This window comes from Azospirillum sp. OGB3, assembly GCF_014192915.1.
Lineage (GTDB): Bacteria > Pseudomonadota > Alphaproteobacteria > Azospirillales > Azospirillaceae > Azospirillum.
This window is the reverse complement of the sequence record NZ_JACHYN010000004.1, coordinates 1-57671: the sequence shown is the minus strand read 5'-3', so window position 1 is coordinate 57671 and position 57671 is coordinate 1. Positions and strand designations below refer to the sequence as shown.

Sequence of the window (57671 nt, the reverse complement as noted above, 5' to 3'; positions counted from 1 at the left end):
GGATGGAGCCCGGCAGCGATCTCCGCCGCCTCGATGACGAAGGTGCCGGACCCGCACATCGGATCGACCACCGGCTCGCTGCCGTCGAAGCCGCAATGGTGCAGGAACAGCGCGGCCAGCGTCTCGCGCAGCGGAGCCTTGTGGATCTCCTCCTTGTGGCCGCGCTTGTGCAGGGACTCACCCGACGCGTCGACGCTGATGGTGCACAGGTCATCGTCGATGCGGGCCTTGATGGAGACCTCGGCCTCGGCGGAGATCGGCGCGCCCAGCTCCTCCGTGATGGCGCGCTCGATGCGCTGGGCGGTCGCCCCGGCGTGGTAGATGCGCGAGCCCTTGCAGGACGCCTCGACGCGGACTGGCACGTCGGGGCGCAGGAACTCGGCCCAGGGCACCCGGCGCGCCCGCTTGTCGAGCTGGGCGAGGTGGAAAGCGCGGAAGGAGGCGACGCGAGCCAGCACGCGGGTCGCCCCACGCAGCTCCAGGTTCGCCCGCCAGACCTCCGGCCAGCCGCCGCGGACGGTGACGCCGCCCTTGATGGCGGTGGCGTCGCGGAAGCCCTTCGCCTTCACCTCCGCGCAGAGCACGGATTCGAGCCCCGGTGCAGTGACGATGAAGATTTCGAAATCGGTGCCGGTACGGTCGGCGGCGGTATCGCTGGTCATGGCCCCTAGATACCGCCATGGCAATCGCTTTTGAAGTCCCCTCACACGTCGACCACCGGCGCCATGGCCTCGGCCATCGCCAGCAGGGCGGGGTCCTGGAAACGCGGCGCCACCAGCTGCACCCCCACCGGAAGCCCGCGCGGCCCGCGGCCACAGGGCATGGCGAGGCAGGGGACGTGCAGCACCGTCCAGATCGAATTGAAGATGTGGTCGCCCGTGGTGTGGAGCCCCTCCGGCGCTTCGCCCGGCGCGGGCGGGGTCAGGATCACGTCGATGGACTCGAACAGGGCGGCGAAGCGTGGCCGGCATGCGTCCGCGACGTCGTAGGCCTCGGTCAGGGTGCGCGCGGTGATGCCGTGGTTGTGTTCGCAATGGTCGGCCAGCTCGGGGTGCAGCCGGTGGCGGTCGCTGAGGTAAAGGTCGAGGAAGGAGGCCCGCCCTTCGCCGCGGCGGATCACATCCTGCACCTCGGCCAGCGTCGAGAACTCCTCCGGCAGTTCGAAGGGCACGACCACCGCGCCGGCCTCCTCCAGCCGCTTCGCGGCGAGCAGCAGCGCCGCCTCGCCCGCCGGCTCGATGCGCGACCAGACGGGGGAGCGGCAGAGCCCGACGCGCAGGCCCGCCAGCTTGACCGGCGGCGTCTTGCCCATGCCCTCCAGCTGGAACGCCTCGGCCATCAGCGCGAGGTCGGCGACCGAACGCCCGTACCAGCCCAGCGTGTCGAGGGACACCGCGTAGTGCTTCATCCCCTCGCGGCTGACCACGCCCCAGGTCGGCTTGAAGCCGTAGATGCCGTTGAAGGCGGCGGGACGGATGTGCGAGCCGCCGGTCTGCGTGCCGAAGGCCAGCGGCACATGCCGGTCGCCGACCGCCGCCCCCGACCCGGAGGAGGAGCCGCCCGGCGTGTGGGCGGGGTTGACCGGGTTGCGCGTCGCCGCCTTGCGCCCTCCGGAGGCGAATTCCACCGTGTCGGTCTTGCCCAGCAGGACTCCCCCGGCGCTGCGCGCGATGGCCACGCAGGCGGCGTCGCGGGCGGGCCGGTGTCCCAGGAAGATCGGCGAGTTCTGGGTGGTCGGCAGGTCGGCGGTGTCGATCACGTCCTTTACGCCGAAGGGCAGGCCGTGCAGCGGGCCGGCGACGGGGCGCTTGTCGGCCTCGCGCGCGGCGGCCAGCGCCAGGGCGGGATCGACGCTGATCCAGGCGCGCACCTCCGGATCGCGGTCTTCGATCCGCTCCAGGCAGGAGCGCACCAGCGCCTCGCTGGTCAGGCGGCCGTCGCGGATGGCGTGGGCGGCCTCGCTGGCCGTGAGTTCGAACGGTTCCATGGCGGGTCCTTTCGGTGAGTCAGACGTCAGGCGGGCCGGAGACTCAAAGGGGAAGGGCGGGGCGCTGGCGGTGGTGGTCGGTCGCCGCCTGGAAGGCCGCCCCGGCGCGGAAAACCAGCGGCTCGTCGAACCAGCGCCCGACGATCTGCATGCCCACCGGCATCCCGTCGCCGTCGAAGCCGCAGGGCACCGACATGGCGGGCAGGCCGAGCGCGCCGAAGCCGTAGGTGAAGCGGCTGACCGCCCGCGTCGCCTCGATCATGTCGGCGCTGTCGTAGATGCGCGGCGCCACGATGGGGGTGGTCGGGGTGAGGATCAGGTCCACCCGCTCGAACAGCGTGCGGAACCGCAGCTTCCAGGAGGCGAGCCAGCGCCGGGACTCCGCATACTGCACGCCGCTCACCGGCAGGCCGAGCTGCAGGCGGCGCAGCACCTCCGGCCCGATGGACTCCGGCGCGGTCTCCATCTTGTCGAGGTGGTATTGCGCCATGTCGGCGACGAGCAGCGAGAAGGCGGTGCGGGCCTGCGCCACCTCCGCGTCCTCGATGGTGATGTCGACCAGAACGGCGCCGGCCTTCTCCAGCACCGCCGCCGCCGCGCGCACCCGCTCCGCCACCGCGGGCTGGAGGTTGTCGAAGTAGAAGTTGCGCGGCAGGCCGATGCGCGTGCCGGCGATCCCCGCCTTCAAATCCGGAAGGAAATTGCCGAGCGGCACGTCCGCCGAATTGGGGTCCTCCGGGTCGTAGCCGGCGATAGCGGCGAAGGCGCGCGCCACGTCGGCGACCGAGTAGGCCAGCGGGCCGACGGTGTCGAAATCGACGCTGCACGGAATCACGCCGGTGTTGGACACCCGGCCGACGCTGGGCCGCAGCCCGACCACCCCGCAGAGCGCCGCCGGGATGCGGATGGAGCCGCCGGTGTCGGTGCCGATGGAGACCCGGCACAGCCCGGCGGCGACCGAGGCCGCCGAACCGCCGCTCGACCCACCGGGCACCCGCCCGGTGTCCCAGGGATTCCGGCAGAGGCCGTGATGCTCGTTCTGGTTCGTCGAGCCCAGGCAGAATTCCGACAGGTTGTTGCGCCCGACAAGGATGGCCCCGGCCTCGCGCAGGCGGCGGATCAGCGGGGCGTCCTGATGCCCCATCCGGGCGAAGCGGGCGGAGGAGCCGTAGCTGGTCGTCTCCCCCGCCAGTTCGAAGCAGTCCTTGACGGTGACCGTCACCCCGTCCAGCAGGCCGGGCCAGTCGCCCGCCGCCCGCGCCTCGTCCTGCGCCTGTGCCCGGCGGATCGCCCCGTCGGCGTCCACCGCCAGCAGAGCGTTGACGATCGGATTCAGGCTCTCGATGCGGGCGAGGCGGGCGTGGGTTTCCGCCTCGCTGGCGCCGGGCGTGGAAGGGCTGCCGCCGCCGGACCGGGCCGGATGCGTTGTCGAAAGTTCGGACATGCGTTGCTGCTTTCCGCTCGCGTGCCGGATGGCTTCGGACGAACTGCTCCGGCGACGGCCTGTTGAAGTCGCTTCGTTGCGCTTAGGGACGGAACCGCCGGATCAGGCGGCGTCCGCCAGCGCCAGATGGGCGATGACCGCGTCCAGCGGCATCACGTCGGCGTATTTCTTGCCCATGTCGAACAGGTTGGCGCGGTGCGGCTCCTCCGCCCGGTCGCCGACGCACTCCTCCACGATGATCGGCCGCAGCCCGTGGGCGGAGGCGTCGATCACGCTGGCCCGCACGCAGCCCGAGGTCGTGCAGCCGGTGACCAGCAGCGTGTCGACCGCGTTCGCCCGCAGCCAGGAGGACAGGGCGGTGCCGAAGAAGGCTGAGGCGTGCTGCTTGCGCACGATGAACTCGTTGGGCAATGGCGCGACCTCCGGAGCGAAGGCGACGTCGGGCGAGTCGGCGGTCAGCGTCAGCAGGGACGGAATCTTCTCGCCGAACGGCCCGATGCCGCCCAGTGCCTCCGGCGCGATGAAGCAGGCGTGGGCGATCGGCATGCCCAAGGGACGAACATGTCCGAGCAACTTTCCCGTGGCGGTGATGGCGCTGTTGATGTTGAAGCCGCCGAAGGCGTCATCGCGCGTGAAACCGATCTGGAAGTCGATGACAAGGAGGGCGCACTTGCGGCCGAAGCCGAGCGGCTTGCCGATTCCCTGGCGCTCGTAGATGGAAAGATCGCTCATTTCAGGAGGTTCCTTCTTCCGCTGCAGCGCCGCATCACGGGCGCCCAACCAGCATACAACGAGGTTTTTTTGCATTCAAAGTCCATAGTTTCACCATTTCAAACCCGCCTCTGCCCGCCTTTTGCGCAGAAATACATATTGCTGTATTCATAAGCAATGCCGTGGAAGCTTACTGTAAGCGGTTGATTTAAAATGCTTTATAAGCACCCTGCGACAGCCCGTCGCAGGGTGGCACGATTCCTGCGAATTTGGTCGGGCATAAGGGCTCAGCGCAGATTGTGTGCAAAAATAGACCGGACAAATCTTGGCGCTGCCCGTAAAATCTTTGACACAGAGGAGCAGGCTTATGGACGGGATCAATCGCAAGGAACGGGCCGGCCGGATCGAGCGGAGCGGCGTCAACCGCCGCCAGTTCGGTACTCTGCTGGCCGCCGGCGCCCTGGTGGCGGGCGGCGGCTGGCCTCTGCCGGCGTCGGCGGCGCCGCCGGTCCTGCGGGTGCGCATCGGCAGCGACATCGGCAACCTCGATCCCGCCCGCATCTTCCAGATCGAGAACCAGACGGTCGCCACCCAGATCTTCAACGGGCTGGTCAAGTATGACGAGGCGAGCAACGCCATCGTCCCCGACCTCGCTACCGGCTGGGAGGTTTCAAGCGACGGCACCGTCTACAGCTTCGCCCTGCGCAGCGGCGTCACCTGGCACAAGGGCTTCGGTCCCTTCACCTCCGACGATGTGAAGTTCTCGTTCGAGCGCGTGTTGGACCCGCAAACCGGCAGCAGCTACAGCGGCCAGCTCGCCTCCATCAAGTCCATCGAGACGCCATCCCCCGACAAGGTTGTCATCACGCTGAAGGAGCCGAACTCCGGCTTCCTGCACAAAGTGTCGGCCTTCAACCAGGGCTGGATCGTCAGCCGCAAGGCGCTGGGCGAGATCGGCGACAAGGCCTTCGCGCTGAACCCCATCGGCACCGGCCCCTTCGTGTTCCAGAACTGGGCGCCGGGCCGCGAGGTGAAGCTGTCCGCCAACAAGGACTATTTCGCCGGCGCCCCCAAGGTCGAGGAGGTGCAGTTCCGCGTCATCAAGGACGAGACGGCGGCGGCCATCGCCCTGGAGAACGGCGAGATCGACATCTTCTTCGGCCTGCAGCAGCCGGAGGTCATCCAGCGGCTGAAGGGCGGCGGGCTGGTCACCGTGCACGACCGTGACGCCAACCACACGATCAACCTCGTCCTCAACACCTCGATCAAGCCGCTGGGCGACGTGCGGGTGCGGCAGGCGATCTACCACGCCATCAACCGCAAGGCGCTGATCGACGGCTTCTTCAAGGGCACCAAGTCGGAGGCCAGCGGCTTCCTCACCTCCTCCTTCCAGGAATTCACCGATCAGGTCCCGCTGTTCCCCTACGACCCGGCGAAGGCCAAGGCGCTGCTCAAGGAGGCCGGGGTGGGCTCCTTCACGCTCGACCTCGTGGCGCCGGGCGCCAACCCCTACGACAAGATCGTCGTGCCGATCGCCAGCGACCTCGCCGCCGTGGGCATCGACGCCAAGATCAAGGTGCTGGAGCGCGGCGCCTACCTCCAGGCGCGCAACAAGGGCACGGTGCCGACCTGCATCACCGGCGTCGTCGGCGCGCCAGACCCGGACAGCCCGATCCTGTCGCTGTTCGCCAAGTCCTCCTTCCCGCCGGGCCTCAACACCGCCCATTACGAGGGCATTGAGGACCTGATCGCCGCCGCCCGCAACGCCCAGGGCGACGCCGCCCGCAAGGAGGTCTACGGGAAGATCCAGGCCAAGGTGATGGGCGACGTGCCGGTGATCCCGCTTTACGCCGACCATCTGTACATCGCCCACACCAAGAAGGTTTCCGGCTTCGTCCAGAATTCGCTGTTCACGATGAGCGCCTATCCGGTCTCGCTGCTGGAGGCGTGACCATGGACCGGCTTCTTCGCCAACTCTCGCAGCTCGCGATCACGGTGTTCGGCATCGTGACCGTGACCTTCTTCCTGGTCCGGATGATCCCCGGCGACCCCGCCCAGTACATGCTGGGCGACTACGCCACCGAGGAGGCGCTGGCGACGCTGCGCGCCCAGCTCGGGCTCGACCAGCCGGTCTACGTGCAGTACGGGCTCTACGTGCTGCGCGCGGTCACCGGGGATTTCGGGTCGTCGGTGGTCACCGGCCGCCCGGCGCTGGAGGAGATCCTGTTCAGCCTCCCGGACTCCGCGATCCTGGCCTTCGCCGGCCTCGTGGTGGCGGTGGTGATCGGCATCCCGCTCGGCATCCTCACGGCGGAGCGCCAAGGGTCGTGGAGCGACATGCTCATCATGATCGTCGCGCTGTTCGGGATCTCCTTCCCGGTCTTCTGGCTCGGCCTCGCCTCGGTCCTGCTGTTCTCGCAGGAGCTGAAATGGTTTCCGGCGCTGGGGGCCAGCTCGGGCGGCGGGTTGCTCACCCACCTGCACCATCTGGTGCTTCCGGCGGGGGTGCTGGGCATCTCGGTCGCGGCCTACATCACCCGCCTGACCCGCTCGGCGATGCTGGAGGTGCTGGGCCAGGACTGCATCCGCGTCGCCCGCGCGATGGGCGTGCCGGAACGCCGGGTGGTGTGGCGGCTGGCGCTGAAGAACGCGCTGGTGCCGATCCTCGCCATCGTCGGGGTGACCTTCGCCTGGTCGCTGGGCAGCGCCATCCTGATCGAGGTGGTGTTCAGCCGGCCCGGCATCGGCTCAATGATCCTGAAGGCGGTCTCGGCCCGCGACTACCAGCTCGTCCAGGCGGGCGTGCTGGTGCTGGCCGTTGCCGTCGTCCTCGTCAACAGCCTGCTCGACCTCGCCTACGGGCTGGTCGATCCGCGCCTGTCCACACGGTGACCCCATGGCAGCCACAGCAACCCTCTCTGCGTCCACTTCGGCGCGGCGGTCGTCCCTGATGCGCTACTTCCGCCATCCGGGCTTCCTGATCGGCGTGATCCTGCTGACCCTGCTGCTGATCGTGGCGGTGGCGGCTCCCTGGATCGCCCCGATGTCGCCGCTTGAGACCGACCTCGCCAACACGCTGGCCCCGCCCTCGGCGGCGCATCTCCTGGGCACCGACCAGTTCGGGCGCGACGTGCTGTCCCGCCTGATCTGGGGCACCCGCATCTCCCTCCAGGTCGCCGTCGCGGTGATGGCGCTCTCGCTGTCGCTGGGGATGGTGATCGGGGCGGTCGCCGGCTTCTTCGGCGGCTGGGTCGAGCGGGTGACCGTCTCGATCATCGACATCCTGCTGGCCTTCCCCGGCTTCCTGCTGGCGCTCGCCCTGGTGGCGGCCCGCGGCTCCTCGCTGGAAACGGTCATCATCGCGGTGGCGCTGGCCTTCACGCCGCGGGTCGCCGCGGTGATGCGGGCGGTCGTGCTGACCATCAAGCCGCGCACCTACGTCGAGGCGTCGCGGGCCATCGGCATGGGCACGATGCGGCTGCTGTTCCTGCACGTCGTGCCGAACAGCCTGCCGCCGGTGATCGTGGTCGCCACGGTCAGCGCCGCCACCGCCATCCTGGCCGAAGCGGGCCTGAGCTTCCTCGGCCTCGGCGTCCAGCCGCCGGCCCCGACCTGGGGCAACGTCATCGCCGACGGGCAGAGCTTCCTGGCCTCCAACCCGCTGATCTCGCTGTCGGCGGGGATCTGCATCGCGGTGATGGTGGTCGCCCTGAACCTGCTGGGGGACGGCCTGCGCGACACGCTCGACCCGCAGATGCGCCGCTCCTCCGGACGCGTGCTGTGAGGACGCCCCCCATGCCACACAAGGCCATGCCGAACCTTCACTCCGTGGCGCCGGCGGCTCCGGTCGCCCCCGCCACGGCCCCCCGCCCGGTCGCGCTGGAACTGCGCGACCTGACCACGGTCTTTCCCGGCGACGACGGGCCGGTCACCGTCATCGACGGCGTGTCGCTCGCCGTGCGGGCCGGCGGCACGCTGGCGGTGGTCGGCGAGTCCGGATCGGGCAAGTCGATGACCTTCCTGTCGGCGCTCGGTCTCGTCGCCGCTCCGGGCCGCGTCCGCCGCGGCGAGGTGCGGATCGACGGCGCGGACATCCTGCACCAGCCGCCGGAACGGCTGCGCCGCCTGCGCGGGGCGGTCATTTCGATGATCTTCCAGGACCCGCTGACCGCGCTGAATCCCGTCTTCACCATCGGCGAGCAGATCGTCGAGGTGCTGCGGGCCCACCAGCGCATCGGCCGCTCCGCCGCCCGCGCCCGCGCCATCGAGCTGCTGGCCCGCGTGCAGATCCCCGACCCGGCGCGGCGGGTGGACGACTACCCGCACCAGCTCAGCGGCGGGCAGCGCCAGCGCGTGCTGATCGCCATGGCGATCGCCCTGTCGCCGAAGATCCTGATCGCCGACGAGCCGACCACGGCGCTCGACGTGACGGTGCAGGCGCAGATCCTCGACCTGCTCGCCGACCTCCAGGCGGAGACCGGCATGGCGCTGGTGCTCATCACGCACGACCTGGGGCTGGTCGCCCGATACGCCGACGATGTGGCGGTGATGTACGCCGGGCGGCTGGTCGAGACCGGCTCCATGGAGGAGGTCTTCACCAAGCCCCGCCACCCCTACACCCGCGCGCTGTTCCGCAGCATCCCCCGCCTCGACGGCCCGGTGGACGAGGAGCTTCCGGCGATCGAGGGCCAGCCGCCCAACGTCGCCCGCCTGCCGCCGGGCTGCGCCTTCGAGCCGCGCTGCACGGTCGGCCGCGGGCGGGCGGACTGCTGCACCCGGCGGCCGCTGCCGCTGGCCGGCGACCGCTCCGGCCACCGCAGCGCCTGTTTCCACGAAGACCTGCCCGACCGGACGGAGGCCATCCGATGAGCGACACCCTCTCCGCACCGCCTCCGGCCCTGGAACTCGTCGACGCCACCCGCGTCTTCACCCGCCGCGGCGGCCTGTTCAAGAAGGCCGGCAAGGCGGTGCGGGCGGTGGACGGCGTGTCGCTGACCATCCGTGCCGGCGAGACGCTGGGGCTGGTCGGCGAGAGCGGCAGCGGCAAGAGCACGCTGGGCCGCCTCGCCCTGCGGCTGGTCGAGCCGACCAGCGGGCGGCTGCTGGTCGACGGGCGCGACGTGACCGGCGTGTCGAAGGCCGAGATGCAGGCGATGCGGCGCGACATCCAGATGGTCTTCCAGGACCCCTACGGATCGCTCGACCCCCGCGTCACCATCGGCCAGAGCATCGCCGAGCCGCTGAAGGTCCATGGCCTGTGGGACGGCGACGGGCCGCAGAAGGTCGCCGGGGTAATGAGTCTCGTCGGGCTCGACCCCTCGCGCGCCGACCGCTACCCGCACCAGTTCTCCGGCGGCCAGCGCCAGCGCATCGGCATCGCCCGCGCCCTGACGCTCGACCCCAAGATCCTGGTGCTGGACGAGCCGGTGTCGGCGCTCGACGTGTCGATCCAGGCGCAGATCATCAACCTGCTCCAGCGCATCCAGCGGGAGCGCGGGCTGTCCTATCTGTTCATCGCCCACGATCTGGCGGTGGTCCGCCACGTCAGCCACCGCATCGCCGTGATGTATCTCGGCAAGGTCGTGGAGATGGCGGAGCGCGACAACCTCTACCGCCGGCCGCTGCACCCCTACACCGTCTCGCTGCTGGCGGCGGTGCCCATCGCCGACGTGCGGATGCGCAACCGCCGCCGCACCTCGGTGACCATGGGCGAGATCGGCTCGGCCACCAACGTGCCGCCGGGCTGCCGTTTCCACCCGCGCTGCTACCGGGCGCGGCTGGTCGCGGCGGCGGGCGGCGTGCCCACCGAACGCAGCGGCGACGCCCTGCTGCCGCGCGCCTGCCTGATCGACCAGCCGGAGCTTCGCGCCTGCGGCGGCGCCGATCAAGTCGCCTGCCACTTCCCCGAAACCCCGGAGACCCGGTCCGAGGTCGCCACGGCGGTCCTTCAGGACATCGGCTATCCGCCCATCCGTCCCATCCCCCTTTAATCGGCCCCCTGCAATCAGCCTGAGGATCACCCGCATGTTCAGCGTCACCGACGAACTCAAGGACAACTATTCCGGCGTCTTCCAGAACCGGATCGGCTTTGGCCGGAAGGCCGCCATCATCTCCATCGACTTCATCGACTTCTACACCCAGCCCGGCGCCCCCTTCTTCGGGCAGGGAGTGGTGGACGCGACGATCGCCAGCGCGCCGCTCTACGCCGCCGCCCGCCGCGCCGGCCTGCCGGTGATCTACACCAAGGTCGTCTACGACGCGGCCGGGACCGAGGGCGGCATGTTCGTCAAGAAGATCCCGGCGCTGCGCGCCTTCACCGCCGACAACCCGCTGGCCGAGTTCGACGCCCGCGTGACGCCGGAGCCGCAGGACGTCGTGCTGGTCAAGCACCATTCCTCCGCCTTCTTCGGCACGCCGCTCAGCACCATGCTGCGCGTGATGGAGTGCGACACGGTCATCCTCACCGGCTGCTCAACCAGCGGCTGCGTGCGGGCGACGGCGGTGGACGCGGTCTCCCACGGCTTCCGCGTCATCGTCCCCGCCGAATGCGTGGGCGACCGCCACCAGTCCCCGCACGACTCCGCCCTGTTCGACATGAACGCCAAGTACGGCGACGTGCTGCCGGTGGCGGAGGTGATGGCCTACGTCGAGAAGCAGGCCGAGGCCGTGGCCGCCTGATCCCTTCCGTCCGCCTCTGAACCCATCCGAACTGTATGGAGCGGTGGCGCGCCTGCGGCCGACCGGCGGGCGCGCCCCTGAGCAATCTGCCGACATGATGCCCCTTTCCCATCCCCTCCAGTGGTGCCTGCTGGTGGGGGCGACCCTCCTGTTCACCGCCCTTTTCATGGTGGCCGGCCTTCCCGGCGCGACGCTGCTCGGCCCGATGGCGGCGGCGATCCTGCTGGGGGTGCGCGGCGCCTCCATCGAACTGCCCAAGCGCTTCTCCTGGCTGGCCCAGGCGCTGACCGGGGGCGTCGTCGCCCGCTCCATGGACGTGTCCATCCTGCACGACGTGGCGCTGCACTGGTTCCCCATGCTGATGGCGCTGTCCACGATGCTGGCCGGCGCGGTGCTGGTCGGCTGGCTGCTGGAGCGGTCGGGCCGCTTTCCCGGCGGCACCGCCCTGTGGGGGACCATGCCGGGCGCCGCCCCGGCGATGATCGCCATGGCCGGCGATTTCGGCGGTGACCCGCGCTTCGTCGCCGTGATGCAGTATCTGCGGGTGATCGTGGTCGTCGTCCTGGCTTCGCTCGTCTGCCATTTCCTGCTGGGCAGCGTTCCTGTACCGCTCGCCGTCCCCGGCGCCGTTCCTCCGCCGTCCGCCTCCGTCGCCTCGACGCTGGCGCTGGTGGCGGTCGCGCTCGCCGGCGGCTGGGCCGGCACCGTGACGCGGCTTCCGGCGGGGCCGCTGCTGGGGCCGATCCTGCTCGGCGGCACGCTCAACATGACCGGGCTGGTGGTGCTGGATTCGCCGTCCTGGCTGATCGCCGTCGCCTTCACGATCATCGGCTGGACGACCGGCCTGCGCTTCCGGCGGGAGCTGCTGCGCGATCTGGTGGCGTCGGTGCCGCTGATGCTGCTGTCCACCTTCGGCTTGGTGGCGATGTCGCTCGGCTCCGCCTGGCTGCTGGTCACGCTGACCGGCAAGGACCCGCTGACCGCCTATCTGGCGACCAGCCCCGGCGGGCTGGATTCGGTGACGGTGGTGGCTCTGGGCAGCGCCGCCGACGTGCCCTTCATCCTCACCTTGCAGACTCTGCGGCTGTTCGGGACGATCCTGATGAGCGTTCTGCTTGTGCGATTCCTGCGCCGCCGATAGAACGCAATCCCTTGCCCCGCCATTTTCCAACCGCCGGTGCCCGACGCCCCGGCCGGAGGACACCGTGACTCCGTTCAGCGATGAGAAGGCGACCGGGACCGTCCGGTCCGAGCAGGTCGGCTCCATCATGACCGCCCTGCGCAACCGGGTGCTGGAGGGCAAGCTGCTCCCCGGCACCAAGCTGAAGGAGGCGGAACTGGCCGCCCAGTTCGGCGTGTCGCGGACCCCGATCCGCGAGGCGCTGGTGGCGGCGGAGCGGGAAGGGCTGGTCACCTACGAGACCAACCGCGGCTACACGGTCCGCCAGTTCACCCGCCGAGACCTGCTGGAGAGCTACGAGATGCGCAGCCTCCTGGAGGGGCACGGCTGCCGCATCGTGGCGGAGCGCGGTCTGCCGCTCGACGTGGAGCGGGCGTTGCGCAACGGCCTCGACCGCGCCGAGGCACTGATCGCTGGCGACAGCCCGCTGGAGGGGGAGGCGCTGGAGCAGTGGCGCCTGCTGAACCAGCGCTTCCACACCACCCTGATGGGGCTGGTGCCGAGCGGGCTGTTCAACCGCTCCTTCCAGACCGTCTATCGGGTTCCGAAGATCTACGACGTCCTGGAAATGGAGAAGGACGGTCCCACCCTGCGCCAGTACAACGAGGAGCACCGGCGCATCCTCGACGCCATCGCCCGCCGCCAGAGCGGGCGGGTGGAGTTCCTGATGCGCGAGCATCTCCAGGGGCCGTGCGATCTGCTGCTCCGCCGGATGGAGGAAACGCCGGGCGGGTGAGGGGGCGTGTCGCTGTGCTGACGGTGCCCCCTCCCTAACCCTCCCCCGCTATCGCGGGGGAGGGGACTTGATTCTCCCTCCCCCGCGCAGCGGGGAAGGGCCGGGGTGGGGGCAAGAACTCCGCTATTTGATACAGTTATTCTCCCACCATATACGCCCTCTATATTCTCCGCCCCCCACGGCCCCCCTCGAATCTATACGTGCATCGGGCGCAGCCTGATCGTGCCGGACACAGCCGTGCCGGCATCCGATCCACGCTGACGCGCGCCCGGTTCCCCCGGACGCGCCCCGGAGGCAACCATGCTGGACATCATCGCGCTGGCGATCACCACGGCCTTCTTCGCCGCGTCCATCGCCTATGTGCACGCCTGCGACCGCTTGTGAGGGGGGCTGGGCCATGTTCGTCGAATATGCGCTCGGCGGCCTCGTCGCCGCCGGGCTGCTGGGCTACCTCGTGTACGCCCTGATCCGCCCCGAACGGTTCTGAGGAGACTCCCATGACCGTCAGCGGCTGGATTCACATCCTGCTCTTCGCCGCCCTCGTGGCCGCCGTGGCGCGCCCGCTCGGCGGCTATATGACGCGGCTGTTCAACGGGGAGCGCACGCTGCTCTCGCCGCTGCTCAGGCCCGTCGAGCGTGGGCTCTACCGGCTGGCCGGGGTGGACGCGAAGACGGAGCAGCATTGGGTGACCTACGCCGTCGCCATGCTGCTGTTCAACGTCGCCGGGCTGCTGCTGCTCTACGCGCTGCAACGCCTGCAGGGCGTCCTGCCCCTGAACCCCACCGGCATGGCCGCGGTGCCCGCCGATCTGGCCTTCAACACCGCCGCCAGCTTCGTCACCAACACGAACTGGCAGAATTATGGCGGCGAAAGCACGATGAGCCACCTCGTGCAGATGGCCGGGCTGACCGTGCAAAACTTCGTGTCGGCGGCGACCGGCATCGCGCTGGCCGTGGCGCTGGTGCGCGGCTTCACCCGCAGCGGGGCGCGGACCGTTGGCAATTTCTGGACCGACCTGACCCGAGCCACGCTCTACCTGCTCCTGCCGCTCAGCCTGCTCTACGCGTTGTTCCTGGTCTGGCAGGGTGTGCCGCAGACGCTGGCCGGGACGGTGGACGCCACCACGCTCGAAGGCGTCAAGCAGACCATCGCGCTCGGCCCCGTCGCCTCGCAGGAGGCGATCAAGATGCTGGGCACCAACGGCGGCGGCTTCTTCAACGCGAACTCCGCCCACCCCTTCGAGAATCCGAACGCCCTGACCAATCTGGTGCAGATGCTGTCGATCTTCGCCATCGGCGCCGGGCTCACCAACCTGTTCGGGCGCATGGCCGGGGACGAGCGGCAGGGCTGGGCCATCCTGGCCGCCATGGGCTTGCTGTTCGTCATCGGCGTCGCCGCCGTCTACTGGGCGGAGGCCCAGGGCAACCCGGCCTTCACTGCCCTCGGGCTGGACAACGCCGCCGGCAACATGGAGGGCAAGGAGACCCGCTTCGGCATCGCCCTGAGCGCCCTGTTCGCCGCGGTGACCACGGCGGCCTCCTGCGGGGCGGTTAACGCCATGCACGACAGCTTCATGCCGCTGGGCGGCATGGTGCCGATGGTCAACATGATGCTGGGCGAGATCATCGTCGGCGGCGTCGGGGCCGGCCTCTACGGCATGCTGCTGTTTGCCATCGTCACCATGTTCGTCGCCGGGCTGATGGTCGGGCGCACCCCGGAGTATCTGGGCAAGAAGCTGGAGGCGAAGGAGGTCAAGATGACCATGCTCGCCGTGCTCTGCCTGCCCTTGGTGATGCTGGGCGGTACCGCCTTCGCCGTGGTGCTGGACACCGGCCTCGCCTCGCTCGCCAACGCTGGACCGCACGGCTTCTCGGAGGCGCTCTACGCCTACGTCTCGGCGGCGGCCAACAACGGCAGTGCCTTCGGCGGGCTGTCGGGCAACACCCTCTGGTACAACCTGACGCTGGCCGCCGGGATGCTGGTCGGCCGCTTCCTGGTCATCGTGCCGATGCTGGCGGTGGCCGGCTCGCTCGCCGCCAAGACGCGCAGCGCGGCCTCGGCCGGCACCTTCCCGACCCATGGCGGCCTGTTCGTCGGGCTGCTGGCCGGGGTCATCCTGATCGTCGGCGGCCTGACCTTCTTCCCGGCGCTCGCCCTCGGCCCAGTGGCCGAGCATCTGGCGATGCGCGCCGGCCTCCTCTTCTGACCGGGGACCATCCATGGACACCCATTCGAAAACCGCCACCCGGACTCCGGCCTCCACACTGCTGGACCCGGCCATCCTGCTGCCCGCCGTCGCCGGCTCCATCCGCAAGCTCGACCCGCGGCTGATGGCCCGCAACCCGGTGATGTTCTGTGTGGAGGTGGTGGCGGCGCTGACCACGCTGCTGTTCCTGCGCGACCTGCTCAGCGGCGCCGGAAACATCGGCTTCTCCCTGCAGATCGTGCTGTGGCTGTGGTTCACCCTGCTGTTCGCCAACTTCGCGGAGGCGGTGGCGGAGGGCCGCGGCAAGGCCCAGGCGGCCAGCCTGCGCCGCACCCGCACGGAAACCACCGCCAAGCGGCTGGCGGGCGAGGGCTGGGAGAGCGTTCCGGCCACCCTCCTGAAGCCCGGCGACCTCGTGCTGGTGGAGGCCGGCGACCTCATCCCCTCCGACGGCGAGGTGATGGAGGGCGTGGCCAGCGTCAACGAGGCGGCGATCACCGGCGAATCCGCCCCGGTCGTCCGGGAGTCCGGCGGCGACCGCTCCGCGGTGACCGGCGGCACGCAGGTGATCTCCGACTGGATCAAGGTCCGGATCACCGCCGCCCAGGGCAACACCTTTCTCGACCGCATGATCGGGCTGGTCGAGGGCGCGCAGCGGCAGAAGACGCCCAACGAGATCGCGCTGAACATCCTCCTGGCCGGCATGACGGTCATCTTCGTCATCGCCGTGGCGACCATCCCCAGCTTCGCCGCCTACGCCGGCGGGTCGGTCGGGGTGCTGGTCCTGGCCGCGCTGTTCGTCACGCTGATCCCCACCACCATCGGCGCGCTGCTGTCGGCCATCGGCATCGCCGGCATGGACCGTCTGGTCCGCTTCAACGTGCTCGCCATGTCGGGCCGGGCGGTGGAGGCGGCGGGCGACGTGGACACGCTGCTGCTCGACAAGACTGGCACGATCACGCTGGGCAACCGTCAGGCGTCGGAATTCCTGCCGATCTCCGGCGTGGCCGATCGCGACTTGGCCGACGCCGCCCAGCTCGCCTCGCTGGCTGACGAGACGCCGGAGGGCCGCTCCATCGTCGTTCTGGCGAAGGAGACGTACGGCATCCGCGCCCGCGACATGGCAGGGCTGCACGCCCGGTTCGTGCCCTTCACCGCCCAGACGCGGCTGAGCGGCATCGACAGCGACGGCATGACGATCCGCAAGGGTGCCGTGGACGCCGTGCTGGCCCATGTGCGGGCGCTTGGTGCGGGCACCCCCGCCCAGGGCAATACGGTGACCGCGCTGCGCCCCGATCCCGCCCTGGAGGCGACGGTGCGCGAGGTGCAGGCCATCGCGGAGCGCGTCGCCAAGTCCGGCGGCACGCCGCTGGCCGTCGCCCGCGACGGCCGGCTGCTCGGCGTCATCCACCTGAAGGACATCGTCAAGGGCGGCATCCGGGAGCGCTTCGCGGCGCTGCGTCAGATGGGCATCAAAACGGTGATGATCACCGGCGACAACGCCATGACCGCCGCCGCCATCGCGGCGGAGGCCGGGGTGGACGATTTCCTGGCCCAGGCGACGCCGGAGATGAAGCTGCAACTGATCCGCGACGAGCAGGCGCGGGGCAAGCTGGTCGCCATGTGCGGCGACGGCACCAACGACGCCCCGGCGCTGGCCCAGGCCGACGTCGGCGTGGCGATGAACACCGGCACCGTCGCCGCCCGCGAGGCCGGCAACATGGTGGACCTGGACAGCGACCCGACCAAGCTGATCGAGATCGTGGAGATCGGCAAGCAACTGCTGATGACCCGCGGCGCCCTGACCACCTTCTCCATCGCCAACGACGTGGCGAAGTATTTCGCCATCATCCCCGCCATGTTCCTGGCCTTCTACCCGCAGTTGGGCGCGCTGAACGTGATGGGGCTGGCCAGCCCGGAGAGCGCCATCCTGTCGGCGATCATCTTCAACGCGCTGATCATCGTGGCGCTGATCCCGCTGGCGCTGCGCGGCGTCGCCTACCGCGCGGTGGGCGCGGCGCGGCTGCTGCGCCGGAACCTGCTGATCTACGGGCTGGGCGGCCTGATCGTGCCCTTCGTCGGGATCAAGCTGATCGACCTGCTCGTCACCGCCATCGGACTCGTGTGAGGACCCCGCCATGCTCAAGGAACTGCGTCCCGCCCTCGTCATGGTCGCTGCGCTGACCGTGGTGACCGGGCTGATCTACCCGCTGGCCGTCACCGGCATCGCCCAGGCCGTCTTTCCGCATCAGGCCAACGGCAGTCTGATCGAGCGGAACGGGGCGGTCGTCGGCTCCGCCCTGATCGGCCAGGGCTTCACCGGGGAGGGCTATTTCCACGGACGGCCCTCCGCCACGCTGGGGCCGGACCCAGCCGACCCGTCGAAGAGCGTGCCGGCGCCCTACAACGCCGCGGCATCCGGCGGTTCCAACCTCGGCCCGACGTCCCAGGCGCTGGCCGACCGGGTGCGGGAGGAGACGGAGCGGCTGAAGGCCGAGAATCCGGGGACCCCGGTGCCGGTCGAGCTGGTGACCAGCTCGGCCAGCGGCCTCGACCCGCATCTGTCGCCGGCCGCCGCCGATTTCCAGGTCCCCCGCGTCGCCCGCGCCCGTGGCCTGTCGGAGGCCCAAGTCAGCGCCCTGGTTACCATGAACACCGAGCCCTCGCCGCTGGGACCGCTGGGGGAGCCGGTGGTCAACGTGCTGCGGCTCAATCTCGCCCTCGACGCCGCCACGGCGACGCATTAGCTGAAGGTCAACAGGCGGCCCCGTCCGTTCTCCCGTCCGTTCTTCCTTGCGGGCGGGGGAGGGGGCGGGGCCGTCCATCCGTTCCGAAAGCCGCCCCCCGATGCCGAACGATCGAACCGCCGCCGTTGCCCGGCCTTCGCCCGAAGCGCTCCTGCGCGCGGCGGCGCGGGAGGGGCGCGGGCGGCTGAAGCTGTTCCTGGGCGCCGCCCCCGGCGTCGGCAAGACCTATGAGATGCTGCTGACCGCCCAGGCCAAGCGGCGCGACGGGGTGGACGTGGTGGTCGGCGTGGTCGAGACCCACGGCCGGCGCGAGACCGAGGCGCTGCTCGCCGGCCTGACGGTCCTTCCCCGACGCAAGGTCGAGTACAAGGGCCGCCGGCTCGACGAGATGGACCTCGACGCCATCCTCACCCGGCGTCCGGCCATCGTGCTGGTGGACGAGCTGGCCCACACGAACGCCCCCGGCAGCCGGCACGCCAAGCGCTACCTCGACGTGGAGGAGATCCTTGCCGCCGGGATCGACGTCTACACGACGATGAACATCCAGCATGTGGAGAGCCTGAACGACGTCGTCGCCCGGATCACCCGCGTCCGCGTGCGCGAGACGGTGCCGGATTCCATCCTGGACCGTGCCGACGACATCGAGGTCATCGACATCACGCCGGACGACCTGATCCAGCGGCTGAAGGACGGCAAGGTCTATGTCCCGCGCACCGCCGAGCGCGCGATCCGCCATTACTTCTCCCCCGGCAACCTGACGGCGCTGCGCGAGCTGGCGCTGCGGCGCACCGCCCAGCGGGTGGACGACCAGCTTCTCACCCACATGCAGGCCCACGCCATCGCCGGCCCCTGGGCGGCGGGGGAGCGGCTGCTGGTCTGCGTGAACGAAGACCCGGCCTGCGCCGCCGTTGTCCGCTACGCCCGCCGTCAGGCCGACCGGCTGCGCGCCCACTGGACCGCGCTGCATGTGGAGACTCCGCGCAGCCTGCGCCTGACCGAGGCCGAGCGCGACCGCATCGCCGACGCGCTGCGGCTGGTCGAGAAGCTGGGGGGCGAGGCGGTGACCATCCCCGGCGGCGACGTCGCCGGCACGGTGGTCGAGTATGCGCGGACCAACAACGTCGCCCACATCGTCATCGCCAAGTCCCACCGCGGCCCCTGGGCGGAGTTGCTGCGCAGCTCCGTCGCCTTCCGGCTGATCCGGCAGGCCGGCGGCATCAGCGTCCACGTCATCGCCGACGACGCCGAGGAGCCGATTCCGCCCAAGACGGTGCGCACCGCGGCCCCCCGGCGCCCGGCGCTGTCCTGGTGGCCCTACGCCGCCGCCACTGGCTACGTCGCGCTGGCGCTGGGCGTCGGGGAGGTGCTTCAGCAGGTGCTGGACGTCAGCAACGTCGCGCTGGTCTTCCTGACGGCGGTGCTGACCAGCGCGGTGACCGGCGGGCTGGGGCCGTCGCTTTACGCCTGCGTCGCCAGCATCCTGGCCTTCAACTTCTTCTTCCTGAACCCGCTCTACACCTTCTCCATCGCCGATCCGGAGAACATCGTCGCGCTGTTCTTCTTCGCGGTGGTCGCGGTGATCGCCAGCAACCTGACCGCCCGCGTGCGCGCCCAGGCCGTCACCGCCCGGCTGCGTGCCAAGACGACCGAGGATCTCTATGGCTTCAGCCGCAAGCTGGCCGGCGTGGTCACCATGGACGACCTGCTGTGGGCGACCGCCCACCAGATCGCCGCGATGCTGAAGGTGCATGTGGTCCTGCTGCTGCCCGAAGGCGGCACCGTCTCCGTCCGCGCCGGCTACCCGCCGGAGGACGAGCTGCGCGAGGCCGACCTCGCCGCCGCCGTCTGGGCGTGGGAGAACAACCGGCCGGCCGGGCGCGGCTCGGACACGCTGCCAGGCGCCAAGTGGCTGTTCCTTCCCCTGCGCACCGGGCGCGGCCCGGTCGGGGTGGTCGGCATCGACACCGACACCGCCCGCACCGGCAAGCCCGGCGCCCTGCTGACCCCCGACCAGCGCCGCCTGCTCGACGCGCTGACCGATCAGGCAGCGCTCGCCATCGAGCGCGTCACCCTGGCGGAGGATGTGGATCGCGCCCGTCTGGCCGCCGAGACGGAGCGGCTGCGCTCGGCCCTGCTCACCTCGATCTCCCACGACCTGCGGACCCCGCTGGCCTCCATCCTGGGATCGGCGACCAGCCTGACCGTCTACGGCGCCGGGATGGACGAGGCGTCGCGCCGCGACCTCGCCGCCACCATCCAGGAGGAGGCGGAGCGGCTGAACCGCTTCATCGCCAACCTGCTGGACATGACGCGGCTGGAATCGGGGGCGATCCGCCCGCGCACCGGCCCGGTCGATCTGGCCGAGACGGTGGGCAGCGCGCTGGAGCGGGCGGGCCGCATCCTGGCCGGGCACCGGGTGGACGTCGATCTGGCCGCCGACCTGCCGATGCTGGAGGCGGACGACGTGCTGTTCGAACAGGTTCTCTTCAATCTGCTGGACAACGCGGCCAAATACGCGCCAACAGGCTCGCGGATCGAGGTCGGGGCGTCGCGGGAGGATGGTCGGGTGCGCATCGAGGTGCGGGACGAGGGCGACGGCATCCCGGCGGCGGATGTCGAGCGCATCTTCGACAAGTTCTACCGCGTCCAGGCCCAGGACCGGCAGCGCGCCGGGACCGGGCTGGGGCTGGCGATCTGCCGCGGCTTCGTCGAGGCGATGGGCGGCACCATCGCCGCCGGCAACCGCAAGGACCGCTCCGGCGCCGTCTTCACCCTGACCATGCCCGCCGCCGCTGCTCTGCCCGGCCTTGAGGAAGAGGGGACGCCATGAGGTCGGACACCCTGCCGCTGCGCGTCCTGGTGGTCGACGACGAGCCGCCGATCCGCCGCTTCCTGCGTACCACCCTGTCCGCCCAGGGCTACGACATCGAAGAGGCGGAGGACGGGGCGGGTGCGCTGGAGGCGGTGCGGCGGCACCCGCCGGACCTGCTGGTGCTCGACCTCGGCCTGCCGGGGATCGGCGGGCTGGAGGTGATCCGCCGCCTGCGCGCCGACGGGGTGGCCGCTCCGATCATCGTGCTGTCGAGCCGCGCCGACGAGGCGGGGAAGGTGGAGGCGCTGGACCTCGGTGCCGACGACTATGTGACCAAGCCCTTCGGCATGGACGAGCTGCTCGCCCGCATCCGCGCCGCCCTGCGCCACCGCCTGCAGCAGCAGGGGGAGCGCCCGCTGTTCCGCAGCGGCGACCTCGCCGTCGATCTGGTGCGGCGGATCGTGACGGTCCGTGGCACCGAGGTGAAGCTGTCTCCCCGCGAATACGACCTGCTGCGCCTGCTGGTCGCCCACGCCGGCAAGGTGCTGACCCACCGTTTCATCCTGAAGGAGGTCTGGGGTGCGGACACCGACGTGCAGTATCTGCGCATCTACATCCGCCAGCTCCGCCAGAAGATCGAGGCGGAGCCGGAGCGCCCCTCGCACATCCTGACCGAGACCGGCGTCGGCTACCGGCTGCGCGCGCCGGATTGACGCCGCCCCCACATCCGTTGCAACCCACCGCTGCACGCTAAACCTGCTGCGCCGTGTTTGGATTCGTGCGACAGAACCCCCAGGGCCGCTGTTTCAAGCGCAAGCCCCAAAAAAGAGATGACCGCACACCGCCATTGAGCCCACCCGCAGCCTTCGAAGAGATTTTTATATGGAAAGCGTCGATCTCTGGTCTCAGCTCACCGCCCTTGGGCAGGTGGTCGCCATCGACCTCGTTCTCGCCGGCGACAACGCCATCGTCGTCGGCATGGCCGCCGCCGCCGTTCCCGTGGAGCAACGCCGCAAGGTGATCTTCTGGGGTATCGGCGCCGCCATCATTCTGCGCATCTTCTTCGCCCTGATCACCACCCAGCTTCTCGCCATCATCGGGCTGACCCTGGCCGGCGGCGTCCTGCTGCTCTGGGTCTGCTGGAAGATGTACCGTGAGCTGCGCTCCGGAGGGGCGGACGAGGTGACGCCCGACGAGGCGCTGGCCGCGAACGGCTCCGGGGACGCCGCCGTCGGCGCGGCGGTCGCGACGACCACCTTCGGCGCGGCGGTCTGGCAGATCGTGGTGGCGGACGTGTCGATGTCGCTCGACAACGTGCTGGCGGTGGCCGGCGCCGCCAAGGACCACCCGACGGTCCTGGTCATCGGCCTGCTGCTCTCCGTCGTCCTGATGGGGGCGGCGGCCAACATGATCGCCCACATCCTGCACAAGCACCGCTGGATCGGCTGGATCGGCCTCGCCATCATCACCTACGTGGCGCTCGACATGATCTGGCGCGGCGGCAACGAGGTTCTGGCCCAGGCCCACCTGATCTGATGCCCCATCCGTTCTGACAATCGAAAACCCCCGCCCTCCGGCGGGGGTTTTTCTTCAGGCGCCAGCGCCCTCCAGCAGCGCCCGCAAATCCTCCTGGCGCTGGACCGTCCGCACCCCCAGCGTGCCGTCGCGGCCCCGGATTGCCACCTCCCGGCGCTCCAGCTTCTCCAGCTGCCGGAGCCCCGCCAGTTCGGCGGCCGCGTCGGAGAAGACCACGGTGGCGCCCAGCGTCTTGGTCATCTCCTCCAGCCTTGCGGCGACGTTGCCGGTGTCGCCGATGAACTGGAGCGACCCGTCCTCCGAGCAGGCCACCGCCCCGACCACGGCGAGGCCGGAATGCACCCCGGCCCCGAAGGCCAGCGGCTGGTCCAGCTCCTCCGCGAGGTCGCGGCTCAGCACCTCGATGTCGCGCCACAGGTCGGCGGTGGCGCGTAGCGCGCTGGCCGCCGCCGCGGTCGGGTCCGCCTCGTTCGCGAACATGCCCATCACCCCGTCGCCGGCGATGGCGATGACGTAGCCGCCGTGCTGCCGGATCGCGTCGGTGACCACCTGGACGTAGCGGGTGACGATGAACAGCGCGTCGAAGGGCAGCCGCTCCGCCGCCAGCGAGGTCGATCCCCGCAGATCCACGAACAGCGCGGTGATCGCCAGTTCCCGCCCGCTGTCCATGGGGGCGGTGACGGCGAAGGTGCGCCCATTGTCCCGCGCCGACAGCAGCGGCGTCACCGACAGCGGCGCCACCGGGCGGAGCTGGCAGGCGAGGCGGACGGCACGCGGCGCCTTCATCCGCTCCAGCACCGCGCGTTCCGTGGCGTTGGGCGGCGGCAGGGCGTCCGCCCCCTCGGTCACCCGGATGCGGCAGGTGGAGCAGCGCCCGCGCCCGCCGCACAGCGCCGTGTGCGGGATGCCGTTGGCCCGGCTGGCCTCCAGAACCGAGGTGCCGCGCGGAACGGTGACCGCACGCCCGCCGGGATAGGCGATGCGCACCGGGCTGGTCGCCCGCGCCCGCCAGTTGCGGTATTGCCGCATTCCCAGCGTGCCGACCAGCAGCAGGACGTAGGTGTTGAACACGCCGCCGCTGATCGCCGCCAGTGCGGCGCGGTTCTCCGCCTCCGGCGTGCCGGCGGGCGGCGGGCGGAACTGCTCCAGATAGGCCGGGTCGGCGGCGGCCCGGCGCTCGGCGTCCCAGCCGGCGTTGACGATCCCGGCCAGCGCCAGCAGGGGCAGCAGCATGGCGAAGGCGCCGAGCATCGCGGCACGGCGCCGGTACCAGGGCTTCGTCATCAGCCAGCCCCGCACCCCGATGCAGCCGTGGATCCACACGATCACCAGCAGCAGGAGCTGGCGCCACAGCAGGGTTTCCGGCGCGGTGATCCAGTAGAGGACGATCGCGCGCGGGTAGGTCAGCGGGTCGTTGTAGAGGTCGTCCGACAGCATCCCGGCCATGCCGTGGGAGATCAGCAGCAACGGGATGCACAGGCCGAGTCCGAGCTGCCATGCCTCCCCGGCGGGCATGCGCAGATGGCGGCGCCGGTACAGCGCCCACAGCCCCAGCCCGGCGTGGGTGACGAAGGAGCCGGCGAGCAGCGCCTGCCCCGGCGGCGTGTCCCACACCCACAGCAGGGTGCGCCGCGCCACCTCCATCCCCGGCAGCAGCAGCAGGCCGGCGGCGTGGGCGAGGAAGTGGGTGATGACGAAGGTGAACAGCGTCAGGCCGGTGAACAGGCGCAACGGGCGTTCAATCCGGCGTTTCATGAACGGTTCCGGGTCATGGACGGGGCCGGGCGGCGGAAGGGACGATCGTCATGTCGGTCGGCGGGCTCGGCTTCTGCGTGGCGTCCCTTGGTATCCTATGAGATCATCCCGCGCCATGCCACAGCCCGACACCCACACCCGTTCATGAGGCGCCGGACCGAAACGCTGGCCGGGGCGGCGCTGTTCCGCTCCCTGTCTCCCGACGAGCTGCGGGCGCTGGAGGACCGCTGCCTCTGGCGCCGGGTGGAGGCCGGGCAATGGATCATCGATTTCGAGGATGAGGGCACCGACGTCTTCGTCGTCGCCGCCGGTCTGGTGCGGGTGACGATCCGCGCGATCTCCGGGCGGATGGTGATCCTGCGCGACATCCCCGCCGGGGAGTTCTTCGGGGAACTGGCGGCCATCGATGGCAAGGCGCGCTCCGCCGGCATCCTCGCCGTGACCAACGCCACGGTCGCCTGCATGCCCGCCCCGCTGTTCCGCGACTGCATCCACCGCCACCCCGACGTCTGCGACCAGGTGATGGTCCTGCTGGCCGGGGAGATTCGGAAGCTCGCCACGCGGGTGAACGAGTTCAACACGCTGGACGTGCGCCACCGCATCTACGCCGAGCTGCTGCGGCTGGCCCGGCCGGAGGGGCGGGGGGAACACAGCGCGGTCATCTCCCCGCCGCCGCCCCATGCTGACCTCGCCGCCCGCGTCAGCACCCGGCGCGAGGCGGTCTCGCGGGAACTGAGCGCCCTGGAGCGCGACGGGCTGCTGGAGAAGCGGCGGGGCGCTCTGGTCCTGCTCGACACCCGCCGCCTGCGGGAGCGGGTCCGGCAGGCGGCGGAGGAGGACTGACGGCGCGTCTTACGCCTTCACCGCCTCGGACTCGATGATGATCTGGATGTCGTCGCCGATGTTTGGCACGCCGTACTTCATGCCGAAGTCGGAGCGCTTGATCGTGCCGCGGGCGGAGAAGCCGACCGTCTCCTGCTTGCTGGCCGGGCTGACGCCGTCCTTGTTGAAGGTCACGTCGAGGACCACCGGCTTGGTGACGCCCAGCAGGGTCAGGTCGCCGTGCAGCTTGCCGGTCTTGTCGCCGGTCTTCTCGATCTTGGTGCTCTTGAAGGTCAGCTTCGGGAACTCCTTCACGTTGAAGAAGTCCGGCGACTTCAGGTGCTCGTCGCGCTTGGCGTGGTTGGTGTCGATGCTGGTGGTGTCGATGGTCACCGACAGGCTGCTCTTGTCCGCGGCGTCCTTGTCGAAGGACAGCTCGCCGGCCACCGTGTTGAAGCTGCCCACGGCCTTGGAGAAGCCCAGATGGTCGACGATGAAGACCACGGCGGTGTGGGCCGGGTCGAGCTTGTAGGCGACCGGGGCGGCCTGGGCGGTCATCGGCAGGGCGACGAGGGCCGAGAGGGCGGCGGCGGCGAGAAGACGCTTCATGATTCGGAGTCCTTTGTCGGATGGAAGGGAATGACTGGGGTGGGTCAGTAGCCGGACACGTCGGAACCGGCGGAGAGAAGGAAGGCGACGCCCACGGCGGCGATGGCCGGCACCAGGGCGAGGACGGTCAGCGCCACGGTGCCCATCGCCCGTCCCGCGGCGGTGCGCGGCAGGGGCAGGCGGTCGCGCAGCCGGTCGGCGAAGAAGGCCGGAAGGACGAGCAGCAGGGCTTCGGCGTGGGCGGAGGAGAAGAAGGTCAGGGTGGCGGCCAGCAGCACCAGGATGCCCAGCGCCGCCTGACCGGCGTTGCCCCAGGCGTGGCGCTCCACCGGCCAGTTCCACAGCAGCAGGCCGCCGGTGGCCGCGGCCAGCGCGAAGGCGAGCTGGGCGACGGAAGCCGAGGCGCCGACCAGCGCCACCCCGCCCACCGCCACCGCGGCGGCCAGCAGGGCGACGCCGGGCGTCGTCGCCCCCTCGCCCTCGCCGGCGGTGCGCGACAGGGCGATCCATCCGCCGGCCAGCAGCAGGACCGCGGCGGTGATGGTGTCCAGGCCGCCCGGCAGCACCGGCAGGGCGATCCACAGCAAGGACGCCGTCACCCAGGCGCCGAGCAGCAGCGTGCCGCGGCGGCGGTCGAGCCCGGCGAGGTCGGCGCCGACTCCGATGACCAGACCGGCCACCGCGCTCCAGAACAGGCGGCCCATGCTGGAGGGCGGGGGCAGGGCGGGCAGGCCGACGATCAGCGCGTAGGCCGCCAGGAAGGCGGCGGCAACACCCGCCGCCGCCAACCGGGGACCCCGCGTGCGCCCGCCGGCGAGACGGACCACACCGACGGCGACGACGCCGACCACCAGGGGAAACAGGGCGGTCTGCACCACAAGATCATCGAGCAGAGCCATCGTCGGAACACTCCAAGCCGCAGGAAACGGGACGCGGGGCGGAGCCTGCCGGGATGGAACGGTCAGGCCAGCGCTTCGCGGCGCGGCTGGAGAGTGCCGTCACGGGCGCCCGGCGCCTGTGCGAAAACGCACATTGCGAACGCGGGTGACCGGGTTTTTGGGCGTGGTCGACGCCGTTGGAGCGGAACGACTGTTCAACTCGTGTGTGCCTTCAGTGTCGGGTTGGAGGATGGCTGCAATGTTGCAAAGGTCAGGGCTGCTCCCTGGACGGTCACTTGCATGTGTCGGTTCAGCGCCAGAAGCGGACAAGGTTGCATTCCAAATGACTGCGTGATTTACTAAGAAGCGTCCCCGATAAACTACGGATCTGCTAATCCATCGTATACGTAGGTTGGTAATAAATTTTCATTTTAGCCGGCAACAGGCCGTTTGGCAGGATGGTTCGCGCACTCTCTACCGCAACTTTCTGCTTTCAGCCGGCTATTGCAAAACGTTGTAGCCTGCTGGATTATGGCTATGATTTGAAATTAATCACGCGGTTGGCGTCGGCGGATAATGCGAGGCACAGAGAAGCTGTTACGAAAAGTAAATTCCTGCACCGACTTGGAGAAGCAGGTCCGCAAAGATCATCTCTTACGGATAATCTACAAGTTGGCCGATAGAGCGTTGGGGAAGATCGGTCCCGTGGCCGCATTACCAGCCCCTTATTCATGCACTACGGCCAGAAATCAGGATTGGTTTGCGAGACTGAATATCTTTTCCAACATCCTGCTAATATTCAACGCAGAGGCAAGATGAAACAAGAAATTGTAATAATTGCTACAGATCAAATAAATAAAGCTGGCATTTGCATTCCCGCATCAGAACTGATGAGCGGCGTCGAGACGCATTCCAAGGATAGCGTCAAAGCAGGGCTCCCTCCTGGCACTCCGAGCTACATTCAGCACGACATGCACCGCCCCGCCGGTTGGATGGAAATATTAGGACATGTCATTGATGGTGCAATGGTAAGACTTTTTGGGGTATTCCATCAAGTTGAGACTGATGAAGAGAAGACGGCTCTCAATTCGATTACATCGGCCTATTGGAGCCATTTCCACCGTGAAGGAATGCAAGTTTATCAAGAGGAATTGGTCCAACGCATAAGCCCAAGCCAATTAGGGGATGGAGTCTATCTTCGGATTGAGGCATGCGTTATCTCTCGCATCAACCTTGCAGCCGAACTTTACCCTAATCTCTTCAGCCATAGCAGCGGCTTGGTTGACAAGGATGGGCTGACGGATTATCGAGCGCTAACAAAGCTCTTAAAACAAGTGCAGCCAGGAGTTTTTATTGATGATGAACGAGGATTAGTCTTATTCGCCCATCGTTACTTCCGTCGAAGTTTCTCACATCAGAACAAGCTCAACGGCTACTTTCTGAATAGCTTTGATGTAGCATCGGCTGATCTCGATAAGGTGAAGCCCCGGCTGCGACTTGATCCGGATTTGATTGGCCATTCGCAGACCGTAAATTTCCTTTTGGAGCAAGAATATTGGCGAGGTCCGCGCTTCACTGATGATATTGCCTCGCTTCCAAGCGGCGTGACCGAACTCAAAGCGGACAATCGAAACCGATATTTCGAAGGCGTCGACCGGACGCAGGTCTGGTGGAAGTCAGCCGAATCACGGACTGAGGATGATAAGAATATAGAGTACCGTACTTTTGAAATCGAGGAGTTGATAGAAAATTCCGCTGACAGTCTTGGAAATGACTATTTCGGGTGCCGATATGCTCACGCCGAGTACTCATTGAGCCTAAATAGCATTACTCATTTTGATGGGGCCATCAGATCATATGCAGCTAACAACTATCTCGATCGCATTGATACTGCGATCGACCGCGCAGGAAAGCGATCAGACTATACGAAGCTGTTCCGCTTTGACGGTCCCATGCCAGTCGATCGTTGGAAGAGGTTGCTGAACGATTTCTTTCGTGGCAATCCGCTGGTTCCTGAATATCTTGGCACATCTGAGGCAGATGAGCAGCAGCCATCTGCTCCTCCACCTGATGAACCGGCTGCAACAGAACCTGACCTGTGCGCTATGATCGTCCTTGAAGCTCCGCAAACTTCCGATGATTGGAATCGCGTCCAAAGATTTATGATTAATTCGTGGGAAATGACGCTTCCTAACGGCCAAATCGTCCATGCCTTTGAAACAGGCTGCGCCGCTATAGAGCAATTCTTTCGAAGTAAAATCCAATTTAATGATGCAATTTCAGTCGAGTTTTCTGATGGCAAATTGAATTTGCCGCAAATGCTATTTGGGAATTCACCAGATTTTCCGCAGTATATGATCGATGTTGTTACGGGCCTAGCACCTGCACTACGTGTTGACATCGAAAATAGCCGCATCACTGGCGTTGCGGTGGCGATCACATGGCAACACGACGGACTCTTAACCACCCTCAGCATTCGTGGATTGGCTGATTTGGTTGAACGAGTTCTGAGGCGCCTTTTCGAGGTAGTTGACCCTACCGAGGCGGCGTCAGTATGGATCGAGCCACTATCTCAACTGATCAAGGAGTTGGCTCCGACAGGCTTTCCCACCATAAATCTGACCGGAGTGTTACAGCAAAGACTTATGTACGAACACTCATACGAAGAGCCGCTTACAATGCGGGTTGACGCGTCCATCGCGCAAGCACTCGCGAGTGTCGGCGTCAGCGGATCAGACATCGTCGGCGAGCCGGATTGACTTTTCTAACGGCCTATTTAGGCATGGACTTGGCTTCTTAGCGAGGCATAGGCGCAAGAGAAAGGTCTGGTTTGGGAAACTGCTCTTTCCCGTCAAGCGGAGACTTGGTGGACGTACAGCAAATTAGTATCAGATGTCCGCTTTGGGTCAGATTTTGACGTTCGAGAGCGCCCCAAAAGCGACAGCTGAACCGGTGACGCTTCGTGTCAAGGCGGGCGCTGATGCCCCTTTCCCCTCCGGTCGGCTTCACCCTTGCCCCTTCCGCGCTGCCGGATCGGTGTATTCGGCATCGGTCGGCGGCGAACGCCGACCGTCCGGGCGTCAATATGGACCGGCGCCGTCACGTAAGGGGGCCGCGCCCTTGGCGTTCTCCTCCCACTCCGGGATTGGGAAGAGGCGTCAGAATCCGTGGAAGCGGGTGAAGTCGGCGACCGGGGCGCGCTCGGTCTCCAGGCGGTTTTCCGGCGCGTCGGGGTCGGCGTGGCCCAGCGCCATGCCACTCAGCAGGATGTCGGTGTCCGGGATGGCGAGATGGCGGCGGACGATGCGGTGATGGGTGATGAAGGCGGCCTGCGGGCAGGTGTCCAGCCCAAAGCCCCGCGCCGCCACCATCACATTCTCCATGAACATGCCGACGTCGAGCCAGCTTCCCTGCTCCATCCGCCGGTCCATGGTGAAGAACAGCCCGACCGGGGCGCCGAAGAAGTCGTAGTTGCGGGCGTGCTGCTCCGCCATCGCCGCGCGGTCGCCCTTGGCGATGCCGAGCAGGCCGTAGAGGTCCCAGCCGATCTTGCGGCGCCGCCCCAGATAGGGCTCGAACCACTGGGTCGGGTAATAGGTGTATTCCGCCCCGGCCTGATCGTCCACCGGGTCGAAATGGGCGGCGCGCAGCTCGGCCGACAGCGCCTCGCGGGCCGCGCCGGCCACCGCATGGACCTTCCAGGGCTGGATGTTCGACCCGCTGGGCGCCCGGCTGGCGGCGGCGAGGATTTCCTCCACCACGGCGCGCGGCACCGGCTCGGCGGTGAAGGCGCGGACGCTGCGGCGGCTGCGCACGGCGTCCAGGGCGGATAGGGGGCGGGGGGAGGGGGCTTCGGACGCCATGGGCGCGCTCCACGGTGGACGGTGTCGTGCGAACCCTGTCCGGGGAACGGCGGCCCTCTCAGATTAGGAGACGGGCGGTCAGGCTGGCAGCAGGCGCTGCACCGCGTCAAGGAGCTGGTCTTCTTCGAATGGCTTTTCCAGGAAGGCGGTCACCCCGGCCTCCCGCGCGCGGGCGAAGGTGGCGGGATCGCCGCGCCCCGACACCATGATGACGGGCAGGCCATGCAGGTTCGCGCCGAAGCGCTCGATGAACTCCAGCCCGCTCATCACCGGCAGATGCAGGTCGAGGACGAGGCAGCCCGACGGCTTGCCGTTGTACTGATCCATGAAACTCTGGCACGACGCGTAGTCGCGCACTTCGAAGGCACAGGCTTCGAGCAGCGCCTTCATCGAGTCCCGCACCGGCTCGTCGTCGTCGACGATGTAGACGATGCTATCGCCCGGTTCGGCCAAGACTGCCTCCAGCATCGGAAATCACGCGGTATGACGCCCGTTGGCGGGGCGTTACAGGGAAGATAGAAGCCGACCGGCGGTGCCGGAATACGGAGTTCCCCTTATCGGGCGCGGTTTTGATGTGGATCAGTCGCCGCCGGAGCCGCCCAGCGGCCCGAATCACTCCCCTTTGGGGGTGATCCCGGCGGACAGCGCCATGCGGACCAGCGAGGGCAGGCTGTCGGCGCGCATCTTCTCCATCACGCGGGCGCGGTGGATTTCGACCGTGCGCGGGCTGATGGACAGCTCGAAGGCGATGACCTTGTTCGACTTGCCCTCGACCAGCCATTGCAGCACGTCGCGCTCCCGCGGCGTCAGGCTGGACAGCCGCTCCAGCACCTCCGGCGACGCGGCGGGGGCGGCCGGGGCGGGGGCCGGCGCCTGGGCCGCCTGCGGGGCGGCGGGCGGAACGGCGCGGGCCAGGGCGGCCTTCACGCTGCCGATCAGGGCCTGCTCGTCGAAGGGCTTCTCAACGAAGTCGATGGCGCCGGCCTTCATGGCGCGCACCGCCAGGGGCACATCGGCGTGGCCGGTCATGACGATCACCGGCAGGCCGCGCCCCTCCTGCACCAGCCGTTCCTGCACGTCGAGCCCGCTCATCTGCGGCATCCGCACATCGACCAGCAGGCAGCCGGGGCGCGACGGCGCGTCCGATTCCAGGAAGGCGACGGGGGACGCGAAGCTCTCGACCCGGAAGCCCTCGCATTCCAGCAGGATCACGACGGAATCGCGCACCGCCTCGTCGTCGTCCAGGACGAAGACCGTCATGTCCGACGGGGGAAGTTCGGGCGGCAATGGGGACTCAGGGCGCATCATCCTCTCCGGCAACCGGCACGGTGAAGGCAAAGGTGGCCCCTCCGTCCCCCGGTTCCAACCACAGGCGGCCGCCATGGGCCTCGATGATCGACCGGCAGATCGACAGGCCGAGCCCCATCCCCTTCTCCTTGGTGGTGACGAAGGGCTGGAAAAGCTGGGCCAGGACGGTCTCGTTCAGGCCGGGGCCGGTGTCGCGCACGGTGACGCGCATCAGCGCCGCCGACTCCGGGTCGGGACCGGTGGTGACGGTCAATTCCCGAATCTCCGACTCGGCCATGGCCTCGATGGCGTTGCGGACGAGGTTGAGGACGACCTGCTGGATCTGGATCTTGTCGATCAGCACCGGCCGTTCGTCGCCGCTCATCTCCAGCCGGACATGGACGCCGCGCTCCTTGGCGCCGACCAGGGCGAGGGCGCTGGCCTCCTCCACCACCTTGCCGATGCTCTCCACCGTGTGCTCGGTCTGGCCCTTCTCGATGAAGTTGCGCAGGCGGCGGATTATCTGGCCGGCGCGGGCGGCTTGGGCGGTGGCCTTGTCCATCGTCTCCCGCGCCTTGTCCGCCCCGTCCGGACGGTCGAGCAGGCGCTTCACCGCCTTGGCGTAGTTGATGACGGCGGTCAGCGGCTGGTTCAACTCGTGCGCCAGGGTGGAGGCCATCTGGCCCATGGCGCTGACCCGGCTGACGTGGAGAAGCTCCGCCTGAAGCTCCTGCAGGCGCTTCTCGGTCGCCTGCCGCTCGGTCAGGTCGCGGATGAAGCCGGTGAAGCAGCGGTGCCCGGCCAGCTGCACCTCGCCGACCGCCAGTTCCATCGGGAAGACCGAACCGTCGCGGCGCAGGCCGGAGACGACCCGCCCGATGCCGATGATCCGGCGCTCGCCCGTGGTCAGGTAATGGTCCATGTAGCGGTCGTGCTGCTCCCGGTAGGGGGAGGGCATCAGCATGCTGACATTCCGCCCCGTCACCTCGGCGGCGCTGTAGCCGAACAGCCGCTCCGCCGCCGGGCTGAAGGACTCGATCAGGCCGCGCTCGCTGATGACGATGATCGCCTCGGGCACGGTCTCCAGGATGGAGGTGAGGCGGGCCTCGCGCTCCCGAAGGGCGGTTTCGGCCCGCTTGCGCTCGCTGATGTCGCGGATGATGCCGATGTAGACCCCGCCGCCGCCGGCTTCCCGGCAGGCCTCGCCGACCGACAGCTCCATCGGGAAGGTGGTGCCGTCGCGGCGCAGGCCGGTGACCTCGCGCCCGATGCCGATGATCCGGCGCTCCCCGGTCCGCTGGTAGCGCTCCAGGTAGCCGTCATGCTCCTCCCGGTAGGGTGGCGGCATCAGCATCTTGACGTTGTGGCCGATGACCTCCGCCGCCGTCCAGCCGAACAGCCGCTCGCAGGCCGGGTTGAAGGTCTGGATGCGCCCTTCGGCATCGATGATGACGATCCCGTCCGGCACCGTGTCCAGCATGGCCTGAAAGCGCAGCATGAGGTCCGGATTTCCCGTCCCGATATCGTCCGCCATCCCCGTCCCCAACGTCTCTTGTCCCTCGAACCGTTCTTGGCCCAAGAGTAGTTGAGTTGATTTCTCGGTCAACCCGGATTGGGGCGGGGATTGGGGGTTGCGGGCGGGAAGATCGCTCCCCGCCCGTGCCGGACCGGTAAATCACGCCGCCTGCTGGCCCTCCAGCGTGACGGCGCGGTCGTGCTGAAGCTGGGCCGACACCTCCTCGGCGAGGCGGAAGGCCAGCGCCACGAGGTTGATGGTCGGGTGGTCGCAGCCCATGCTGGGGAAGACCGAGCTGCCACCGATGTAGAGGTTGTGCATCCCGTGCACCTTGCAGCGCGCGTCGACCACGCCCTGCTTCGGGTCGTCGTGCATGCGGGTGGTGCCCATATGGTGCCAGCACCAGGAGATGCGCTCCGCCCAGGCGCGCTCGGCGGCCTCCTGCGGGTCGGCCTCGGTCACCGTGATCAGGCCGTTGCGGGTCAGCTCCGTCCGCACCAGCTCGTTGGTACGCAGGAAGTTGTCGCGATCCTGCTCGGTCAGGCGCCACACCGTGTCGGCCCGGTTGAGGCCCAGTGCGTCGCGCTCCGCCGCCAGGGTGACGCGGCTGTCCGGGTTGGGCACCGGCTCGACGATGGTTTCCAGCAGGAAGCTTCGGTTCACCCAGGCCGGATTCACCACATTGTCGAACAGCGCGTAGGCGAGGTTCGGCAGATGCAGCGCGATCTGCGGCACCGCCTCGCGCAGCAGGGCCTTCAGGTCGCCCTCGGCGTGGCCGAACTTGCGGCGGTCGGACATCAGCATGCGCAGGTCGTGCAGCGCCCGCACCCCGGCGGTCGCCTCGCCATGGTACTGCGCCACCAGATAGCTGCGCGAGTTCATCAGCCCCAGCCGGCGCTGCGTCTCCACCGTCGGCGACAGGGAGGCGGAAACCGGCAGATGCTTGGCGTTCAGCCGGCGGCGCGACAGCGTCAGCGTCATGTCGTAGAGGCGGCGGTGCCGCGCCTGATCGGTCAGGCGGACGGAGCCGGCCTTGATGCGCGGGTGGTCGGTGAAGTAGCGCCCGACCAGATCGTGGCCGTTGCCCAGCCCGGCGCTCTGCACCCGATTGGACAGCAGCAGCAGGCGGGCGTTCTCGATGCCGCCGCAGCACAGGACGAACTGCCGCGCGGTGACCGTGAAGCGGGTCCCGCTGAGCGCGGCGCAGCGCACCCGCTCGACCACCGTGGCGGAGTCGTTGGTCTCGAACTCGGTGACGTTGGCGTTCAGGTAGCAGGCGATGTTCGCGGCCTGGACGATCTCGTCGACGGAGGTCACGCCGACGCGCGGCTGGTCGCTGATCTGGGCAACGCGGTTCTCCAGCGCGCCGCCCTCGACCGGCAGCAGCTCGATCCCGTCCGGCGCCAGGGTCTGTTCCCAATGGCCGTTGTCGTAGACGTTCGACGGCAGGTTCAGGTGGCTGTGGGCGCGGGCGTAGTAGGGGGCCAGCATCTCAGGCCCGAAGGGCCAGCCGCTGTTCGGCACCCAGGGCCGCGCCTCCATGTCGATCGGCTCGAAGGGCCGGCAGAAGCCGCCCCAGCAGTTGGTGCTGCCGCCGAAGTAGCGGCTGCGCGCGGTGGACAGGCGCTCGTAGGGCAGGCCGAGATTCTCGCCGGCGTAGAGCGACTGGGTGTGGCCGTCGGGGTCGAGCCCGCCGCTTTCCAGAAGGACGATCTTCCAGCGCGAACCAGCCAGCGCACGGGCTATGGCGAGCCCGGCGGCGCCGGCGCCGACGATGCAGAGGTCCGCTTCAAGGTTGGTGCCCGAGGACACCGAGCGAGCATCGAGGATCATGCTGCGCCTGCTTTTCTTTGGGGTTGAACGCACGGGACTCAGATAAATCCCAAGTTCCTAGCGCCGTTACTGAAATTGCGGGCTAGCCCGTCCAGTGGGATTGCCCCTGCATCACCCCCCTCGTCAGCATTCGCGCTGATTTTACCCGTTTCTTCAAAGGATTGGTCGCCCTTTCCCCGCACCCCTTCCGACGCGGAGTCCAAAGGGGTAGTCCAGTCTTTTCCCGGATTAAAAATTCGGCGGAGTGCCCCCCAACGCCTGGAGCAGCAGCACCGCGGCCAGCAGGCGGCTCTGCCGCACCGACAGGGCGCTTTCCTCGTCCGACAGGGCGGCGGTCTGGGCGGTCAGGACGCTGCTGTAGGGCAGGGTGCCGGCCCGGTACTGGTTCAGGGTCAGCCGCTCCGCCTCGCGCGCCAGCCGCACCGCATCGTCCTGCACGGCGGCCTGCTGGGCGAGGATGCGCTGGGCGGCGAGCTGGTCCTCGACCTCCTGGAAGGCGGTCAGCACGGTCTGGCGGTACTGCGCCACGCTCTGGTCGAAGACGGCGCGGCGCAACTCCACCTCGGCCGTCCGCGTGCCGCCGTCGAACAGGGTCTGGGCGACCTGCGCCCCGACCGCCCAGAGCGCCGTGGGCGCCTGGAGCAGCCGGGGCAGGATCGTCGCGCTGTTGGTGAGGGAGCCGGACAGCACCACGTCCGGGTACCAAGCCGACTCCGCGATGCCGATCTGGGCGTTGGCCTGGGCCATCTGCCGCTCCGCCGCCGCGATGTCCGGACGGCGTTCCAGCAGGGCGGAGGGCACGCCGGGCGGGATCGCCGGGACCGCTGCGGTCAGCGGCGCCGGGGCCAGCGCGAAGGCGGCGGGCGCCTGCCCGACCAGCACCGCCATGGCGTGCTCGAACTGGGCGCGCTGCACCCCAAGCGCCACGAGCTGCGACTCGGTGGAGCGGACCTGGGTCTCGGCGGTGAAGACGTCGGCCAGGGTCGCCGTGCCCACGGCGTGACGGTTGCGGGCGATCTCCAGCGACTGGCGGTAAGCGGCGATGGCCCGTTCCAGCAGCGCCTTGCGCTCGTCCGCCACGCGGAACCGGACGTAGGCCGTGGCGAGCTGCGCCTGCGCCGACAGGCGGGCGGCGGCGAGGTCGGCGGCGCTGGCCTGGAGGTTGGCGTCGTTGCTTTCCACCGAACGGCGGATGCGGCCCCACAGGTCCGGCGCCCAACTCGCCCCCAGCCCGGCGTCGTAGGTGGTCACGGGGGTTCCGCTGCGGCTGACGCCGGTGCCGGAGACGTTGCGGTTGCCCGATCCGACAGCTCCCACCCGGTCCGCCCCGCCGCTGGCCGACAGAATCGGGAAGAAGGCGGAGCGGGCTTGGTCCGACAGCGCCTTCGCCTGCCGGTAGGCGGCCTCCGCCGCCTTCAGGCTTTGGTTGTCGACCTCCACCCGGCGCATCAGCCCGTCCAGCACCGGGTCGTTGAAGACGGTCCACCAGGGTCCGGCCTCCGCCTGTCCGGGGGCGGCGGGGCGCCAGCCGTCGTCGCCTGGGACAGGAGGAGCTGCGAAGGCCACGGGGGTGACGCCGGCCTCCTTGTAGGCCGGCGTCACGGCGGCGGAGGGCCGCTCGTAATCCGGTCCGACCGCGCAGGCCGACAACAGGGTGAGGGTGCCGAGCGCCGTGCCCAGGAGGTGGGCGCGCCGCCCAATGATCGTCGTCATGTCAGGTCCATCCGCAGTCGATCCCCTCTCCTGCCCCGGGAGAGGGAAGGGGCCCGCGCCGCAGGCGTGGGAAGGGTGAGGGTGCTGCCGAGGATAGGTGTCTTGACCCTCACCCGCCCGCTGTCGCGGGCACCCTCTCCCGGGGCGGGAGAGGGACTCATCGACGAAAGCGGCCATCATGCCGTGACACCCGCCTCGGGGCGCCGCCAGCGCCGCCGGCACCACAGCCGGAAGCGGTCGAGGTACAGGTAGGTGACCGGCGTCGTGTAGAGCGTCAGCATCTGGCTGACCACCAGACCGCCGACGATGGCGATGCCCAGCGGCTGGCGCAGCTCCGCCCCGTCGCCGGAACCCAGCGCCAGCGGCAGCGCGCCCAGCAGGGCGGCGACCGTGGTCATCATGATCGGGCGGAAGCGCAGCAGGCAGGCGCGGTGGATCGCCGTGCGCGGGTCCAGCCCCTCGCTCCGCTCCGCCTCCAGCGCCACGTCGATCATCATGATCGCGTTCTTCTTGACGATGCCGATCAGCAGGATCACGCCGATCAGCGCGATGATGCTCAGCTCCTTGTCCAGCGCCATCAGCGCCATCAGAGCCCCCACCCCGGCGGAGGGCAGGGTGGACAGGATGGTCAGCGGGTGGATGTAGCTCTCGTAGAGCACGCCCAGCACGATGTAGACGGCCAGCAGCGCCGCCAGGATCAGCACCGGCTGGTCGCCGATCGACTGCTGGAACACCCGCGCGGTGCCCTGGAAGCTGCCCTGGATGGTCGTCGGCACGCCGATCCGGTCCATGGTGTGGCGGATCACGGTCAGCCCCTCGCCCAGCGAAACGCCGGGGGCGAGGTTGAAGGAGAGGGTGGTGGCGACGAACGGCCCCTGGTGGTTCACCGACAGCGGCGTGTTCTCCAGCGAGACGCGGGCGATGGCCGAGAGCGGGACCATCGTCTCCACGCCGGTGCTGAGCGCCGACCCGGTGGAGGCGGCGGTGCGGCCGGTGGTGGCGATCTGGTTGATGCGCTGGTTGCGCGCGGCCTCGGTGTCGGCCGTGGCGGCGCCGGCGATGGCGCTGGTCGCCTGCGTCCCGCTGACCGCCCCGCCGGATTTGCTGATGAGGATGTCCTTCATCATCTCCGGGTCCTCGCGGTACTGGGGAGCAACCTCCATGATCACGCGGTACTGGTTCAGCGGGTTGTAGATGGTCGAGGCGGAGCGCTGGCCGAAGGCGTCGTAGAGCGTGTTGTTGATCTGGTTGAAGGACAGGCCCAGCCGCGCCGCGGCGTCGCGGTCCACCGTCACCTCCAGCGCCAGCCCGCGCTGCTGCTGGTCGGAGTTCACCTCCGTCAGCTCCGGCACCTGCTGGAGCGCCTGGGTCAGGCGGGGCGCCCAGGTCTGCAACTCGTCCAGCGTGTCGCCCTGGAGCGTGAACTGGTAATTTGCGTTGGACTGCCGCGCGCCCGCCCGCAGATCCTGCATGACCGAGAGGTACAGATTCGCGCCGGGGACCTGGGTGAGCTGGGTGCGCAGCCGGGCGATCACCGCGTCGGCGGTGACGTCGCGCTGCGCCAGCGGCTTCAGCGACACGGCCATGAAGCCGCTGTTGGTCCGGCTGCCGCCGGTGTAGCCAACCACCGTGTCCACCGCCGGGTCGGCCTGCACCAGCGCCACGAAGCGCTCCATCTTCTCCTTCATCAGCGTGAAGGAGGTGCTCTGGTCCGCCACGACGAAGCCGATCAGCCGGCCCGTGTCCTGCTGCGGGAAGAAGCCCTTGGGGATGATCGTGAAGAGATGGATGCTGAGCGCCACGGTCGCTGCGAAGACCACCATGGTCAGCAGGCTGTTGTCGAGCGCCGCCGTCAATGTCCGGTCGTAGAGGCGCAGCGTGCCGCCACCGATTTGGGCGCCGATCCGCGCCCCGACCCGGCGTAGGGCGGCCATGGCGCGGCCCGGCTCCCTGGCCTTGCGCGGCTCGCGCAGCAGGACGGCGCACATCATCGGCGTGGTGGTCAGGCTGATGACCATCGAGACCAGGATGGCGATGGACAGGGTCAGGGCGAATTCGCGGAACAGCCGCCCGACGATGCCGCCCATCAGCAGGATCGGGATGAAGACGGCGACCAGCGACACGCTCATCGACAGGACGGTGAATCCCACCTCCCGCGCGCCGCGCAGCGCCGCCTGTGTGCGGGACATGCCGTTCTCGATGTGGCGGGCGATGTTTTCCAGCACGACGATGGCATCGTCCACCACGAAGCCGGTGGCGATGGTCAGCGCCATCAGCGACAGGTTGTTCAGGCTGTAGCCGAGCAGATACATGGCGCCGAAGGTGGCGACCAGCGACACCGGCACGACCACGCTGGGGATCAGCGCCGCCCGCGCGTTGCGCAGGAACAGGAACACCACCATCACCACCAGCCCGACGGCGATGATCAGCGTGTGCTCCACCTCGGCCAGCGAGGCGCGGATGGTCGTGGTGCGGTCGCTGGAGACCGACAGGTCGATGTCGGCGGGGATGGAGGCGCGCAGCTCCGGCAGCATCGCCTTCACCCGGTCCACCGTCTCGATGATGTTGGCCGCCGGCTGGCGGTTCAGCATCAGCAGGACCGACGGCTTGCCGTTGGTGATGCCGGCGTTGCGCAGATCCTCCACGCTGTCCGACACCTCGGCCACGTCCGACAGGCGGACGGCGGCGCCGTTTCGGTAGGCGATGACCAGCGACCGGTATTCCTCCGCCTTGCGCGCCTGGTCGTTGGTGTAGATCTGGAACCGCAGCTCCCCGTCCTCGACGGCGCCCTTGGGGGCGTTGGCGTTGGCCGACGCGATGGCGGCGCGCACGTCCTCCAGCCCGATGCCGTACTGGAACAGGGCGCGGGGGTTCAGCTCCACCCGCACGGCGGGGAGCGAGCTGCCGCCGATGCTGACCTGCCCGATGCCCTCGACCTGCGACAGCTTCTGCTGGAGCACGGTCGCCGCGGAATCGTAGAGTTGCCCCTGGCTGAGCGTCGCCGAGGTCATGGTCAGGATCATGATCGGGGCGTCGGCGGGGTTGACCTTGCGATAGGTCGGGTTGCTCCTCAGGCTGGACGGCAGGTCGGCGCGGGCGGCGTTGATGGCGGCCTGCACCTCGCGGCCCGCGCCGTCGATGTCGCGGTTCAGCCCGAACTGGAGCGTGATGCGCGTCGATCCGGCGGAGCTGGAGGAGGTCATCTCCGTCACGTCGGCGATCTGCGCCAGATGCCGCTCCAGCGGCGTCGCGACGCTGGCCGCCATCGTCTCCGGGCTGGCGCCGGGCATCGAAGCGGTGACCGAGATGGTCGGGAAATCCACCTGCGGCAGCGGTGACACCGGCAGCCCGACGAAGCCCAGGGCGCCGGCCAGCGCCAGCCCGAGCGTCAGCAGCGTCGTCGCCACCGGCCGCCGGATGAAGGGCGCCGACAGGTTGGCGGCCCAGCTCATCGCGCGGCCCCTTCCGCCTGTCCGTCGGGACGCCCGCGTAGGCGCGCGGCCAGCCGGTCGAAGGCCAGATAGATCACCGGCGTGGTGTAGAGGGTGAGAAGCTGGCTGAGGATCAGCCCGCCGACGATCGACACGCCCATCGGCTGCCGCAGCTCCGACCCCGTGCCGGTGCCGAGCATCAGCGGCAGGGCGCCGAGCAGCGCCGCCATGGTGGTCATCAGGATCGGCCGGAAGCGCAGCAGGCAGGCCTGATAGATGGCCTCGCGCGGGGGCTTGCCCTCCTCCCGCTCGGCGTCGAGCGCGAAGTCGATCATCATGATCGCGTTCTTCTTTACGATGCCGATCAGCAGGATGATGCCGATGATGGCGATGATGTCCAGGTCGTGCCCGGCCAGCATCAGCGCGATCAGCGCCCCGACGCCCGCCGAGGGCAGGGTGGAGAGGATCGTGATCGGGTGGATGTAGCTCTCGTAGAGGACGCCCAGCACGATGTACATCGTGACGATGGCGGCCAGGATCAGGAGAAGCTGGTTGCCCAGCGACGCCTGGAAGGCCAGTGCCGCGCCCTGGAAGCGGGTCAGCACGCTGGCCGGCAGGCCGAGTTCCTGCTCCGCCGCCTCGATGGCCTTGACCGCGGCGCCCAGCGACACTCCGGGCGCCAGGTTGAAGGAGACGGTGACCGCCGGAAACTGCCCGAAATGGTTGATCTGGAGCGGCGCGTTGCGCACCTCCATCCGCGCGAAGGCGGCCAGTGGCACCTGCCCGCCCCCCGCCGAGGGCAGATGGATGGAGGTGAGAAGCTGGTCCACCGTCATCCGGTCCGGGTCGGCCTCCAGGATCACGCGGAACTGGTTGGCCTGGGTGAAGATGGTGGAGACGATGCGCTGGCCGAAGGAGTCGTAGAGCGCGTTGTCGATGGCCGCCGTGGTGACGCCGTAGCGCGCGGCGGTGTCGCGGTCGATGGTGATGGCGGCCGACAGCCCCTTCTCCTGAAGGTTGCTGGTGACGTCGGTGATCTCCGGCACCGCGGCCAGCCGGTCCAGCAGCCTCGGCGCCCAGACGCGCAGTTCCTCGGGATTCGCGTCCTCAAGGACGAACTGGTACTGGGTGCGGCTGACCGTGGCGTCGATGGTCAGGTCCTGCACCGGCTGCATGAACAGCTCGATTCCGGGGACGGCGGCGGTGTTCTGGCGGATGCGGCGGATGATGTCGGCCACATGGTCCGTCCGCTGCTCCTTCGGCTTCAGGTTGATGAGGAGGCGCCCGCTGTTCATGGTGGTGTTGGTGCCGTCCACCCCGATGAAGGAGGACAGGCTGACCACGTCGGGGTCCTTCAGCACCGCCACCGCCAGCGCCCGCTGCCGCTCCGCCATGGCGGCGTAGGAGACGGACTGCGTGGCCTCCGTCACGCCCTGGATCAGGCCGGTGTCCTGCGCCGGGAAGAAGCCCTTGGGGATGGCGGTGTAGAGCACCACCGTCAGCGCCAGCGTGCCCACGGCGACCAGCAGCGTCGCCCCCTGGCGGTCCAGCACCCAGCGCAGCGTGCGGGCGTAGCCGGCGATCACCGCGTCGAACCACGCCTCGCTGCGCCGCGCGATGGCGGACATCTCCCTCGGCTCGCGGTGGCGCAGCAGCTTGGCGCAGAGCATCGGCACCAGCGTCAGCGAGACGACAGCGGAGATCAGGATGGTGACGGCCAGCGTGATAGCGAACTCGCGGAACAGCCGGCCCACCACGTCGCCCATGAAGAGCAGCGGGATCAGCACCGCGATCAGCGAGACGGTCAGCGACACGATGGTGAAGCCGATCTGCTTCGACCCCTTCAGCGCGGCCTGGAGCGGCGGCTCGCCGCGCTCCACATGGCGGGCGATGTTCTCGATCATCACGATGGCGTCGTCGACGACGAAGCCGGTCGCGACGGTCAGCGCCATCAGGGACAGGTTGTTCAGGCTGAAACCCGCCAGATACATCACCGCGAAGGTGCCGACCAGCGACAGCGGCACCGACAGGCTGGGGATCACCGTCGCCGGGATGTTGCGCAGGAACAGGAAGATCACCAGGACCACCAGCCCCATGGCCACCATCATCTCCATCTGCACGTCCTCGACGGAGGCGCGGATGGTGACGGTGCGGTCGGTCAGGACGGCGACCTCGACCGAGCCGGGCAGGGCGGCGGTCAGGTTGGGCAGCATCTCCTTCACCCGGTCCACCACCTCGATCACGTTGGCGCCGGGCTGGCGCTGGATGTTCAGGAGGATGGCCGGCGTGTCGTTCATCCAGGCGCCCAGCCGGGTGTTCTCGGCGCTGTCCAGCACCTCGGCCACGTCGGACAGGCGCACCGGGGCGCCGCTGCGGTAGGCCACGACGAGGTCCTTGTACTCGTCGGCCCGGCGGAGCTGGTCGTTGGCGTTGATGGTGTAGTTGCGGGTCGGCCCGTCGATGGTGCCCTTGGGCGAGTTGACGTTGGCCGTGTTGATGGTGCTGCGCAGGTCGTCGATGTTCAGCCCGTAGGCGGCCAGCGCCTGGACGTTGGCGCGGATGCGCACCGCCGGCCGGTGCCCGCCGCTGAGGCTGACCAGACCGACGCCGGGGAGCTGCGACAGCTTCTGCGCGAAGCGGCTGTCCGCGAGGTCCTGCACCTGGGTCAGCGGCAGCGTCTTCGACGTCAGGGCAAGCGTCAGGATCGGCGCGTCCGCCGGGTTGACCTTGGCGTAGATCGGTGGGGCGGGCAGGTCGGAAGGCAGCAGGTTCCCGGCGGCGTTGATGGCCGCCTGCACCTCCTGCTCCGCGATGTCGATGCTGAGTTCCAGCCCGAACTGGAGCGTGATGACCGATGCCCCGGCGGCGCTGACCGAGGACATCTGGACCAGCCCCGGCATCTGGCCGAGCTGGCGCTCCAGCGGGGCGGTGACCGAGGAGGTCATCACCTCCGGGCTGGCGCCGGGGAAGAAGGTCTGAACCTGGATCGTCGGGTATTCCACCGCCGGCAGCGCCGACAGCGGCAGGAAGCGGTAGGACACCGCCCCCACCAGCAGGATCGCCAGCATCAGCAGCGAGGTGGCAACCGGACGGACGACGAAGGGGTGGGAGATGTTCATGGCCGGAGTTCGCGGAGGCGCGCGTTACGACGCGTTGCGCTGGGGACGGCGCTGCGGGTGCGGCCCCTCGCTGGACGGGGTGGGAAGCGCCGGCTGGGCCGAGCCCTCGGTCGCCGCGACCTTGGCGCCCTCGCGCAGCCGGTCGGCGCCCTGGATCACCACCGTCTCGCCGGGTTGCAAGCCCTGGGTGATGACGGTCTTCGCCCCGTCGCTGGCGCCCAGCGTCACCGGACGGACCGAGGCCGTGCTGTCCGCCCCGTTCACCACATAGACGTAGGTGCCGGGCGCCCCGCGCTGCACCGCCGCCACCGGGACCATCGGCACGCCGGCCAGCGTGTCCACCAGAAGCTGGACGTTGACGAACTGGTTGGGGAACAGCGACTGGTCGGCGTTGTCGAACTGGGCGCGCAGCTTCACCGTGCCGGTGGTCACGTCGATCTGGTTGTCCACCGTCGTCAGCGTCCCGGTCGCCAGCACGCGGTCGCGCGTCCGGTCGTAGGCGGTGACCGGCAGGGTCGCCCCGTCGCGCAGCCGGGCCATGATCGCCGGGATGTTGTCCTCCGGCAGGGTGAACAGGACGGAGATCGGCTGCACCTGGGTGATGACGACGATGCCGCCGGCCTCGCCCGCGGTGACGTAGTTGCCGGAATCGACCAGCCGCAGGCCGGCGCGGCCCGAGACGGGGGCGGTGATGCGGGTGTAGGACAGGTTCAGCTTGGCGTTCTCCACCGCCACCTGATCGGCCTTCACCGTGCCCTCATATTGCTGAACCAACGATTCCTGGGTGTCGCGCTGCTGCTTGGCGATGGAGTCCTGCTTGACCAGCAGGCGGTAGCGCTCCAGGTCCAGCCGGGCGTTCTTCAGCAGCGCCTGGTCGCGCAGAAGCTGGGCCTCGGCCTGCTCGACGGCGAGCTGGAAGGGGCGCGGGTCCACCTCCGCCAGGAAGTCGCCCTTCTGCACGGCCTGCCCCTCGGTGAAGGCGACCTGGGTGAGTTGGCCGCCGACCTGCGGACGCACCGTGACGGTGGCGAGCGACGAGACGGTGCCCAGCCCGTTCAGCCGGATCGGCATGTCGCCCTTTTCGACCGTCGCGGTGACCACCGGCGAGGCGGTCGGCATGCCCGGCCGGAACCCGCCGGGACCGCCGCGCGCCGCCGTCTCCGGCGCCGGGCGGAAGGCGAACCACCACACCCCGCCGCCGATCAGCGCCAGCACCACCAGCCACGCCAGCACCCGCCCCAGGATCGAACGGCGCCCCGGGGCCTCGGTTCGCTGGGCCTCGGGCTCCGTCCGGTCCCGGCGGGCTTGCGGCGCCGCCGTGGCGGGACTGTCCGGCCCGGGCGCGGGCGGCGGTTTCAGGGGCGTGTCCAAATCCATCGGGTCCTTCATCGCCTGCGGGCGTCGTCCGGAAAGTCGCGTCGGGAAGGCGGCCGGCGGCCCGGCCCCGATCCCGCCGGGACGCTATCACGGCGTCGCGCGCAGAATATGTCCAGAAGGGATTAGATTTGTAACGCTCGGTAACAGCGTCGAGGGGTGCTGAAAACCCCCTCTCCCGCCCCGGGAGAGGGAAGGGGCCCGCGCCGCAGGCGTGGGAAGGGTGAGGGTGCTGCCAAGGATGAGTTGAGCGATCCTCGCACGACCCTCACCCGGCGCCTTTGGCGCCACCCTCTCCCGGGGCGGGAGAGGGATACTACGCCCGATGCTACGCCCCTGAGGCCAACCCCGACACGAAGGCGGCGATTCGGCGGCAGGCCTCGGCAAGCTCCGCCTCGCCGACCGCGAAGGACAGGCGGACGCAGCCGGCCGCCGCCGGGCCGAAGGCGCCGGCGTCGAGGACCGACACGCCGGTCTCGCGGAACAGCCGCCACGCGAACTCCATGGTCGGCAGACCGGTGCCGCGCACGTCCATCAGCATGAACATGCCGGCCTCCGGCTTCAGGCAGCGCAGGCCGGGAACGGAGCCGAGCGCCTCCAGCGCGATGTCGCGGCGGCGGCGGTAGCCCTCGCGCATCGCCGCCACCGCCTCGTCGCCCTGCTCGACGGCGACCAGCGCCGCCTGCTGCACGAAGCCCGGCAGGCCGTAGAGCATGCACAGCGCCAGCGTGCCCATATGGGCGACCAGAGGCGCCGGGGCGACCACCCAGCCGGCGCGCCAGCCGGTCATGGCGTGCGACTTGGACAGGCTGTTGATGGTCACCGTGCGCTCCGCCATGCCGGGCAGGGTGGCGATGCTGATGTGCGGTCGGTCGAAGGTCAGGCTGGCGTAGACCTCGTCGGCGACCACCCACAAATCGTGGCGGCGGGCGAGGTCGGCCACGGCCTCCAACTCCTCCATCGACATGACGATGCCGGTGGGATTGGCGGGGGTCGCCAGGAAGATGGCGCGGGTGCGCGGGGTGACCGCGGCGGCCAGCGTCGCCGGGTCCAGCCGCAGCGTGGCGGCGTCCGGAGCCACCGGGACCAGCGTAGCACCCGACGCGCGGACGCAGGCCTCGTAGGTCAGGTACATCGGCTCGGGCACCAGCACCTCGTCCCCCGCTTCGACGAGGCAGAGGGTGGCGTTGAACAGACCGTTCTGCGCCCCGGCGCAGACGATGACGTTCTCCGGTTCGACGGCCATGCCGGTGCGGCGGGCCACGTCGCGGGCCAGCGCGGCGCGCAGCTCCGGACGGCCGGGAATCGGGGTGTAGTGGGTGTCGCCGGCGTGAAGGGCGGCGATGGCGGCGTCGCGCACCGGGGCGGGCGTGTCGAAATCCGGGTCGCCGACGCTCAGCACGATCACGTCCTCGCCGCGCCCCTTGGCGGTCCAGGCGGCGAAATGGATGTCCCAGGCCGCGACGCGGTCGCCGCGGATGCGGTCGGTGAGGGACGAGAAACGCATCGGCGGAGGCTCCCTGGCAGGCTTTCCCGTTGGCCGGAAGGGCTCACGGCGGAAGACCCATCCATATGCCCCAGGGCGGTGCCGGGGCACAACCGGGCGATTGAAGGACGATGGTGCAGGGCGGCCATTCATGCCCATTAGGACACCCTGATATGACCGACCGGCAATTGCAGCGCTGCGAAATCCGGGCCTATGACGGACCTCAATAATAAAACGAGTGAATCGTCCGCCGAACAATTTCCGCAGGCAACAAACGCCCGAGAACGTGCAAAGGATAACCATGTACCGCGACCGTATTCGCCTGAAGTCCCTGTGGGGAAAGGTGGTGACGCCGGAAGAGGCGGCCCTGCTGATCCGTGACGGCATGACCATCGGCATGAGCGGCTTCACCCGCGCCGGTGACGCCAAGGCGGTGCCGCTGGCGCTGGCCGAACGCGCCGCGACGGAGCGGCTGAAGGTCACGCTGATGACCGGCGCCTCGCTCGGCAACGACGTGGACCGCATCCTGACGGAGGCCGGGGTGCTGGCCCGCCGCCTGCCGTTCCAGGCCGACCCGGTGCTGCGCAAGGCGATCAACCGCGGCGAGGTGATGTTCGTCGACCAGCACCTGTCGGAAACGGTCGAGCTTCTGCGCTCCCTTCAGATGGGGCCGGTGGACGTGGCGGTGATCGAGGCCTGCGCGATCACCGAGACCGGGGGGATCGTCCCCACCACCTCGATCGGCAACTCCGCGACCTTCGCCATCCTAGCCGAGAAGATCATCGTCGAGCTGAACCTGACCCAGCCGCTCGACCTTGAGGGGATGCACGACGTCTACATCCCGACGCGCCGCCCCTTCCGCGAGCCGATCCCGGTGGTGACCGCGGAGAGCCGCGCCGGCCTGCCCTACATCCCCATCGACCCGTCGAAGATCGCGGCCATCGTGGTGACGCGCAAGCAGGACAGCAGTGCCACCATCCTGCCGCCGGACGCCGAGACCCGGGACATCGCCGGCCACCTGATCGAGTTCCTCGACCGCGAGGTGCGGCAGGGCCGGCTGGGCCGTTCGTTGAATCCGCTCCAGGCTGGGATTGGGACCATCGCCAACGCGGTGCTGCACGGCATGATCGACAGCCCGTTCCACGACCTGACCATGTACAGCGAGGTCCTGCAGGACAGCACCTTCGACCTGTTCGACGCCGGCAAGCTGACCTTCGCCTCGGGCTCCTCGATCACGCTGAGCGCCGGAAAGTACGCGGAGGTCCTGCCGCGGATCGGCAGCTACAAGGGCCGGCTGCTGCTGCGCCCGCAGGAAATCTCCAACCACCCGGAGGTCATCCGCCGCCTCGGCGTGATCGGCATCAACACGGCGCTGGAGTGCGACATCTACGGCAACGTGAACTCGACCCATGTCAACGGCACGCAGATGATGAACGGCATCGGCGGCTCCGGCGACTTCGCGCGCAACGCCCACCTCGCCATCTTCGTCACGAAGTCACTGGCGAAGGATGGAAAGATCTCCAGCGTCGTTCCGATGGTCACCCACACCGACCACAACGAGCACGACGTGGACGTCCTGGTGACCGAGACCGGTTTGGCCGACCTGCGCGGCCTCGCCCCGCGCGAGCGGGCGGAGACGATCATCCGCAACTGCGTCCATCCCAGCTACCGCGAGCTGGCGCTGGACTATCACCGCCGGGCGCTCCAGCGCGGCGGCCACACGCCGCATTTGCTGGAGGAGGCCTTCTCCTGGCACCTGCGCTACCAGCAGACGGGCAGCATGCAGCCGGCCTGAGTGCCTTGACGGGGGCCTTAATGGGGGCGTGTGCGGATCAGGGGCAGACGGCTTCGACGATCCGGCACACGTCCCCGGCGGTGCGCGGGGTGAAGCGGGCGAGCAGCCCACTGCGCAACTCGGGCACGACCAGTGACACCGGCTGTTCGGCGGGAACCGTCAGGTCGTGGTCGAGGTCGCAGACGCTCACATAGTCCAGCCCGGTCAGGGCGACCAGGAGCGACTGCCGCCCCCGCTCGTCGACGGCGTGGGCGATGGCCCGGCCGTTGGCGGCGGCGTAGGCGGCGGCTTGGTCCCGGGTGTAGCGGGACACCGGCAGCACCCGCAGTGACGGGTGGCTGCGCAGGACCGTGTCGATGAGGGCGTTGAGGCCGCTGGACAGGCTCGGCATGGGGTTCCAAAGGCTTCCGACTGTGGAGCGCCATGCTACCACGAATTCGGCCGTTGGGGGCGCCACCCCCGCGCGACACGACAATGGTCACGCGAGGGTCACGCTCCGCCGGTCAATCAGCCGGCGCGGACCCGGGCGATGAAGCCGTGGATCTCGTCGCGCAGCAGGTCGGAGTCGCGGGACAGGCTGTTCGCGGCGTCCAACACTTCCGCGGCGGCCTCGCGCACATCGGTCGCCGACTGGCTGACGCCGCCGATGTTGCCGGAGACCAGCCGGGTGCCCTGGGCGGCCTGCTGGATGTTGCGGCCGATCTCGTGCGTGGCGGCGGTCTGCTCTTCCACGGCGGCGGCGATGGCGCCGGCGATGGCGTCCACGTCGGCGATGGTCCGGGCGATGTTGCGGATGGCCGTCACGGTGCCTTCGGTGATCGCCTGGATCTCGGTGATCTGGCTGGCGATCTCCTCGGTCGCCTGGGAGGTCTGGGTGGCCAGCGCCTTGACCTCGCCCGCCACCACGGCGAAGCCCTTGCCGGCCTCGCCGGCGCGCGCCGCCTCGATGGTCGCGTTCAGCGCGAGCAGGTTGGTCTGGCTGGCGATGTTCTGGATCAGGTTGACGACGTCGCCGATCTTCTGGGCGGCGCTGGCCAGCCGCTCGACCAGCGCGTTGGTCCGTTCCCCTTCGGTCACGGCGTCGCGGGCGACCGTCGCAGCACCGTTGACCTGACGGCCGATCTCCCCGATGGAGCTGCCGAGCTGCTCCGACGCCGCGGCGACCGTCGCGACGTTGGCCGACGCCTGTTCCGTCGCGGCGGCGACCGAAGAGGCCTGCTCCGTCGTCGTCTCGGCGGCGCCGGTCATCGTCTGTGCGTTGCTCTGAAGCTGGCGGGCGGCCTGCGAGACGGCCTGCACCACGCCCTGCACGTTGGCGTCGAACTGGTCGGCCAGCGCCAGCATGGCGGCGCGGCGGTCGGCCTCCATCTGGCGCTTCTGCGCGTCGCTCTCCTCCTGGAGGCGCCGCATCTCCAGTCCGTTGCTCTTGAAGACCTGGAGCGCGCGGGCGAGCAGGCCGACCTCGTCCGTGCGTTCGGTGCCCTGGATGGACACGGTCAGGTCGCCGGCGGCGATCGAGGTCATCTCCGACGTCAGGCGGTGCAGCGGACGAACGACGAAGAACAGCAGGATGGAGCCCAGCAGGCCGAAGGCGAACAGCACGCCGACGCCCGCCACCGTGTAGAGCCGGGTCATGACCTGTTGGGAGAGCGCGGTGGCGCGCTTCTCGGCCTCCCGCGTCTCGGCCATGCCCTGCTCCACGCGCTCGCCGAGGGCGGCGGTCAGCTTCTGCCGGACGGGGCGGCCGACGTCGATGGACACGCGGATGGCGCCGTCGGTGTCGAAGCCGCGGGCCAGCTGCACGGTCGTCTGGGCGACGCGCTCATACTCCCCGACGATCGACTTGATGGCCAGGATGCTCTCGCGCTCCGCCGGGTCGTCGTAGGCTTCGGCCAGCGTGTCGATGGCGGACAGGGCCTTGGCGATGTTGGCCGTGAGCTGCGCGTTGGCGGCGTCGATGGCCTCGCGGGACGAGGCGACGATGGCGTTCGCCTCGGTGTCCATGGCGTCGCCCAGCGCGGATTGCACGGCGATGGTTGCGCCGAGCCGGTCGGCGACCAATTCGGTGATGCGGGCGGTTGAGCTTGTCAGATCGGAGATCGCGCTCCGGGCGGTCCAGACGAGGCTGGCGATGACGATCAGCAGAACAAGAACCGGAACGAGGATCTTGTGCAATAACTTGCGGTTCGAGAACCAGCGGTGCAGCGGCATGTCCAAGGCTTTCCAGTAAAGCGGGCTCGATCGGTGGGGCGGCGCGGGCGCCAGGAGCCGGGTCCAAAAAATTCCCCCGCAGCCTTGCGGCATGCGGGGGGAGGTGAGACGCGCCGTCAGCCGGCCAGCCGGTCCCAGCAGCCGTCTAAGGCCGGGGACAGCTTGTGCTTCATGATGCGCTGGCTGGGGGTGCGCTCGAACTCCTCGACCACCGCGATGTAGCGCGGATTCTGGTAGGGCGCGAGCTGTTTTCCGAGCCAGCCGGACAACGAAGGGATGTCCAGCGTCGCCCCGGCCTTCGGCTTCACGAAGAGCTTGATGTCCTGTTCGCCGACGTCGGCGGCGACACCGATGATGGCGCAGTCCTCGACGGAGGGATGGGTGGCCGCCACATGCTCCACCTCCCAGGCCGAGACGTTCTCGCCCTTGCAGCGCACGCTGTCGGTCATCCGACCGTGGAACAGCAGCGTGCCGCTCTCATCGAGCGAGCCGAGGTCGCCGGTGTGCAGGGCGCCGTCCTTGAGCGCGCGGGCCGTCGCCTCCGGGTTGCGGAAGTAACCGGCGAAGATGGCGCCGGGCCAGTCGGTGCGGACGACGATCTCGCCCCGCTCGCCCTGCGGCACCGGCTTGCCCGCGCCGTCCAGCAGCTCGACGGTGAACCAGGGCATTGGGCGGCCGACCGCGCCGACCACGCCCTCGTCGTTGCAGGTGGTGATGCTCGACGCCTCGGTCATGCCGTAGCATTCGCGGATCTGCACGCCGAACCGCTCCTCGAAGGGCGTCCAGGTCTCCTTGGGGCAGCCGCCGCCCCAGGCGATGCGCACGGGGTGGTCGCGGTCGCGCGGCGAAACCGGCTGCTTCAGCAGGATCTGCAGGATGCCGCCCAGGTAATGGATGTGGGTCGCCCCGTACTCCCGCACCTGGTCCCAGAAGCGGCTGGCGCTGAAGCGGTCGACCATGGCCAGCGACACGCCGCGGATCAGCGGCATGACGATCATCTGGGCACCGCCGATGTGGTACAGCGGCTCCCACACGAACAGCACGTCGCCGTCGCGGGCGGCCGAGACGCGGGCCACCGCCTCGCCGGCCAGCCGCATCATGCGGTGCGACACCAGCACGCCCTTGGGCCGCCCGGTGGTGCCGGAGGTGTACATGATGGCGAAGGTGTCGTCGGGGGCGGGAGGCGCCTCCTCGAAGGCGGCGTCGGATTCCAGCAGGGCTTCCAGCCGCAGCGCCGCCGCCGGATCGCCCTGGACGATCAGCGGCGTGCCGGCGGGCACCGCGCCCGTCTCGGCGATCACCGGCAGGAATTCGGCCTCGGCGACGATGGCTCCGGGGTCCGAGTGCTCCAGGATGTAGCGCAGGCCCTCGCCGCGCTGCTGGGCGTTGATCGGCACCCAAACCAGCCCGGCCTTGGCGAGGCCGAACAGGGTGGAGAGCACCAGCGGGCTGTTGCGCAGCATCAGCGCCACGCGGTCGCCGGGCTTCAGCCCCAGCCGCCGCAGCTCCGCCGCCACGCCGTCGGACTGGCGGTCGAGCGTGGCGAAGCTCAGGGCCTCGCCGTTGAAGCGGGCGAACAGGCGGGCGCGTCCGGTCCGGGCCGCCTGCGTGAACAGGCGGACGAACCCTTCTTCGAAATCGGACATGATGCGTATCTCGAATGCGTTTGATCGGTTGGTTGCGGATCAGCGCGCCGGACGGCGCAGCCATTCCGCCATCAGCAGCAGGGCCATCACGATCGCGAAGACCACGACGGACACGGCGGCCAGCGTCGGGTTCAACTGGAGGATCATGTCGTCCCACATCTGCTTCGGAAGCGTGGTCTTGACGCCGCCGCTGACGAAGATCGCCACGGTCAGCTCGTCGAAGGAGGTGATGAAGGCGAACAGGAAGGCCGCCACCAGACCGCCGCGGATCAGCGGAACGGTGACCAGCATCAGCGTCCGGAAGCGGTTCGCCCCCAGTGTCGCCGCCGCCTGGTCCAGCCGCCAGTCGTGCCCCTTGACCACCGCGGAGATGGCGACGAAGGCGAAGGGCAGGGCCAGCACCGTGTGTCCGATGATGAGGCCGAGGTCGGTGGCGACCAGCCCGATCTGGGCGAACAGGTAGAACAGCCCGACCGCGATGACGATGCGCGGCACGATCATCGGCGCCAGGAAGAAGGCGAAGATCGCCCCCCGCCAGCGCGAGGAGGAGCGGGCGAGCGCCAGCGCGGCCAAGCCGGCCACCAGCGTCGCCAGGACAGCCGTGGCGAAGGCCACCGCGAAAGAGCGGATCGTCGCCGACACCCACAGGTCGGAGTTGAAGTAGACGCGGAACCACTCCAGCCCGTAGCCCGGCGGCGGGAAGTCGAGGAAGGGCGAGGTGGTGAAGGCGATGGGCACCACGACCAGCGCCGGGGCGACCAGGAAGACGATCACCAGGGCGGAATAGAGCGGCAGCAGCCGGTCCATCATCTTCGGCCCGAGCGCGCGTCCCACGGGCCCACCCAGCGCCGACGACGCCTTGGCGAGCGCCGACAGGATCTTCATACCGGCGCTGCGCAGGTGGCCCTGGCCGCCGCCGGTCCGCCCGGAGGTTTCTCCCGACAGGGAGGACAGGCCGAACAGCCGGTCGTAGACCCAGCAGGTGACCAGCGCCGCGACCAGCATGAAGGTGGCCAGCGCGCCGGCGAAGGCCCAGTTCAGCATCTCCTGGATTTGGGTGATGATGAGCTGCGCCAGCATGGTCTGCTGCGGCCCGCCGAGCAGCGCCGGCACGATGAAGAAGCCCAGCGAGGAGATGAAGGTCAACAGCCCCGCCGCGGCCACGCCGGGCAGCGACAGCTGGAAATAGACCAGCCAGAAGGCGTTGGCCGGCGGCGCGCCCAGCGTCTCGGCCGCCTGGACCAGCCGGCGGTCGATGGTGGTCATCACCGGCAGCATGGTCAGCACGGCCAGCGGCAGCATGGCGTGGACCATGCCGGCCATCACGCCGAACTCGTTGTGCAGCAGCGGCAGGGGCGACATCCCGGTGCCGGAGAGGATCTGGTTGATGACGCCGGTGCGTCCCAGGATGACCATCCAGGCGAAGGTCTTCACCAGATAGCTGGTCCAGAAGGGCACCATCACCGCCAGGATCGCCAGCCCGCGCTGGCGCTCCGGCAGCTGCGCCAGCCAGTAAGCCAGCGGGTAGCCGAACAGCAACGACAGCAGGGCGGTCAGCCCGGCGATGCGGAAGGTGCTCATCAGGACGCGGAAATAGACGTCCGTGGCGACGATGCGGGCGTAATGGTCGCCGGTCCAGGCCGAGGTCTCCAGGTCCTGGACGCTGAGGCCGAGCAGCCGCAGCACCGGGAACAGGAAGAAGATGGCCAGGAAGGCGAGGCCGGGGGCGGCCAGCCACAGCGGGCCGAAGCGCAGCCGCCGCCGCGCCGCGGCGAAGGCGCCGTCATGGTTCAGGGTGGCGGCGCTCATGACACCAGCACCCCGGCGTCGGCGCGCCAGCGCACCGCGACGACCTCGCCCAGCCGCGGCGGGGCGGTGCCGCGGCGCAGCCGGACGGTGATCGTCTCCTCGCCGCCCAGCGACACCAGGACGCGCGTCTCGGACCCGGCATAGACGGTGTCCACCACCTCGCCGCGCACCTCGTTGTCGCCGTCGCCGTCGATGTCGAGCTGCTCGGGACGGACGACCAGCGTGCCGTCCGGACGGTCCGGCGTATCGGCGGACAGGCGGAAGCTGCCGTTGCCGGTGACCAGCATGGGTGCCCCGCTGCCGTCGCGCCGGACCTGTCCGCGGAAGATGTTCGACACGCCGATGAAGTCCGCGGCGAAGGCGGTCTTCGGGCGGGCATAGATGTCGTGCGGGGTGCCGAGCTGCTCGATGCGGGCGTGGTTCATCAGGCAGATGCGGTCCGACATGGCCAGGGCCTCTTCCTGGTCATGGGTGACGTAGATGATCGTGGCGCCCGTCTCGCGGTGAAGGCGCTTGATCTCGTACTGCATGTGCTCGCGCAGCTTCTTGTCGAGCGCCCCCAGCGGCTCGTCCATCAGGATGACCGAGGGCTGGTAGACGAAACAGCGCGCCAGGGCGACGCGCTGCTGCTGCCCGCCGGACAGCTCCTTGGGGAAGCGCCCGGCGAGATGGCCGAGATGGACCATCTCCAGCGCCTCCGTCACGCGCCGCGTCAGGTCCGCCGGGGCGACGCCGCGCATGCGCAGGGGAAAGCCGATGTTCTCCGCCACTGTCAGGTGCGGGAACAGGGCGTAATGCTGGAAGACGAGGCCGATGTCCCGCTTGTGGACGGGAGTCCGGGTCTCGTCCTGCCCATCGATCAGGATACGCCCGCCGCTGGGCTCCACCAGCCCGCAGATCATCTGCAGAAGCGTGGTCTTGCCGGACCCTGACGGGCCGAGCAGCGTCAGGAACTCGCCCGCCGGGACCTCCAGGCGGGTGGGCTCCAGCGCCGTGATGGCGCCGTACCGTTTGGTCAGGCCGTCGACCAGCAGCTTCGGCGTGGCGGCGGCCCCGGCCTGGACCGGCGCTGTCCGCGCCTGTGCGAGCGGTGAGAGCATGGCGGCGGGTCTCCTTTCCGAAGGCGGGCTTAGCCGAGGATCCAGGCGTTGAAGCGCTCGTTCATCTTCGACCGGTTGGCGCCCCACCAATCCTCCTTGGCGATGGTCATCACCTTCAGGTTGTCCTCAAAGGTGGGCAGCGCCGGGGCGCGCTCCTTCGGAATGCTCTTGTAGGCCTCAAGGTTGGTCGGGCCGTAGGCCAGGACCTCGGTGAAGACGGCCTGACGGGACGGGTCAGCGCAGAACTTGATGAACTGGCGGGCCGCGTCGGCGCGCGGGTTGCCGCGCGGGATGCCCCAGCCCTCGATCGAGTAGAGGCCCTGGTTCCAGTTGATCTTCACCGGGGCGCCGCCATCGATCACCGCCTGGGCGCGGGCGTTCCACAGGGCGATCATGTCGACCTCGCCGCTCTGGATGAGCTGGCTGGACTGGGCGCCGCCGGTCCACCACACGGCGATGTGCGGCTTGATGCGGTCGAGCGCCTTGAAGGCGCGATCGACGTCGAGCGGGTAAAGCTGGTCGAGCGGCACGCCGTCGGCCAGCAGCGCCTGCTCCAGCGTGTCGATCGGGTTTTTGCGCAGCGAGCGGCGGCCCGGGAACTTCTCGACGTTCCAGAAATCGGCCCAGCTCTGCGGGGCGTTGGAGGCGAACTTGTCGGCGCGGTAGCCGAGGATGGTCGAATAGACGTCGGTGCCCATCCAATGGCTGGTCAGCGAGTCCGGCATCAGGCCGGGGACGTCCGCCGCCGCGAAGTTCAGCGGCTCCAGCAGATTTTGCTTCATCAGGATGTCGCGCGCCGACAGGGTCAGCGTGCAGACGTCCCAGGTGTAGGACTTGGTCTCGACGATGGCCTTGAACTGGGCGGTCGGCTCCGCCTCGCGGGCGACGTTGACGACCTTGATGCCGGTCGCCTTCTCGAACGGGTCGTAGAAGGACTTGCGGAAGGCCGGGCTGTAGGGGCCGCCGGGGTCGGCGACGGTGATCTGCGTGGCGGCGAAGGCCGGACGCAGCAGCCCGGCGGGCAGGGCGGCGCCCAGCGCGACGCCGGCGGCTCCCTTCATCAGGCTGCGGCGACCCATGGAGAAGGAGGACTTGCTCATGTGAAACTCCCTGTTCTGCGGCCGGGGCGTCTCTGTTGTTGCCCCGGTGGATGAGCGCCGCCGTGGCGGCGCGGGCGGGCGGATCGTTGCGCCCTTGGATTGGGTGTCTGCCTTACGCGCGCTTCGCGGCGCGCTTGGCGAGGAACTCCTCCATCATCCGGGCCGGTTCGCCGGACGCGTAAGCCTCGCGCTGGATGCGCACGCCGGCGGCCAGGGCGTCGCGGAAGCCGGCCTCGGTCATCTCGCGGAACCGCTGCTTGTCCAGGCGCATGGCGACCGGCGGCTTGGCGGCCAGCTCCTCGGCCAGGGCCAGCGATTCGGCCATGACGCGGTCCTGCGGGACGATGCGGTTGATCAGGCCGATGCGGTGGCTCTCCTCGGCGTCCATCAGCCGGCCGGACAGCGTCAGGTCCATGGTGCGGGCCAGACCGATCATCTCCTTCATGATCCACGGGCCGGTGGTGCTGGCGATGCCCGAGTTGATCTCCGGCTGGCCCATGCGCACCCCGGCATGGCCGATGCGGAAATCGCCGAGCAGGGCGACCTGGAAGGCGGAGCCGGCGGCGACGCCGTTCAACGCGATGATCAGCGGCTTCGACAGGGTGCGCATGCGGTGGTAGAGGCGCTCCCATTCCGCCACCCACTCCTCAGCGCGGTCGGCGTCGAAGGTCTTGGTCTCGTTCAGGTCCTGCCCGGCGCCGAAGGCACGGTCCCCGGCCCCGGTGAGGATGATCGCGCGCACGCCGTCCTGGGTCTCGAACTGGTCGAAGGCGACGACCAGCTCGTCGCGCATCGCGGCGTTCCAGGCGTTCAGGATCTCCGGACGGTTCAGCGTGATGATGCCGACCGGGCCGCGGACCTCGGTGAGGATGAATTTGAACACGGGACCACTCCTGTAAGCGGGGCGTTTCGCGCGCCTTGCGGATGTGCCGGGCGGATGTTCCGGCGCCCCTCGGGGCGGCGCGTCGTATTGCAATACGATACTTGGTATTGAATAGCTTGGCTTGCTTTGCTAGACCTGTCAACGGTATCTCTCGCACACCAACCACAGGACCGATCGCCATGGCTCCGCGCCGTCCGTCTTCCCGACAGTCAGACACGGAATCCGCAACCGTCGTTGCGGACGCCTCGGTGAAGGAGGGTGGTGCCGCGCGCGCCGGCGATCCCCTGATGGTGATGTCCGTGGAGAAGGCGTTCCGCGTGCTGAACGCGTTCGACGCGGCGCGCCCGACGATGAGCCTGACCCAGATCGCCTCGATCGTCGGGTTGGACAAAAGCGCGGCGCAGCGCTTCACCCACACGTTGGAAAAGCTGGGCTACCTGCACAAGGACCCGGAGACGAAGCGGTTCGAGCTGACGGTCAAGACGCTCGATCTCGGCCATCATTACCTGCGCGGCAACGGGTTGCTCGAACGCTCGATGCCCTACCTGATGCATCTCAGCAAGACGACCGAGGAGACGATCAATCTGACCATGCTGGACGACACGGAAATCGTCTTCGTGTCGCGCTTCATGAGCCGCCACGTGCTGAACACCGACGTCGTCCTCGGGATGCGGATGCCCGCCTACTGCACGGCGCCGGGGGTGGCGATGCTGTCACGGATGCCGATGGAGGAGGCCATCGATCTGATCGACCGCATGGACCTACACCCCTACACGCCGAACACCACCTGGAAGCGCGAGGACCTGCTGGCGAAGATCGAGCGGTCCGCCGATCTCGGCTACGCCACCGCCTTTGAGGAGTATTACCACGGCGACCTGTCGATCGCGGCGGCCGTCGTCGGTCCGGCGGGCGCTCCCATCGGCGCCATCAACATCGCCGTCTCGCGCTCGCGCTTCACCCCGCAGGAGGCGGAGGAGCGCTTCGCCCCGCTGGTCGTCGCCGCGTCGTCGTCAATCTCCACCATCGGCCGTCCGGCCCCGCCGCGGAAAAATGGACGGCGATGAAAAAAGCTCTTGCCGGGCTCATCCAACCCGCCTATAACCCGGCTCCCACGACGCCGGGGCCGCTGAGAAGCGCGACGGCGGCAAGGGATCGGCAGAAATGCCGAAGACGAGACGAAGTAAAGTCGGCCGGCGTGAAAACAAAGGCTTGACAGACCGCTTCGGATCTTCTAGATAAAGCGCCCCGACGCGCCGCACCGAACTCCGGTAGCGCAGCGCAAGACGGGCAGCGGTCCTCGATGAGGGTCGCGGGATCTTGGATATCGTTGATACCGTGTTGTGAGAAGGGATGCGCAGGCGGCGGTTTTGACCGTTGGCCGCGGACCGGTTCCGGGTGGGACT

At 68.9% G+C, this 57671-nt stretch carries 43 protein-coding genes (1 of these 43 running past the window's edge); 19 read left to right on the top strand and 24 right to left on the bottom strand.

The genetic code is table 11. The features are described from left to right. The 4 genes from FHW79_RS10580 to FHW79_RS10565 form a co-directional block, all read right to left on the bottom strand. Positions 1–662: the 5' portion of a class I SAM-dependent RNA methyltransferase gene (locus FHW79_RS10580; RefSeq protein WP_183178889.1), read on the bottom strand. The gene continues 478 nt to the left of window position 1, outside the view; only the first 662 of its 1140 coding nucleotides appear in the window; its start codon is at positions 660–662; its stop codon lies off the left edge, out of view. 41 nt (positions 663–703) lie between these two features. Beyond that, entirely contained in the window at positions 704–1987 is a 1284-nt protein-coding gene (locus tag FHW79_RS10575; RefSeq protein WP_183178888.1) for an amidase, read from the bottom strand. A 43-nt stretch (positions 1988–2030) separates the two neighbouring features. Then, positions 2031–3431 carry an amidase gene (locus tag FHW79_RS10570; protein WP_183178887.1) on the bottom strand — a complete coding sequence of 467 codons (1401 nt, stop codon included), beginning with the start codon at positions 3429–3431 and terminating at the stop codon, positions 2031–2033. A gap of 102 nt (positions 3432–3533) precedes the next feature. Then, positions 3534–4163: an isochorismatase family protein gene (locus FHW79_RS10565; protein WP_183178886.1), complete on the bottom strand. Its 630-nt coding sequence runs from the start codon at positions 4161–4163 to the stop codon at positions 3534–3536. Between the two features lie 346 nt (positions 4164–4509). Here FHW79_RS10565 and FHW79_RS10560 point away from each other — a divergent pair, with 346 nt between their 5' ends. The 15 genes from FHW79_RS10560 (at position 4510) to FHW79_RS10490 (ending at position 22038) form a co-directional block, all read left to right on the top strand. Beyond that, positions 4510–6093, top strand: a complete 1584-nt coding sequence (locus FHW79_RS10560) for an ABC transporter substrate-binding protein (RefSeq protein WP_183178885.1) — start codon at positions 4510–4512, stop codon at positions 6091–6093. A gap of 2 nt (positions 6094–6095) precedes the next feature. Continuing rightward, positions 6096–7034, top strand: a complete 939-nt coding sequence (locus FHW79_RS10555; RefSeq protein WP_183178884.1) for an ABC transporter permease — start codon at positions 6096–6098, stop codon at positions 7032–7034. Between the two features lie 4 nt (positions 7035–7038). Then, a complete protein-coding gene (locus FHW79_RS10550) occupies positions 7039–7926 on the top strand; it encodes an ABC transporter permease (RefSeq protein WP_247884291.1) in 888 nt (295 codons plus the stop codon). 11 nt (positions 7927–7937) lie between these two features. Beyond that, on the top strand, positions 7938–9011 hold the full coding sequence (locus tag FHW79_RS10545) for an ABC transporter ATP-binding protein (RefSeq protein ID WP_282183991.1): 1074 nt from the start codon (positions 7938–7940) through the stop codon (positions 9009–9011). Continuing rightward, positions 9008–10132 (top strand): oligopeptide/dipeptide ABC transporter ATP-binding protein, encoded by a 1125-nt coding sequence (locus FHW79_RS10540; protein ID WP_183178883.1) that lies wholly within the window; start codon positions 9008–9010, stop codon positions 10130–10132. The genes FHW79_RS10545 and FHW79_RS10540 overlap by 4 nt, the downstream gene beginning before the upstream one ends. A gap of 34 nt (positions 10133–10166) precedes the next feature. Continuing rightward, a complete protein-coding gene (locus FHW79_RS10535; RefSeq protein ID WP_183178882.1) occupies positions 10167–10820 on the top strand; it encodes an isochorismatase family protein in 654 nt (217 codons plus the stop codon). 94 nt (positions 10821–10914) lie between these two features. Then, a complete protein-coding gene (locus FHW79_RS10530; protein ID WP_183178881.1) occupies positions 10915–11961 on the top strand; it encodes an AbrB family transcriptional regulator in 1047 nt (348 codons plus the stop codon). 64 nt (positions 11962–12025) lie between these two features. Then, positions 12026–12736 (top strand): GntR family transcriptional regulator, encoded by a 711-nt coding sequence (locus tag FHW79_RS10525; RefSeq protein ID WP_109139088.1) that lies wholly within the window; start codon positions 12026–12028, stop codon positions 12734–12736. A 397-nt stretch (positions 12737–13133) separates the two neighbouring features. Beyond that, on the top strand, positions 13134–13223 hold the full coding sequence (gene kdpF, locus FHW79_RS10520; protein WP_183178880.1) for a K(+)-transporting ATPase subunit F: 90 nt from the start codon (positions 13134–13136) through the stop codon (positions 13221–13223). A 10-nt stretch (positions 13224–13233) separates the two neighbouring features. Further along, the gene (gene kdpA, locus FHW79_RS10515) at positions 13234–14943 is read left to right on the top strand and encodes a potassium-transporting ATPase subunit KdpA (protein ID WP_183178879.1); all 1710 of its coding nucleotides are present in this window, start codon (positions 13234–13236) and stop codon (positions 14941–14943) included. Positions 14944–14956: 13 nt separating this feature from the next. Continuing rightward, positions 14957–17071: a potassium-transporting ATPase subunit KdpB gene (gene kdpB / locus FHW79_RS10510; RefSeq protein ID WP_183178878.1), complete on the top strand. Its 2115-nt coding sequence runs from the start codon at positions 14957–14959 to the stop codon at positions 17069–17071. A 10-nt stretch (positions 17072–17081) separates the two neighbouring features. Then, positions 17082–17690, top strand: a complete 609-nt coding sequence (locus tag FHW79_RS10505; RefSeq protein WP_183178877.1) for a K(+)-transporting ATPase subunit C — start codon at positions 17082–17084, stop codon at positions 17688–17690. A gap of 100 nt (positions 17691–17790) precedes the next feature. Continuing rightward, positions 17791–20520, top strand: a complete 2730-nt coding sequence (locus FHW79_RS10500; RefSeq protein ID WP_183178876.1) for a sensor histidine kinase KdpD — start codon at positions 17791–17793, stop codon at positions 20518–20520. After that, entirely contained in the window at positions 20517–21215 is a 699-nt protein-coding gene (locus FHW79_RS10495; RefSeq protein ID WP_183178875.1) for a response regulator transcription factor, read from the top strand. Before FHW79_RS10500 ends, FHW79_RS10495 begins: the two co-directional genes overlap by 4 nt. Positions 21216–21384: 169 nt before the next feature. Beyond that, positions 21385–22038, top strand: coding sequence for a TerC family protein (locus FHW79_RS10490; protein WP_183178874.1), 654 nt, complete (start codon positions 21385–21387; stop codon positions 22036–22038). 54 nt (positions 22039–22092) lie between these two features. On the opposite strand, the gene FHW79_RS10485 is transcribed toward FHW79_RS10490, so the two are convergent. After that, a complete protein-coding gene (locus tag FHW79_RS10485) occupies positions 22093–23793 on the bottom strand; it encodes an adenylate/guanylate cyclase domain-containing protein (RefSeq protein WP_183178873.1) in 1701 nt (566 codons plus the stop codon). Between the two features lie 144 nt (positions 23794–23937). Here FHW79_RS10485 and FHW79_RS10480 point away from each other — a divergent pair, with 144 nt between their 5' ends. After that, on the top strand, positions 23938–24636 hold the full coding sequence (locus tag FHW79_RS10480) for a Crp/Fnr family transcriptional regulator (protein WP_183178872.1): 699 nt from the start codon (positions 23938–23940) through the stop codon (positions 24634–24636). 9 nt (positions 24637–24645) lie between these two features. Here the strand turns inward: FHW79_RS10480 and FHW79_RS10475 are convergent, their stop codons facing one another. Together FHW79_RS10475 and FHW79_RS10470 are read right to left on the bottom strand one after the other, a co-directional pair. Continuing rightward, complete coding sequence (locus tag FHW79_RS10475; protein ID WP_183178871.1) at positions 24646–25224, bottom strand: YceI family protein; 579 nt, start codon at positions 25222–25224, stop codon at positions 24646–24648. A 44-nt stretch (positions 25225–25268) separates the two neighbouring features. Continuing rightward, positions 25269–26123 (bottom strand): hypothetical protein, encoded by an 855-nt coding sequence (locus FHW79_RS10470; RefSeq protein WP_183178870.1) that lies wholly within the window; start codon positions 26121–26123, stop codon positions 25269–25271. A gap of 710 nt (positions 26124–26833) precedes the next feature. Between FHW79_RS10470 and FHW79_RS10465 the strand changes: the two genes are divergently transcribed. Beyond that, a complete protein-coding gene (locus FHW79_RS10465) occupies positions 26834–28861 on the top strand; it encodes a hypothetical protein (RefSeq protein WP_183178869.1) in 2028 nt (675 codons plus the stop codon). 399 nt (positions 28862–29260) lie between these two features. On the opposite strand, the gene FHW79_RS10460 is transcribed toward FHW79_RS10465, so the two are convergent. From FHW79_RS10460 to FHW79_RS10415, 10 genes are all read right to left on the bottom strand, one after another. Beyond that, the gene (locus FHW79_RS10460) at positions 29261–29965 is read right to left on the bottom strand and encodes a nitroreductase (RefSeq protein WP_183178868.1); all 705 of its coding nucleotides are present in this window, start codon (positions 29963–29965) and stop codon (positions 29261–29263) included. Positions 29966–30043: 78 nt separating this feature from the next. Beyond that, positions 30044–30433 (bottom strand): response regulator, encoded by a 390-nt coding sequence (locus FHW79_RS10455; protein WP_035683743.1) that lies wholly within the window; start codon positions 30431–30433, stop codon positions 30044–30046. Between the two features lie 144 nt (positions 30434–30577). Then, positions 30578–31270, bottom strand: coding sequence for a response regulator (locus tag FHW79_RS10450; RefSeq protein ID WP_211108218.1), 693 nt, complete (start codon positions 31268–31270; stop codon positions 30578–30580). Continuing rightward, positions 31260–32750 carry a PAS domain-containing sensor histidine kinase gene (locus FHW79_RS10445; protein ID WP_183178867.1) on the bottom strand — a complete coding sequence of 497 codons (1491 nt, stop codon included), beginning with the start codon at positions 32748–32750 and terminating at the stop codon, positions 31260–31262. The genes FHW79_RS10450 and FHW79_RS10445 overlap by 11 nt, the downstream gene beginning before the upstream one ends. A gap of 177 nt (positions 32751–32927) precedes the next feature. Then, positions 32928–34601 (bottom strand): GMC family oxidoreductase, encoded by a 1674-nt coding sequence (locus FHW79_RS10440; RefSeq protein WP_183178866.1) that lies wholly within the window; start codon positions 34599–34601, stop codon positions 32928–32930. A gap of 228 nt (positions 34602–34829) precedes the next feature. After that, complete coding sequence (locus FHW79_RS10435) at positions 34830–36314, bottom strand: efflux transporter outer membrane subunit (RefSeq protein WP_183178865.1); 1485 nt, start codon at positions 36312–36314, stop codon at positions 34830–34832. A gap of 176 nt (positions 36315–36490) precedes the next feature. Beyond that, the gene (locus tag FHW79_RS10430) at positions 36491–39766 is read right to left on the bottom strand and encodes an efflux RND transporter permease subunit (RefSeq protein ID WP_183178864.1); all 3276 of its coding nucleotides are present in this window, start codon (positions 39764–39766) and stop codon (positions 36491–36493) included. Beyond that, entirely contained in the window at positions 39763–42864 is a 3102-nt protein-coding gene (locus tag FHW79_RS10425) for an MdtB/MuxB family multidrug efflux RND transporter permease subunit (RefSeq protein WP_183178863.1), read from the bottom strand. The genes FHW79_RS10430 and FHW79_RS10425 overlap by 4 nt, the downstream gene beginning before the upstream one ends. A 24-nt stretch (positions 42865–42888) precedes the next feature. Next, positions 42889–44241: an MdtA/MuxA family multidrug efflux RND transporter periplasmic adaptor subunit gene (locus tag FHW79_RS10420; RefSeq protein ID WP_183178862.1), complete on the bottom strand. Its 1353-nt coding sequence runs from the start codon at positions 44239–44241 to the stop codon at positions 42889–42891. A 325-nt stretch (positions 44242–44566) separates the two neighbouring features. Beyond that, on the bottom strand, positions 44567–45745 hold the full coding sequence (locus tag FHW79_RS10415; RefSeq protein ID WP_183178861.1) for an aminotransferase class I/II-fold pyridoxal phosphate-dependent enzyme: 1179 nt from the start codon (positions 45743–45745) through the stop codon (positions 44567–44569). 280 nt (positions 45746–46025) lie between these two features. Between FHW79_RS10415 and FHW79_RS10410 the strand changes: the two genes are divergently transcribed. Next, positions 46026–47519, top strand: a complete 1494-nt coding sequence (locus tag FHW79_RS10410) for an acetyl-CoA hydrolase/transferase family protein (protein WP_183178860.1) — start codon at positions 46026–46028, stop codon at positions 47517–47519. 37 nt (positions 47520–47556) lie between these two features. On the opposite strand, the gene FHW79_RS10405 is transcribed toward FHW79_RS10410, so the two are convergent. The 7 genes from FHW79_RS10405 to FHW79_RS10375 form a co-directional block, all read right to left on the bottom strand. Next, on the bottom strand, positions 47557–47910 hold the full coding sequence (locus FHW79_RS10405; RefSeq protein ID WP_183178859.1) for a hypothetical protein: 354 nt from the start codon (positions 47908–47910) through the stop codon (positions 47557–47559). Between the two features lie 116 nt (positions 47911–48026). Then, positions 48027–49730 (bottom strand): methyl-accepting chemotaxis protein, encoded by a 1704-nt coding sequence (locus tag FHW79_RS10400; protein WP_183178858.1) that lies wholly within the window; start codon positions 49728–49730, stop codon positions 48027–48029. A 116-nt stretch (positions 49731–49846) separates the two neighbouring features. Further along, a complete protein-coding gene (locus FHW79_RS10395; protein WP_183178857.1) occupies positions 49847–51376 on the bottom strand; it encodes an AMP-binding protein in 1530 nt (509 codons plus the stop codon). Between the two features lie 39 nt (positions 51377–51415). Next, entirely contained in the window at positions 51416–53185 is a 1770-nt protein-coding gene (locus FHW79_RS10390; protein ID WP_183178856.1) for an ABC transporter permease subunit, read from the bottom strand. Beyond that, positions 53182–54285, bottom strand: a complete 1104-nt coding sequence (locus FHW79_RS10385) for an ABC transporter ATP-binding protein (RefSeq protein ID WP_183178855.1) — start codon at positions 54283–54285, stop codon at positions 53182–53184. Before FHW79_RS10385 ends, FHW79_RS10390 begins: the two co-directional genes overlap by 4 nt. 29 nt (positions 54286–54314) lie before the next feature. Beyond that, entirely contained in the window at positions 54315–55385 is a 1071-nt protein-coding gene (locus tag FHW79_RS10380) for an ABC transporter substrate-binding protein (protein ID WP_183178854.1), read from the bottom strand. Positions 55386–55497: 112 nt separating this feature from the next. Then, positions 55498–56268 (bottom strand): enoyl-CoA hydratase/isomerase family protein, encoded by a 771-nt coding sequence (locus FHW79_RS10375; RefSeq protein WP_183178853.1) that lies wholly within the window; start codon positions 56266–56268, stop codon positions 55498–55500. 248 nt (positions 56269–56516) lie between these two features. Here FHW79_RS10375 and FHW79_RS10370 point away from each other — a divergent pair, with 248 nt between their 5' ends. After that, positions 56517–57332 (top strand): IclR family transcriptional regulator C-terminal domain-containing protein, encoded by an 816-nt coding sequence (locus FHW79_RS10370; protein WP_348984107.1) that lies wholly within the window; start codon positions 56517–56519, stop codon positions 57330–57332. Positions 57333–57671: the final 339 nt, after the last annotated feature.

What these genes read in the sequence shown, in the direction of transcription:
- FHW79_RS10545 (WP_282183991.1), top strand. Translation starts at nt 7,938, where the DNA reads ATGCCACACAAGGCCATGCCGAACCTTCACTCCGTGGCGCCGGCGGCT.
- FHW79_RS10420 (WP_183178862.1), bottom strand. Translation starts at nt 44,241, where the DNA reads ATGGATTTGGACACGCCCCTGAAACCGCCGCCCGCGCCCGGGCCGGAC.
- FHW79_RS10570 (WP_183178887.1), bottom strand. Translation starts at nt 3,431, where the DNA reads ATGTCCGAACTTTCGACAACGCATCCGGCCCGGTCCGGCGGCGGCAGC.
- FHW79_RS10405 (WP_183178859.1), bottom strand. Translation starts at nt 47,910, where the DNA reads ATGCCGAGCCTGTCCAGCGGCCTCAACGCCCTCATCGACACGGTCCTG.
- FHW79_RS10440 (WP_183178866.1), bottom strand. Translation starts at nt 34,601, where the DNA reads ATGATCCTCGATGCTCGCTCGGTGTCCTCGGGCACCAACCTTGAAGCG.
- FHW79_RS10450 (WP_211108218.1), bottom strand. Translation starts at nt 31,270, where the DNA reads ATGCGCCCTGAGTCCCCATTGCCGCCCGAACTTCCCCCGTCGGACATG.
- FHW79_RS10485 (WP_183178873.1), bottom strand. Translation starts at nt 23,793, where the DNA reads ATGAAACGCCGGATTGAACGCCCGTTGCGCCTGTTCACCGGCCTGACG.
- FHW79_RS10455 (WP_035683743.1), bottom strand. Translation starts at nt 30,433, where the DNA reads ATGCTGGAGGCAGTCTTGGCCGAACCGGGCGATAGCATCGTCTACATC.
- FHW79_RS10445 (WP_183178867.1), bottom strand. Translation starts at nt 32,750, where the DNA reads ATGCTGCGCTTTCAGGCCATGCTGGACACGGTGCCGGACGGGATCGTC.
- FHW79_RS10425 (WP_183178863.1), bottom strand. Translation starts at nt 42,864, where the DNA reads ATGAACATCTCCCACCCCTTCGTCGTCCGTCCGGTTGCCACCTCGCTG.
- FHW79_RS10415 (WP_183178861.1), bottom strand. Translation starts at nt 45,745, where the DNA reads ATGCGTTTCTCGTCCCTCACCGACCGCATCCGCGGCGACCGCGTCGCG.
- FHW79_RS10385 (WP_183178855.1), bottom strand. Translation starts at nt 54,285, where the DNA reads ATGCTCTCACCGCTCGCACAGGCGCGGACAGCGCCGGTCCAGGCCGGG.
- FHW79_RS10495 (WP_183178875.1), top strand. Translation starts at nt 20,517, where the DNA reads ATGAGGTCGGACACCCTGCCGCTGCGCGTCCTGGTGGTCGACGACGAG.
- FHW79_RS10500 (WP_183178876.1), top strand. Translation starts at nt 17,791, where the DNA reads ATGCCGAACGATCGAACCGCCGCCGTTGCCCGGCCTTCGCCCGAAGCG.
- FHW79_RS10575 (WP_183178888.1), bottom strand. Translation starts at nt 1,987, where the DNA reads ATGGAACCGTTCGAACTCACGGCCAGCGAGGCCGCCCACGCCATCCGC.
- kdpB (WP_183178878.1), top strand. Translation starts at nt 14,957, where the DNA reads ATGGACACCCATTCGAAAACCGCCACCCGGACTCCGGCCTCCACACTG.
- FHW79_RS10535 (WP_183178882.1), top strand. Translation starts at nt 10,167, where the DNA reads ATGTTCAGCGTCACCGACGAACTCAAGGACAACTATTCCGGCGTCTTC.
- FHW79_RS10555 (WP_183178884.1), top strand. Translation starts at nt 6,096, where the DNA reads ATGGACCGGCTTCTTCGCCAACTCTCGCAGCTCGCGATCACGGTGTTC.
- FHW79_RS10505 (WP_183178877.1), top strand. Translation starts at nt 17,082, where the DNA reads ATGCTCAAGGAACTGCGTCCCGCCCTCGTCATGGTCGCTGCGCTGACC.
- FHW79_RS10400 (WP_183178858.1), bottom strand. Translation starts at nt 49,730, where the DNA reads ATGCCGCTGCACCGCTGGTTCTCGAACCGCAAGTTATTGCACAAGATC.
- FHW79_RS10470 (WP_183178870.1), bottom strand. Translation starts at nt 26,123, where the DNA reads ATGGCTCTGCTCGATGATCTTGTGGTGCAGACCGCCCTGTTTCCCCTG.
- FHW79_RS10380 (WP_183178854.1), bottom strand. Translation starts at nt 55,385, where the DNA reads ATGAGCAAGTCCTCCTTCTCCATGGGTCGCCGCAGCCTGATGAAGGGA.
- FHW79_RS10550 (WP_247884291.1), top strand. Translation starts at nt 7,039, where the DNA reads ATGGCAGCCACAGCAACCCTCTCTGCGTCCACTTCGGCGCGGCGGTCG.
- FHW79_RS10480 (WP_183178872.1), top strand. Translation starts at nt 23,938, where the DNA reads ATGAGGCGCCGGACCGAAACGCTGGCCGGGGCGGCGCTGTTCCGCTCC.
- FHW79_RS10395 (WP_183178857.1), bottom strand. Translation starts at nt 51,376, where the DNA reads ATGTCCGATTTCGAAGAAGGGTTCGTCCGCCTGTTCACGCAGGCGGCC.
- FHW79_RS10390 (WP_183178856.1), bottom strand. Translation starts at nt 53,185, where the DNA reads ATGAGCGCCGCCACCCTGAACCATGACGGCGCCTTCGCCGCGGCGCGG.
- FHW79_RS10465 (WP_183178869.1), top strand. Translation starts at nt 26,834, where the DNA reads ATGCACTACGGCCAGAAATCAGGATTGGTTTGCGAGACTGAATATCTT.
- FHW79_RS10460 (WP_183178868.1), bottom strand. Translation starts at nt 29,965, where the DNA reads ATGGCGTCCGAAGCCCCCTCCCCCCGCCCCCTATCCGCCCTGGACGCC.
- FHW79_RS10435 (WP_183178865.1), bottom strand. Translation starts at nt 36,314, where the DNA reads ATGACGACGATCATTGGGCGGCGCGCCCACCTCCTGGGCACGGCGCTC.
- FHW79_RS10530 (WP_183178881.1), top strand. Translation starts at nt 10,915, where the DNA reads ATGATGCCCCTTTCCCATCCCCTCCAGTGGTGCCTGCTGGTGGGGGCG.
- FHW79_RS10560 (WP_183178885.1), top strand. Translation starts at nt 4,510, where the DNA reads ATGGACGGGATCAATCGCAAGGAACGGGCCGGCCGGATCGAGCGGAGC.
- kdpA (WP_183178879.1), top strand. Translation starts at nt 13,234, where the DNA reads ATGACCGTCAGCGGCTGGATTCACATCCTGCTCTTCGCCGCCCTCGTG.
- kdpF (WP_183178880.1), top strand. Translation starts at nt 13,134, where the DNA reads ATGTTCGTCGAATATGCGCTCGGCGGCCTCGTCGCCGCCGGGCTGCTG.
- FHW79_RS10540 (WP_183178883.1), top strand. Translation starts at nt 9,008, where the DNA reads ATGAGCGACACCCTCTCCGCACCGCCTCCGGCCCTGGAACTCGTCGAC.
- FHW79_RS10490 (WP_183178874.1), top strand. Translation starts at nt 21,385, where the DNA reads ATGGAAAGCGTCGATCTCTGGTCTCAGCTCACCGCCCTTGGGCAGGTG.
- FHW79_RS10565 (WP_183178886.1), bottom strand. Translation starts at nt 4,163, where the DNA reads ATGAGCGATCTTTCCATCTACGAGCGCCAGGGAATCGGCAAGCCGCTC.
- FHW79_RS10430 (WP_183178864.1), bottom strand. Translation starts at nt 39,766, where the DNA reads ATGAGCTGGGCCGCCAACCTGTCGGCGCCCTTCATCCGGCGGCCGGTG.
- FHW79_RS10410 (WP_183178860.1), top strand. Translation starts at nt 46,026, where the DNA reads ATGTACCGCGACCGTATTCGCCTGAAGTCCCTGTGGGGAAAGGTGGTG.
- FHW79_RS10475 (WP_183178871.1), bottom strand. Translation starts at nt 25,224, where the DNA reads ATGAAGCGTCTTCTCGCCGCCGCCGCCCTCTCGGCCCTCGTCGCCCTG.